This is a genomic window from Dictyobacter arantiisoli (genome assembly GCF_008326305.1).
GTDB classification, from domain to species: Bacteria; Chloroflexota; Ktedonobacteria; order Ktedonobacterales; family Ktedonobacteraceae; genus Dictyobacter; species Dictyobacter arantiisoli.
Window position 1 is genome coordinate 1 of the sequence record NZ_BIXY01000043.1, and the last position, 56,601, is coordinate 56,601.

49 protein-coding genes, 1 tRNA gene and 2 rRNA genes are annotated in these 56,601 nt (G+C 46.4%); 26 read left to right on the forward strand and 26 right to left on the reverse strand.

Annotated elements, in window-relative coordinates:
* Positions 1-125 precede the first annotated feature (125 nt).
* Entirely contained in the window at positions 126-1,106 is a 981-nt protein-coding gene (locus F1593_RS14905) for an ATP-grasp domain-containing protein (protein WP_149402359.1), read from the reverse strand.
* 454 nt (positions 1,107-1,560) lie between these two features.
* Here F1593_RS14905 and F1593_RS14910 point away from each other — a divergent pair, with 454 nt between their 5' ends.
* Complete coding sequence (locus F1593_RS14910) at positions 1,561-1,749, forward strand: hypothetical protein (RefSeq protein WP_149402360.1); 189 nt, start codon at positions 1,561-1,563, stop codon at positions 1,747-1,749.
* A 130-nt stretch (positions 1,750-1,879) separates the two neighbouring features.
* On the opposite strand, the gene F1593_RS14915 is transcribed toward F1593_RS14910, so the two are convergent.
* On the reverse strand, positions 1,880-2,878 hold the full coding sequence (locus tag F1593_RS14915; protein WP_149402361.1) for an RIO1 family regulatory kinase/ATPase domain-containing protein: 999 nt from the start codon (positions 2,876-2,878) through the stop codon (positions 1,880-1,882).
* Positions 2,879-3,623: 745 nt separating this feature from the next.
* On the opposite strand from F1593_RS14915, the gene F1593_RS14920 reads away from it, so the two are divergent.
* Both F1593_RS14920 and F1593_RS14925 read left to right on the forward strand, forming a co-directional pair.
* A complete protein-coding gene (locus F1593_RS14920) occupies positions 3,624-4,619 on the forward strand; it encodes a glycoside hydrolase family 76 protein (RefSeq protein ID WP_149402362.1) in 996 nt (331 codons plus the stop codon).
* Positions 4,620-5,628: 1,009 nt separating this feature from the next.
* On the forward strand, positions 5,629-5,814 hold the full coding sequence (locus F1593_RS14925; protein WP_149402363.1) for a hypothetical protein: 186 nt from the start codon (positions 5,629-5,631) through the stop codon (positions 5,812-5,814).
* A 102-nt stretch (positions 5,815-5,916) separates the two neighbouring features.
* Here F1593_RS14925 and F1593_RS14930 read toward each other — a convergent pair whose 3' ends face one another.
* Positions 5,917-6,432 carry a DoxX family protein gene (locus tag F1593_RS14930; RefSeq protein ID WP_149402364.1) on the reverse strand — a complete coding sequence of 172 codons (516 nt, stop codon included), beginning with the start codon at positions 6,430-6,432 and terminating at the stop codon, positions 5,917-5,919.
* Between the two features lie 158 nt (positions 6,433-6,590).
* On the opposite strand from F1593_RS14930, the gene F1593_RS14935 reads away from it, so the two are divergent.
* The gene (locus tag F1593_RS14935; RefSeq protein ID WP_149402365.1) at positions 6,591-6,914 is read left to right on the forward strand and encodes a winged helix-turn-helix transcriptional regulator; all 324 of its coding nucleotides are present in this window, start codon (positions 6,591-6,593) and stop codon (positions 6,912-6,914) included.
* 129 nt (positions 6,915-7,043) lie between these two features.
* Here the strand turns inward: F1593_RS14935 and F1593_RS14940 are convergent, their stop codons facing one another.
* Entirely contained in the window at positions 7,044-7,982 is a 939-nt protein-coding gene (locus F1593_RS14940) for a threonine/serine dehydratase (protein WP_149402366.1), read from the reverse strand.
* A gap of 633 nt (positions 7,983-8,615) precedes the next feature.
* Here F1593_RS14940 and F1593_RS14945 point away from each other — a divergent pair.
* Positions 8,616-8,804 carry a helix-turn-helix domain-containing protein gene (locus F1593_RS14945; RefSeq protein ID WP_149402367.1) on the forward strand — a complete coding sequence of 63 codons (189 nt, stop codon included), beginning with the start codon at positions 8,616-8,618 and terminating at the stop codon, positions 8,802-8,804.
* 234 nt (positions 8,805-9,038) lie between these two features.
* Here F1593_RS14945 and F1593_RS14950 read toward each other — a convergent pair whose 3' ends face one another.
* A complete protein-coding gene (locus F1593_RS14950) occupies positions 9,039-10,877 on the reverse strand; it encodes a sensor histidine kinase (protein ID WP_172632133.1) in 1,839 nt (612 codons plus the stop codon).
* Positions 10,878-11,132: 255 nt separating this feature from the next.
* Between F1593_RS14950 and F1593_RS14955 the strand changes: the two genes are divergently transcribed.
* The 8 genes from F1593_RS14955 (at position 11,133) to F1593_RS14990 (ending at position 21,112) form a co-directional block, all read left to right on the forward strand.
* On the forward strand, positions 11,133-11,942 hold the full coding sequence (locus F1593_RS14955) for a sensor histidine kinase (RefSeq protein ID WP_149402369.1): 810 nt from the start codon (positions 11,133-11,135) through the stop codon (positions 11,940-11,942).
* 42 nt (positions 11,943-11,984) lie between these two features.
* A complete protein-coding gene (locus F1593_RS14960; protein ID WP_149402370.1) occupies positions 11,985-12,722 on the forward strand; it encodes a response regulator transcription factor in 738 nt (245 codons plus the stop codon).
* 274 nt (positions 12,723-12,996) lie between these two features.
* Positions 12,997-14,214, forward strand: coding sequence for a 6-phosphofructokinase (locus tag F1593_RS14965; RefSeq protein WP_149402371.1), 1,218 nt, complete (start codon positions 12,997-12,999; stop codon positions 14,212-14,214).
* Between the two features lie 564 nt (positions 14,215-14,778).
* The gene (locus F1593_RS14970; RefSeq protein ID WP_149402372.1) at positions 14,779-15,528 is read left to right on the forward strand and encodes a YqjF family protein; all 750 of its coding nucleotides are present in this window, start codon (positions 14,779-14,781) and stop codon (positions 15,526-15,528) included.
* Positions 15,529-15,891: 363 nt separating this feature from the next.
* Positions 15,892-17,139, forward strand: coding sequence for a phospholipase D-like domain-containing protein (locus F1593_RS14975; RefSeq protein WP_149402373.1), 1,248 nt, complete (start codon positions 15,892-15,894; stop codon positions 17,137-17,139).
* An 88-nt stretch (positions 17,140-17,227) separates the two neighbouring features.
* Complete coding sequence (locus tag F1593_RS14980) at positions 17,228-18,232, forward strand: D-alanyl-D-alanine carboxypeptidase family protein (RefSeq protein ID WP_149402374.1); 1,005 nt, start codon at positions 17,228-17,230, stop codon at positions 18,230-18,232.
* Positions 18,233-18,306: 74 nt separating this feature from the next.
* The gene (locus F1593_RS14985) at positions 18,307-18,744 is read left to right on the forward strand and encodes a GNAT family N-acetyltransferase (RefSeq protein WP_149402375.1); all 438 of its coding nucleotides are present in this window, start codon (positions 18,307-18,309) and stop codon (positions 18,742-18,744) included.
* Between the two features lie 163 nt (positions 18,745-18,907).
* Positions 18,908-21,112 (forward strand): alpha-galactosidase, encoded by a 2,205-nt coding sequence (locus F1593_RS14990; protein WP_216368874.1) that lies wholly within the window; start codon positions 18,908-18,910, stop codon positions 21,110-21,112.
* Between the two features lie 162 nt (positions 21,113-21,274).
* On the opposite strand, the gene F1593_RS14995 is transcribed toward F1593_RS14990, so the two are convergent.
* The gene (locus F1593_RS14995) at positions 21,275-21,874 is read right to left on the reverse strand and encodes a GNAT family N-acetyltransferase (protein WP_149402376.1); all 600 of its coding nucleotides are present in this window, start codon (positions 21,872-21,874) and stop codon (positions 21,275-21,277) included.
* Positions 21,875-22,416: 542 nt separating this feature from the next.
* Between F1593_RS14995 and F1593_RS15000 the strand changes: the two genes are divergently transcribed.
* On the forward strand, positions 22,417-22,896 hold the full coding sequence (locus F1593_RS15000) for an OsmC family protein (protein ID WP_149402377.1): 480 nt from the start codon (positions 22,417-22,419) through the stop codon (positions 22,894-22,896).
* A gap of 52 nt (positions 22,897-22,948) precedes the next feature.
* Here the strand turns inward: F1593_RS15000 and F1593_RS15005 are convergent, their stop codons facing one another.
* From F1593_RS15005 to fdhA, 4 genes are all read right to left on the reverse strand, one after another.
* On the reverse strand, positions 22,949-24,103 hold the full coding sequence (locus tag F1593_RS15005) for a hypothetical protein (protein ID WP_149402378.1): 1,155 nt from the start codon (positions 24,101-24,103) through the stop codon (positions 22,949-22,951).
* Between the two features lie 289 nt (positions 24,104-24,392).
* Positions 24,393-25,307 (reverse strand): hypothetical protein, encoded by a 915-nt coding sequence (locus F1593_RS15010; RefSeq protein ID WP_149402379.1) that lies wholly within the window; start codon positions 25,305-25,307, stop codon positions 24,393-24,395.
* A 453-nt stretch (positions 25,308-25,760) separates the two neighbouring features.
* Complete coding sequence (locus F1593_RS15015) at positions 25,761-26,312, reverse strand: L,D-transpeptidase (protein ID WP_172632134.1); 552 nt, start codon at positions 26,310-26,312, stop codon at positions 25,761-25,763.
* A gap of 182 nt (positions 26,313-26,494) precedes the next feature.
* A complete protein-coding gene (gene fdhA, locus F1593_RS15020) occupies positions 26,495-27,685 on the reverse strand; it encodes a formaldehyde dehydrogenase, glutathione-independent (RefSeq protein WP_149402381.1) in 1,191 nt (396 codons plus the stop codon).
* 460 nt (positions 27,686-28,145) lie between these two features.
* On the opposite strand from fdhA, the gene F1593_RS15025 reads away from it, so the two are divergent.
* Together F1593_RS15025 and F1593_RS15030 are read left to right on the forward strand one after the other, a co-directional pair.
* Positions 28,146-28,499, forward strand: a complete 354-nt coding sequence (locus F1593_RS15025) for a nucleotide disphospho-sugar-binding domain-containing protein (protein WP_172632135.1) — start codon at positions 28,146-28,148, stop codon at positions 28,497-28,499.
* Positions 28,500-29,259: 760 nt separating this feature from the next.
* Positions 29,260-29,559: an SDR family oxidoreductase gene (locus F1593_RS15030; protein ID WP_149402383.1), complete on the forward strand. Its 300-nt coding sequence runs from the start codon at positions 29,260-29,262 to the stop codon at positions 29,557-29,559.
* Here F1593_RS15030 and F1593_RS15035 read toward each other — a convergent pair.
* The 3 genes from F1593_RS15035 to F1593_RS15045 all read right to left on the reverse strand — a co-directional run bounded on the left by F1593_RS15035 (position 29,501) and on the right by F1593_RS15045 (position 33,041).
* Positions 29,501-30,145, reverse strand: a complete 645-nt coding sequence (locus F1593_RS15035; RefSeq protein WP_172632136.1) for a copper resistance CopC family protein — start codon at positions 30,143-30,145, stop codon at positions 29,501-29,503. The two genes, F1593_RS15030 and F1593_RS15035, sit on opposite strands and share 59 nt — an antisense overlap.
* Before the next feature lie 311 nt (positions 30,146-30,456).
* Entirely contained in the window at positions 30,457-32,163 is a 1,707-nt protein-coding gene (locus F1593_RS15040; protein ID WP_149402385.1) for an ArnT family glycosyltransferase, read from the reverse strand.
* A gap of 593 nt (positions 32,164-32,756) precedes the next feature.
* The gene (locus F1593_RS15045; RefSeq protein WP_149402386.1) at positions 32,757-33,041 is read right to left on the reverse strand and encodes an NAD-dependent epimerase/dehydratase family protein; all 285 of its coding nucleotides are present in this window, start codon (positions 33,039-33,041) and stop codon (positions 32,757-32,759) included.
* A 341-nt stretch (positions 33,042-33,382) separates the two neighbouring features.
* Here F1593_RS15045 and F1593_RS15050 point away from each other — a divergent pair, with 341 nt between their 5' ends.
* The 3 genes from F1593_RS15050 (at position 33,383) to F1593_RS15065 (ending at position 37,042) form a co-directional block, all read left to right on the forward strand.
* Positions 33,383-35,065 carry a thiamine pyrophosphate-binding protein gene (locus F1593_RS15050; RefSeq protein ID WP_235932592.1) on the forward strand — a complete coding sequence of 561 codons (1,683 nt, stop codon included), beginning with the start codon at positions 33,383-33,385 and terminating at the stop codon, positions 35,063-35,065.
* A 397-nt stretch (positions 35,066-35,462) separates the two neighbouring features.
* Complete coding sequence (locus tag F1593_RS15060) at positions 35,463-36,185, forward strand: TetR/AcrR family transcriptional regulator (protein ID WP_149402387.1); 723 nt, start codon at positions 35,463-35,465, stop codon at positions 36,183-36,185.
* Positions 36,182-37,042 carry a class I SAM-dependent methyltransferase gene (locus F1593_RS15065; RefSeq protein WP_149402388.1) on the forward strand — a complete coding sequence of 287 codons (861 nt, stop codon included), beginning with the start codon at positions 36,182-36,184 and terminating at the stop codon, positions 37,040-37,042. The genes F1593_RS15060 and F1593_RS15065 overlap by 4 nt, the downstream gene beginning before the upstream one ends.
* Positions 37,043-37,216: 174 nt before the next feature.
* Here the strand turns inward: F1593_RS15065 and F1593_RS15070 are convergent, their stop codons facing one another.
* Entirely contained in the window at positions 37,217-38,926 is a 1,710-nt protein-coding gene (locus F1593_RS15070; protein ID WP_149402389.1) for an oligosaccharide flippase family protein, read from the reverse strand.
* A 291-nt stretch (positions 38,927-39,217) separates the two neighbouring features.
* Positions 39,218-41,146 carry a protein kinase family protein gene (locus tag F1593_RS15075; protein ID WP_149402390.1) on the reverse strand — a complete coding sequence of 643 codons (1,929 nt, stop codon included), beginning with the start codon at positions 41,144-41,146 and terminating at the stop codon, positions 39,218-39,220.
* 369 nt (positions 41,147-41,515) lie between these two features.
* Between F1593_RS15075 and F1593_RS15080 the strand changes: the two genes are divergently transcribed.
* Positions 41,516-42,424, forward strand: a complete 909-nt coding sequence (locus tag F1593_RS15080) for a hypothetical protein (protein WP_149402391.1) — start codon at positions 41,516-41,518, stop codon at positions 42,422-42,424.
* Between the two features lie 113 nt (positions 42,425-42,537).
* Here the strand turns inward: F1593_RS15080 and F1593_RS15085 are convergent, their stop codons facing one another.
* A complete protein-coding gene (locus F1593_RS15085) occupies positions 42,538-43,194 on the reverse strand; it encodes a TMEM175 family protein (protein WP_149402392.1) in 657 nt (218 codons plus the stop codon).
* Positions 43,195-43,751: 557 nt separating this feature from the next.
* Between F1593_RS15085 and F1593_RS15090 the strand changes: the two genes are divergently transcribed.
* Together F1593_RS15090 and F1593_RS15095 are read left to right on the forward strand one after the other, a co-directional pair.
* On the forward strand, positions 43,752-44,300 hold the full coding sequence (locus F1593_RS15090) for a hypothetical protein (RefSeq protein ID WP_149402393.1): 549 nt from the start codon (positions 43,752-43,754) through the stop codon (positions 44,298-44,300).
* Between the two features lie 21 nt (positions 44,301-44,321).
* Positions 44,322-45,467, forward strand: a complete 1,146-nt coding sequence (locus tag F1593_RS15095; RefSeq protein ID WP_149402394.1) for a methyl-accepting chemotaxis protein — start codon at positions 44,322-44,324, stop codon at positions 45,465-45,467.
* Between the two features lie 264 nt (positions 45,468-45,731).
* Here the strand turns inward: F1593_RS15095 and F1593_RS15100 are convergent, their stop codons facing one another.
* Both F1593_RS15100 and F1593_RS15105 read right to left on the reverse strand, forming a co-directional pair.
* A complete protein-coding gene (locus F1593_RS15100) occupies positions 45,732-46,451 on the reverse strand; it encodes a YjbE family putative metal transport protein (RefSeq protein ID WP_149402395.1) in 720 nt (239 codons plus the stop codon).
* 249 nt (positions 46,452-46,700) lie between these two features.
* Entirely contained in the window at positions 46,701-46,955 is a 255-nt protein-coding gene (locus F1593_RS15105) for a helix-turn-helix domain-containing protein (RefSeq protein WP_235932593.1), read from the reverse strand.
* Positions 46,956-47,760: 805 nt separating this feature from the next.
* Between F1593_RS15105 and F1593_RS15110 the strand changes: the two genes are divergently transcribed.
* Positions 47,761-48,939 carry a lipid II:glycine glycyltransferase FemX gene (locus F1593_RS15110; RefSeq protein WP_149402396.1) on the forward strand — a complete coding sequence of 393 codons (1,179 nt, stop codon included), beginning with the start codon at positions 47,761-47,763 and terminating at the stop codon, positions 48,937-48,939.
* A 291-nt stretch (positions 48,940-49,230) separates the two neighbouring features.
* Positions 49,231-50,892: a glycosyltransferase family 39 protein gene (locus F1593_RS15115; RefSeq protein ID WP_149402397.1), complete on the forward strand. Its 1,662-nt coding sequence runs from the start codon at positions 49,231-49,233 to the stop codon at positions 50,890-50,892.
* Positions 50,893-51,090: 198 nt separating this feature from the next.
* Here the strand turns inward: F1593_RS15115 and F1593_RS15120 are convergent, their stop codons facing one another.
* The 6 genes from F1593_RS15120 to F1593_RS15145 all read right to left on the reverse strand — a co-directional run bounded on the left by F1593_RS15120 (position 51,091) and on the right by F1593_RS15145 (position 54,936).
* Positions 51,091-51,564, reverse strand: a complete 474-nt coding sequence (locus F1593_RS15120; RefSeq protein WP_149402398.1) for a peroxiredoxin — start codon at positions 51,562-51,564, stop codon at positions 51,091-51,093.
* Positions 51,565-51,789: 225 nt separating this feature from the next.
* A complete protein-coding gene (locus F1593_RS15125; RefSeq protein WP_149402399.1) occupies positions 51,790-52,104 on the reverse strand; it encodes a 4a-hydroxytetrahydrobiopterin dehydratase in 315 nt (104 codons plus the stop codon).
* 57 nt (positions 52,105-52,161) lie between these two features.
* Positions 52,162-52,344: a hypothetical protein gene (locus F1593_RS15130; RefSeq protein ID WP_149402400.1), complete on the reverse strand. Its 183-nt coding sequence runs from the start codon at positions 52,342-52,344 to the stop codon at positions 52,162-52,164.
* A 166-nt stretch (positions 52,345-52,510) separates the two neighbouring features.
* Positions 52,511-53,140, reverse strand: a complete 630-nt coding sequence (locus F1593_RS15135; RefSeq protein ID WP_149402401.1) for a histidine phosphatase family protein — start codon at positions 53,138-53,140, stop codon at positions 52,511-52,513.
* A 33-nt stretch (positions 53,141-53,173) separates the two neighbouring features.
* Positions 53,174-54,217, reverse strand: a complete 1,044-nt coding sequence (locus F1593_RS15140) for a 2-hydroxyacid dehydrogenase (protein WP_172632137.1) — start codon at positions 54,215-54,217, stop codon at positions 53,174-53,176.
* A 251-nt stretch (positions 54,218-54,468) separates the two neighbouring features.
* The gene (locus F1593_RS15145) at positions 54,469-54,936 is read right to left on the reverse strand and encodes a hypothetical protein (RefSeq protein ID WP_149402403.1); all 468 of its coding nucleotides are present in this window, start codon (positions 54,934-54,936) and stop codon (positions 54,469-54,471) included.
* Between the two features lie 260 nt (positions 54,937-55,196).
* On the opposite strand from F1593_RS15145, the gene rrf reads away from it, so the two are divergent.
* Both rrf and F1593_RS15155 read left to right on the forward strand, forming a co-directional pair.
* Positions 55,197-55,313 (forward strand): 5S ribosomal RNA (rrf, locus tag F1593_RS15150).
* Positions 55,314-55,555: 242 nt separating this feature from the next.
* Positions 55,556-56,080, forward strand: a complete 525-nt coding sequence (locus tag F1593_RS15155) for a YceI family protein (RefSeq protein ID WP_149402404.1) — start codon at positions 55,556-55,558, stop codon at positions 56,078-56,080.
* Positions 56,081-56,206: 126 nt separating this feature from the next.
* Here the strand turns inward: F1593_RS15155 and F1593_RS15160 are convergent.
* Together F1593_RS15160 and F1593_RS15165 are read right to left on the reverse strand one after the other, a co-directional pair.
* Positions 56,207-56,279: transfer RNA gene (locus tag F1593_RS15160), tRNA-Ala, on the reverse strand.
* A gap of 114 nt (positions 56,280-56,393) precedes the next feature.
* A 23S ribosomal RNA gene (locus F1593_RS15165) occupies positions 56,394-56,601 on the reverse strand; the annotation flags it as partial.

A 56,601-nucleotide genomic window follows, 5' to 3' on the forward strand; every position in this document is an offset into this window, starting at 1 on the left:
AACTTCTTTTTATTGTGTGGTGTTGGAAAAGTTCTTCGAACTTTTCCAACACCACACAATAAAAAGGGCGCAGGCGTGTGCGCTCAAACCACTTTGTAAGCGATCATAAGTACAAACACCCATAACTATCTATTATTAAGCATAACCACTTGCTTTTCTTCCCTGCGTCTCAGCGCCTCTCTTTCCTGAGAATTATTACGTATTTCATTGAGATGAGATGATTGCCTTAGATGATTGAGCCGCTCTTCTATTGACTGGGCGAGCCGGTTGAGTGCCTGGTAGTGATGGATGTCCAGGCGCAAACGTGGTTCAATTAATTCGAGTTCCATGATACAAAAATCTTGACCAATCCGTATCAAATCAACACGTGCAAAGAGCAAATCTTCTATACGAAGTGCGAAACGCTGTGCCACATGTGCCAGAAGAGCACATGCAGTCTCCTTCTCTTCTTCTGAAGCTTCTATTGGGACTTCTCCAATAGGATCAAGCGCCAAAGATGCTTTTTTTCGGAAAGCATGCGCATAATTTCCTTCAATAAAGATTAAAGAATGTTCTCCTTCTTCTTGTACGATCTGCAGATAGGGTTGGATCATGGCATCGCGCTGATGAAGAATATCCTCAAGGTGTTGGCGGGCAATTGCTGGATCGTCTGTCAATACTGTCGCATGCGCATTGCTGGATGTTGTAGGCTTTATGACAATATGCTTCCAATGTGTAAAAATCTTCGCAAGGGTTTGGTCGATATCGACGGCTGTACCTTGTTTAAACCACACTGTTGGGATTGTTTTAAATCCAGCTTGAGCAAGTTCTTGGAGATATCCTTTATGACTATTCCATCGAATAACCTCGGCTGGATTCCACAAAGAACGCGTTTGTGCAACCTTTTGCACCCATACGAGGAACTCGGAAAGCGCGTGATGGTAACGCCAGGTCGAGCGTATGAGGATCGCATCGGCCTCCTCCCAGTGCACCAGGGGATCATTCCAGGCGAATACCTGTGCATGAATGTCCCGCTGCCAACAAGCCATTTGAAGTAATTTATCATCCTCTTCTAAAGGGATACCACGTTGTAAATGTTCTGGGTCTGTTGCAATAAATAATTTCATAAAATATGTCCATGATAAGGCAAAGCTAAATAAGAAAGAGGCACATGCTCATTGTTGTTTGTCTCATAAATTTAGCTCCTATGCAAATTGAATGTTAAACGTTGCAGGCATAGCACTCCGTCTGATATATTCCCCTGGCAAAAAATGATGGTAGAGGAATAAAGAAGCGTTTTATCCAGTGGGATCTCTTAAGAAGAGCACGCCCTTACGTCATGTTGATCTATCAACATACTCACCTATTGAGATTTATAAGTAGTATCTGTCAATTCACTATCAACATTACTTGCATTATACAACGCTCGCTTGATTTGAATCAAACGACGTCAACTTCGTTTTAGCTTGAGTTTATACATTTTTAGGCTTTCGAGCCTGCGAAAAAGGGCGAGTACGATGCATTTTTGAGCTCACGTTTTCAAAAATGTACAAAGTCGAGCTTACAAAGTGTTTGATTCTCATGATCTTCGCCATCCTGGCGCATGAGTTTTCGCACCAATGGTGCTCAAACCACTTTTTATTGTATGTTGCTGTAATGTGCTATGCACATTTACAGCAACATACAATAAAAAGGGCGCAGGCGCGCACACGCCAGCCAGCCAGGGAGCAGCAAGATCCCGCTGGTATTGGGGGGCTGACACTCTCTTAATGATTTTTAAATCAGCACGCAACAGAAATTGTCATTGCATCAAACTGATCCACAGACGCATACCAGGTAAGAGTCGGAAAAAGAGGTAAATGTTTTTACCATTTCACCCCATTTTCCCTGGCTCTTGATTTTACACCTCGTCCAATCCTGGATCTTCTAGACGGGCAATATGCTGTACCCATAGCGTATGTGCCAGTTGACGGGCATCGCGCCGCAGGCCATAGGAAGCAAAGTATTCACAGACGCGTGTCACGTCACGCAACAACAGAGGATATACCTCATCGTAGGCAGGATCGACGGCCTGCGCGAAGTCGATAAGGACCGTCTCCCCTTCCCAGTAGAGAATATTGTAGGCTGAGAGATCACCATGCACACGTCGCGCGCTCAGGCTCAAGGCGATATCAGCCAGGATACGCTCGAACAACGGCTCTACTTCTTCCGCCTCCAATCTAACATCGCGCAATAATGGAGCAGCATGGCCCACCGTACCGATATATTCCATCAATACTGCATTGCCAACATGCGCCAGAGGACGAGGCACATGTACTCCTGCCTGATGCAGGAGACGCTGGGTCTCAAACTCATACTCAATCCAGGACAGCACACGGACCGCCTGGCCGCGTATCGTCTTACGCGCCACACCACGCAAGCGACTACTGCCATAGACTACGCGTCCCTGCTCATCGCGTTGCATACGATTATAGCGATAATCCGCATCATTCTTTAAACTACGGAACATACGTGGGCGATAAATCTTCACAGCCAGATACTGCAAGCCAGTCGCTGGATGTGCAGAACAACAAAAGACAGTCGCCTCCTTACCGCTACGTACCACATGCAACACATCAATAATCAATTCTTGCTCATATAATGGAGTCAACGACGACAAAATCCAGGGTGCATCGCGTTGTGATGAGAGAAAACTCGATTGAAAGGTCGGGGATGGCTGCGGCTCGACACCTTGCTCTTTCAACCAGCGCTGTACTTCGACATTACTCTCATAACTCGTTTTTTTAGTCTGTTTACTCCGGACCACTGGCCGCTGTATCGGTTCCCAACGCGGAGTCATCTCATCTTCATACTGCTCATCTTCATAAGTAGAAAAATCATGTCGCAACTTCTTCACCATGTCAGCTCCTTCACCACACTGGCACAAACATACTCAAGTGTTTGAACCCAATAAAAATGCAATGTATCGGTAACACGCCAATAGCGTGTGTGCGTATAGCAAAAACACATAGAACCATCCTTTGCGATAGACAAAACTATGGCAGGGACAGGCAGAGCAGAGCTAGAACCCATGGCAGGACGAACCAGAACGGAGCCTGTTTCAGCGCTTCCGCCGGGTTGTCAATAAAAAAGCATAGAGAAAATGATGCTAAGACCATGAAAGCCACGGGTATCCTCTGTCACTGCGCACAAAAATGCCGGACATTCCCGTGGAAGAAAAAGGCAACATAAACCACGGGTTGGTAAATACACCCGTGACCCATCAACGAAGCAGAAAGGAGAGCGCAGTATAGAAGCATCGGAGAGATCGGTCCCGAAAGGATGCTCTTTTTATTGCGGCAACTCGCGAGGGAAAGTAACAATGATGGTAATGATGAGATGTACTTACCTCTGGAGTGTATCCTCAAAGGGAACAAGTCCAGAACGAGTGGAGGATACGGTTAGGGTGCTATTCATATTAAAAAACCTCCTTTTTGTACATTATTCTCTTTCGAGTGTACCATCCTGATAGGATAGAGTCAAGCCAAAATCCGTTAAAAAGCAGGAAATATCTTCCCATTCACAAAATTGAAACCAACCAACTGTCACAACGTGGAAAATAATAGATAGCGTATTGCTTGAAGCAGAGGAATAAAAACGAAGCCATGTTAAATAGCTACCAAACCTATGTCGATGCTGGTATCGAGTCGTTGCAGCAATGGTACAATCCAACGCAAGGACTCTGGGATACGACCGGCTGGTGGAATGCCGCCAACCTGCTCTGGGTGCTCCTGGAATATACAGAGAAAACTCAGACAACTGGCTATCTCCCAATCATAAATCATATTTTTGAGGTACATCATGGTGGCAATTGCATTAATGATTACTATGATGATGAAGGCTGGTGGGCGCTGAGCTGGATCAAAGCCTATGATATCACGGGCAATACAAATTATTTAACCCTGGCACGCACGATTTTTGCTGATATGCAAGGTGGCTGGGATACCACCTGTGGAGGTGGTATCTGGTGGTCAAAAGAGCGTAGCTATAAGAATGCAATCGCAAATGAGCTTTTCTTTACTGTTGCCGCGCGGCTCTACACACGCGCCTCCACGGCCCCCAATGCCATGGATTACTTTCATTGGGCCTATCAAGAATGGACATGGTTCTGGAATAGTGGTCTGATCAATTCATATTCACTGATTAATGATGGTCTTGACCACAACTGCCAGAATAATGGTGGAGTCATCTGGACCTATAATCAGGGCGTTGTGCTGGGAGGATTGGTCGAGATGTATCAAATAACGCATGATGAGTCCTACCGTACGGTCGCCGAAAATATCGCGGACGCAGCTATCATGCAGCTTACCGACCGGATGGGCATTCTGATTGAACCCTGTGAAAACGGCGATTGTGGCGCGGATGGTCCACAATTTAAAGGCATCTTTGTACGCAACCTCGCCACACTGTATCAAGTACTTCCCAAGGAGATTTACAGGCACTTCATACTCACCAACGCCTACTCAATTGTTACCAGCAACCGCCTCGCAGCACACCAATTTGGCCTCAAGTGGGCCGGACCCGTTGATAACGTCGACGCAGCGCGCCAGGGTTCCGCTTTAGATACGCTGGTAGCCGCCATGAGTCTCAACCTGACCTGACCCAAAAAGTGGGAATGACCCATATCCTGTAACAAATGGAGACATAAACATGAGCCATGCTTCCCATCTCCTAATCTCCTGCCACACTTCCCACAAAAACGCTACCGCCTGCCGGGGTCCGGGGTGTTACCCACCTTCCCTCTTCTCTCCCCCATCGAAGGTAGCAATAAAAAGATTTTGTTATTACAATGTAAACAACATTTATGACATATTTACAGACTTTTCCAAATATCCCCAAAAATTGCCTTAGATTGTCTTGACAATGGTCCCGCTTTATGGTATCGTTATTACCGTAACAAGTTGATAGAAAAGAAACCACTACTTTAAATGTATCTAGACAGAAAGAGACGGAGGTACCAGATGAAGGCATATAAACATCTCAACCGTCGCACCGTGTCTGTCTCGATATCCCATCACACATACCTCATGTTTGAAGGATGTCTGGCAGGCTCGCAGAGCGAAGACATCTATACATTTGGCGCAAGTAATCAAGGTCCACATTTTTTATAGAGCGCAAGTAGAGCTCAGGACCACCTAAACGACGCCAGACTCACAGATCCAACGCTTCGCGCGACAAACCAGATTGTGCCTGAAGCAATCCTTTCGCTTAAATCCAACACTTTTGACACACATTTTTCGTATTCGCCAACGTATCAGTTCCACGACGGAGAGCGCACGTGTAATCGAATTTGCTCGTCTGGACAACGATTCGTGAGCAGCCATAAAAGTAGAATGTACACACAAAATTTGCACTATATATATAGCGTACTGCCATTTTGTGCTCATTTCGCTGCCTGACCCTGGCAGCCGACAAGGTGAGAAAACGATGATAAACAGCAGAGCAATAGTGAATAAAATTGCCGCTTTTCAGCTTGAGAAAAAGAATTATTAGGTGTAAGGGCAATGAAGTAAAACCAATAAACGAGCCCTTATCGACGCTTCAATTGTAGGTTGTCCATGATGTGTGTCTAACCGGCAATACGCCACACGAGCCATTAGAGGTGAGAATATGATGCAGTTCAAAAAGGGTATGATGGTTCTCCGTCAGGTTGAGCAGACAACAGTTCAGGGTTGGACAGCTCAGGCTCAGCAGCGCGTCGTTCTGGTTACACGCGTCAATCAGCAGCAAGAGACGCGCAATCGCCGTTTCCAAAAAGGGATGATGGTGGGTTCCACTGTCAAAGGCATCTGCTAAAATCTGCTAAAAGAAAGTTGTAGTAGACAAGAAAGAGGTTCTGAGTCGCTGACTCAGAACCTCTTTCTTGTCTACTACAACTTTCGAGAAGCGGTCAGAATATTATGCAGCTTGCTGAGTTGCTTGTTTGGAGGCTTGTGTGCTGGTAATGGCTCCAATAGCCACGATGATGACTGATACTGCGAGGAGCACCCAGAAGATAAGAGCTGGGACAACCAATCCAAGTGCGCTATCAATCGCATAAGCGCCAGGGCCTGTTAAGGCCAGACCAAGGCTTACTGCGAGCAGTACCAGGGGATATTCGAAACCGCCGCTGGTGGACCAGAGACCAGCCGACCAGTGGAAACGGACGACTGCCATTAACATGGAAGCAATCACTGCAATAGCGCCCAGAGGAGTGAGGAAGCCGAGCAGCAATAGCAAGCCACCGACGAACTCACCGCCACCCCCCAACAACGTCCAGAACCAGGCAGGGCTGAATCCCATGGATTTTAGCCAGCCGGATGTGCCCACAAAACCATGTCCACCAAACCAACCAAAGACTTTCTGGGAACCATGGCCCATTAATAAGAGGCCTACAACGAGACGTAGGATGAATAAACCAATAGATAAAGACATGAGTACCGATACCTTCCTGAATATATATTTGCCTGTTACTAATATTTAATTAGTAACAGTAAGTATTATAGATCTGTAACTAATGTTTGTCAAGGCACTAATTTTATGTTAGCATAGAGAAGCAGCAATGCACATTCTGTTAGAGGAGAAAAAACAGCATGTCTGACAATGAAGCTATCTGTGTCAGCTATTCATACGCGGCAAGCCTGATCAGCAAACGCTGGACGCCGTTGATCTTGAAGGTCCTATTAAATGGTCCGCGCCATTATAGCGAGATTGTACGTAGTATTGGGGGTATCAGTGACCGCATCCTATCACTACGCCTGAAAGAGTTGGAGCAAGAACAGATCATTAGCCGTCATGTCTTTGCTGATATTCCAGTACGTATTGAATATTCCTTAACGCCTAAAGGGAAAGCACTGAATACAGTGGTCGAAGCGATTGAAAACTGGGGGCAAAAATGGTACATGCCATTTAAATAATGCATAGCGATGCTTTCGCCCGGCAAACAGATAGTGCGGATCAGCAACAAAGAACAGTGAATCCGATGCAGTTGCCTCAAACACATTCGCTGGCCCCAGGCAGCTGCATCAAGTAGAAAGATGTCAGAATCAGGCAATGAGGGACTCAAACCGGGCATTGCCGCCACAGAGGATAATGCCTACGCGTTCATCGGGTTGCGGTTGATAAACACCGGTTTGTAGGGCAGCTACACAGGCAGCAGCTGAAGGTTCTACGACGAGACGCAAATCGTTCCAGAGGGATTGCTGGCCGCGCAGGATGGCCTCATCGCTGACCAGCACTACGCGCTCCACGAATTGCTTCGCTATGGAAAATGCAATCTCTCCTACACGCCTGGCACCCAGGGCGTCGGCCACAACTCCGCTCACCCTGACATCTACTGGATGACCGACCTGTAAGGCACTAAACATACTCGCCGTGCCCTCCGACTCAACACCAATAATACGCGGCATACGCCTGGCATTCTGAAATGAACTGGCAATGCCTGCAATTAATCCCCCACCTCCAACAGCAACCAGGATTGTATCCAGATCAGGTAACTGGCGTTGCAATTCATAACCCACCGTCCCCTGACCAGCAATGACTTCCGCCTGATCATAGGCATGCACAATTAACGCCCCGGTTTGCTGCGCATGCACTTCACTCGCCAGAAATGCATCGGCATAGGTAGCCCCCTGGATGTGCACACTGGCACCATAAGCTCGTAAGCGTTCAACCTTTACCCGCGCAGAAATTTCTGGTACGAAGATTTCCGCACGATAACCCAGCTGGCGCGCGGCATACGCCACCGCAATGCCATGATTACCACCTGATGCGGCAACCACACCAGCCTCTGGTACGGCTTGAGATAACAAACGATTAAAAGCTCCGCGCGCCTTGAATGATCCAGCATGCTGCAAAAATTCTAATTTTAATGCCAGTTGAGCAGGGCATTGCCAGATCCCCTGCTCAAGCATAATCACAGGTGTTTTACGCACATATGGCTCAATGCGTTGCGCCGCATTCTCAATGTCGCGAGAAGAAATCATTATGTACTCCCTTATGCATTTTTATCAAAATAAATAGTACTATTTGCATTTATTATACATGGAAGCAAATATCACTAGAATGTGTCAGACTCTCGACAAAAACGTCAGTCAATATCAGACAAAATTATAACATTTGAAATACCATCTGCATTGAACTTACATAGTAGAAATATTCTTCAGTAATAAAGCAGGAGAGATGCAACAAATCTATCGCATCTCTCCTATCTTTTCAATTAGCCTTCTTTCGCAATACAGCCTTCCTGACACGATCACATCACAGGCAGGTTAAAACCTTGATAGGGCCATTCACTATTTCACGGCCCAATTCCCGTGAGCCAGCTAGGATAAATTGCTTTCGTAAGATGCGTGAAAGAGGCTCTGTTAGCTCATTTAATGTTAATTAACGGGCATTTCTGCTTCCATATAGTGCTCACTATTTGTTTCGTTTCTAAGCAACAGGAGTGAGGAGGTATACAGAACAGCACTCATGAAGTATCACAGCTTTACAATTTCGCAACATTGTTATACAATGTTTGCGTAATAACAAATTACGACAATGTTTCACACATATTTTTATCTATATAGGCAAAAATAGGTGAAAACATATATCGATTCTAAGGGGAGAAATAAACAATGAGTGATCTTTTAACCGTTTCAGAAGTAGCACAAATCTTGCGCGTAGACGATACAACTGTTCGTCGCTGGGTCAAACAGGGCGCACTTGAGGCAGTTGTACTACCTCACGTTAACGCACGCCAGGCCTATCGCATCAAACGCGAAACATTAAACAGAGTGCTGGGTAGCGAAGGCTTGCTTCAATAAGCAACTCTACATCGCTATAGTCGATATAATCGATACATTAAAGAGGTTGAATGCTGTCAGAGCGCAACCTCTTTTTTGGTCCTCTGAGGGTCAGGCAGCTCAAAAATAGGTTAAAGAATGATTGTTTCTCTTGAGTATTCTCACATATATGTACGTTATTCTATGCCAACTGGATACAAACTCATAGTGTGAAGGACCAAAGTACTAAAGTAGAAACCAGGTAGACAGAAACGACTATGTTGAATAGACAGGCAACGATACAAAAAAGGTTGAACCCTGATCTTCACGCGATTCAAACCAGATACGACCCTGTTGCTGCTCAACCAACGCCCGGCAAAGGTATAATCCTAATCCTGTTCCGGCTACCGAGCGCGCATTATCAGCACGTGCAAAGCGTCCAAAAATAATTGCTTGCTGTTGCGCTGGTATCCCGATACCATAATCCCGAACACTCAGGATAGCCATTTTTTGTTGTTCGGACCTCTCTTCTTCAGCTACACAAATCTCAATCGAGCCACCTGCGGGACTATATTTGATGGCATTGTTGATCAGATTGAGCAACACCTGCTCCATACGATGAACATCGGCGAGCACAACCAGATACGCGAGCGCGGTTTGAAAACGTAACTTGTGCCTGGCAGATATAACTTGCATACGGAGCGTGACGCGCCTGACAAGAGCAACCAGATCACACGGTACTATCTCTAACTTGATACGACCTGCCTGCACACGAGCTACGTCCAGTAAATCCTCAGCCAGAGCCGTCATACGATTGGTAACCTGATCAATGCCATGTATCGTTTCGTACTGCCAATCAGCCAGCGCGGGACCATGTCCGCGCTGCGTTTGTATGAGTAAGGTTTGCGTCAGCCCCCGCAAAATAGCCAGTGGACTCCGTAATTCATGGGCGGCAAGCGCCAGGAAGTCATCTTTCATGCGCTCCGCTTCTTTGAGAGGGGTCACATCATTAAATACCGCTACCACTATTGGCTCATCAGCGCTCAGAAATAATTTCTCACGCATCTCATGTGTAAGTATATTCTCTAAATGAAGAGAGGATACGCTCGTCATAACAGATAGATAATCACCGCCAGCCTGACCGATGTGCTCCGGACGTCGTCGTGTCAACGTGCCATGGCGCAAAGCATTAATTATGGACAACTGCTCATATGGGATTATGTGTCCTTGATCATCTACGACCACAAAATGACTTTCAGCAAAAAATTCTTGTAGGGACTGGCCTGTATGCCAGGGTTGCTTCCAGACATCCACTGCGGTTTGATTCATCATCACCAAACGTGCATCCGGGCCGCGCAGGAGAAATACACTATCGGGCAACGTATCAAATATGAGTTGCAAGAAGTTTTTTTGTGCCTCCGTTACCTCATGAATTTGCCTCGCCATTTCATCTGCTCGTATTCTCTGGTGCAAACGGTCATTTTCGAGCGCCACAGCGGTAGTAGAGGCCAGACTTACCATCAGGACTTCATCCTCAGCGGTGAAATGGTGGGTCGCAGAGTGAGCAAGCAATAAACCACCCAGCACGGCCCCCTGACGATAGAACAGGGGTACAGCTAACAAGCTACGAAGATCAGACTGATCGAGCAACACATCAGCAGGCTTGAGCGGTTCAGACACATGCTGCTGTTGTGGCCGTGTATACAGCCTGAATGAACCATCTTTGATTGGTTTTATATACGATAGATAGGGAGAAGATTGGGATGAGTGCATGTCGGGAATAGAGACAGGCAAACCACGCTGAAAAATGGTGGACAGAAAGTCTTCATCCTGCTCCACCAGCCTGTGGGCAAGTGCAGCAACTTGTTTGGTAGCTCCAATGCTGTCAGCCAGATAAAAAGAGTCAGCTAAGATCTGGCCATCCTCATCCACATGTCGTAAGAAACAGATGGCTAATTCGGCCTGGCTCGCATCATAAGCAGTCTTAACAGTAGTATGGATCAGGTCAACACTATCCTTTTCAGTCATTAAAAGCGTGGTAATACGGGCGAGGGCAGCAAAACGTTGCGGCATCATCGATGAGCGACTAATATCATATCCCCTGGAAAAAGCCATTGGATACCTCATGCATCTTTATAGACAAAGAGCCTGCAGTAATCTCAACCCATAAACTCATGGTAATATATATGTAACACTATAAGTCATTATTTAAGCAAGCTTAGCAATAAAAATGGCAGTACACTTTTTGTGATAAAATTGTGATGGTAGATCCTTCTCTGTGTTTTCTCTGTGAGTTGCCAGGCGTATACTGAGATCTATACGTCGCTACTGACGCAGAAAAAACGTTCATAGAAGAAAGGGAAGGAAAAGATGGGAGTGCAAGAGTATGGTGCAATCAACCTCCTGACAACTCTAAGCCATGAACTTCGCACACCGCTTGCGGTAATTAAAGGATATGCAACCACGCTCATGCATCATGAGCATAAGATGTCTAAGATCGAGCAGCAGGAATTTTTACAAGCCATCCTGCAAGCCAGTGAGCGGCTTGAGTCTGTGGTAAACCAGATTTTAGAAATACAACAATTAGAGGAAGATGCTCTGCCCCTACAATATACATCTTTTAAACTTTATCCGTTTATCTGTGAAGTGGTTACAGAAGTATGTTTACAACAACAGCAGACACAGGACAGGCAGACGACAGCAGATATTCAAATTACAACAGAAGGATATCTACACAATATACCATGGCAATTATCAACTATTTGTGGTGATCGCACACGTTTGAAAAAAGCGCTCAAAGTAGTATTAGAAAATGCCTTGAGCTATTCACCACAGGGCAGTCAGATTGTGATTGGCCTGCGCGCAAATTCGCTGGAGATGGCTGGGTGCCTTCCAGCGGACAGTCTGGACGTGAGGAATGAGCGTACCTCTGCCTCACCCGTTACAAAGCTTGAAATATGGGTGCGCGATACTGGCATCGGTATCGAGCCGCAACAACTACAAAAGATTTTTGAACATTTTCATCGTATTGATACACGCCTGACACGCGAAGTAAATGGCCTGGGGCTCGGATTGGCTCTGTGTAAACGCATTGTAGAACTGCATCATGGCACAATCTGGGCGGAAAGTGAAGTTGGAAAAGGGAGCATTTTTCATATCTTGCTCCCTGTGACGTACTGAACAACGCTAAGGACTGAACAGCGTTAAGGGAGGAATGCCAGCATGCCTGCCAAAAAAACAACAATCCTGATTGCAGATGATGATCCACAGCTACTACGCTTGATGGCACGCAATCTCGAGTTTGAGGGCTATGAGGCTTTGACGGCTGCTGATGGCCAGCAAACACTTGAGTTAATCGAAAACCGGAAACCGGATCTCATCTTGCTGGACGTAATGATGCCTAAGCTGGATGGTTTTTCGATTTGTCAACGTGTCAGACAGTTCTCAACCGTGCCAATTATCATTATTACCGCACGAGGTAATGACCAGGATAAGATTCGTGGACTCGATCTGGGTGCGGATGACTATCTCACCAAGCCCTTTAATATCGAAGAATTACTGGCACGTTCACGCGCCGTATTACGGCGTGCTTCTTTTATAGGCAATGATCAGGGCATGAGCTCGACTACCATTGGGGATCTCTCGATAGATTTCAATCAGCATAAGGTTATGCTCAACAGTAAAGAATTAGCACTGACCCCGATTGAGTACAGATTGCTCTCTTACATGGCAAAAAACATAGGTCGCGTCATGACCCAGGATCTACTCCTGAAATATGTGTGGGGCTCTGAATACATCGGTGAAAGTCATATGCTTCAGGTTAATATTAACCGCTTACGACGTAAGCTCGAACCCGATCCAACCAGGCCGCGCTATCTCCGCACGAAAGTTGGTGTCGGTTATATGCTAGTAAATCCTGAACAGACAGAAACGACGGAACAGCAGGTGAACCAGGACTGAAGGCAAAAACAGAGGCAGTAGAACTGAAACGTATTCATTCACAAATCACGGTGTGAATTCTACACATAGAGACAATATGAAGAGTGCTAAAGTTTTCCATGCACATTTGAGGCCACAAACCGATAGTAGTGGTATAATTTTCTCTATAGGTCTTTGTGGTCAGGAGGCAGTTCCGAACCAATAAAGAGAGTGAAATCTCCCTGCCCTCCTTCAATAAAGAGGACGCGGGTGGATAAAATAAGAGAGCATAAGTCTCGACTGAAAAGAGGTTCCCATGCCAGGACATGTATCAAGCCCCATTCGCTCGCTTGGCGTACTGACCGGTGGCGGTGACGTGCCAGGACTGAATGTAGCAATCAAAGCATTAGTGTACCGTGCCGAAACCATGGGTATTCGAGTCATGGGCCTGCGCGCAGGCTGGGAAGGTATCTCCTTCCTGGATCGTTCGCGCCCACCAGAATCGCTGATCTTCCATGAAGAAGATCCTTCCACATGGAAAGATGGCTATCTCATGCCCCTGACGCGTTTAAACACGCGCAGCATCGACCGTCAGGGCGGCACTATTTTACAATCCTCACGCACCAATCCAGCCAATGCACGTGTCAGTGACCTACCCCCACATCTCAAATCATATGGTGAAAATCATAAGCCAGAGGATCGCGTCGATCTGACCAAAGAGGTGATCGCTAATCTTGAATTTCTGGGACTCGATGGTCTGGTGGCGATAGGTGGCGATGATACCTTGAGTTATGCCTCAAAATTAGCAGCCGCTAGCGTTCCCGTCTGGGCAATTCCTAAAACCATGGACAATGATGTGCCCGGCACGGACTATTGTATTGGTTTCCAGACTGCTATCAGTCGCGCGGGCGAATTCATCAATCGTATCCGCTCCACAGCAGGCTCGCATCGTCAAACGGTTCTCTTCCGAATGTTTGGACGTGACGCAGGCTTTACCGCCCTCGAAACCTCCTCTGTCACCTGGGCAGATCGCCTGATTATTCCAGAGGTACCTATCAACATTGATCGACTCGCGGAACTGGTCATGCGGGATCGTCAAAATCCTGAAGGCTATTCGTTTGTGGTCATGTCCGAAGGTGCCAATATGGGCATTCCTGTACCCACGGTTGGCGAGGCCGATTCATATGGACATAAGAAGAAAGCCAATGTTGCTGAGTTCCTGGGGGATCAATTAACGGAGCGCATTCCTGGCGTCCGCTTCTTGCCCATTGATCTGACCTATTTCTTGCGCAGTGGCGAACCTGAAGTCTACGATAAGGATGTCGCAATTCATTTTGCTAATGTGATTATGGGAAAAGTTAGCGAAGGGGTACACAGTGTCATGGCGGCTCATCGCAACGGGGCATATATCTGCACTGATATTCCCGGCAAGAATATTCCCGCCCGCCGTGTTGATCCTGCGGATTATCACGAGACGCGCTATCGACCACGCTTCGAGCACATTACAGGTCCTTATCAACCACAAATTCGCTAGCATTCTGTAGACAAACGCTCACGCTCCTGCATGCATGGATCATCCCGAATTTTTCGAACAGGCATTCGATCCACTTCAATCCGCTCCGCAAGCGGGGTTGCAAGGGGCGGCGAGCCCATAGGTGCGAACGTAAGGCTTTACAAGCGGGATTGCAAAGGGCGGCCAGCCCTTTGCCGGGGTTTGGGGTGTCCCCAAATACCCCTTTTTCTTCTTTTCTTCGCCGCCGCGCGCGGCGGCGAGAGGGAGGTGAGAGATCGGGGCACAGCCCCGAACCCCAGGTTAAGGGTTGCACCCTTAACAATCCCGCTTACGTTCGCACCTATGGGGCGGCGAGCCCCTTGCCGGGGCGGCAGGAGTGTCCCCTGCCCTTTTTTCTTTTTCCTCGCGCCGCCGCAGGCGGCATGCAAAAAGAGGAAAAGAAGGAGGTGAGGACACTCCACACCCCGGCAGAAGGCTTCGCCCTCTGCACTCCCATGTTATCGAACTTTTGTTTCAAAATTTCGGGATGAATCATGTTGGCTGAGCACTTCAGATAAGAAAGCTCATACATAAGGATTAGATAAGATGAGAGCGGAAGAGATTTTAAAAGAGACACAATATCGAAATTATCCCTTGCCCGAAAGCCCCTGGATTATGCGTCAAAACTGGCATGATCTCCTCTTTGCACACTGGCCTATCGCGCCAGACAAACTCCGACCACTGATGCCTGCTAGCTTTGAACTCGATACATTTGAAGGTGAAGCCTGGGTTGGCGTCGTTCCTTTTCGCATGAGCGCGGTACGACCACGCGGCATCCCTCCTATTCCCGCTCTGTCATACTTCCCTGAATTAAATGTACGTACCTATGTGACGATTGATGGAAAGCCCGGGGTCTACTTTTTCAGTCTGGATGCGGGCAATCCTATCGCGGTGGCTATCGCACGTTCAGTCTTCCACCTGCCCTACTTCAACGCCCAGATGACCTGTCAGCGCGTTGACGATACGATCTATTATCGTAGCCAGCGTACCCATCGTAGGGCGGCCTCAGCCGTGTTTATCGCCCGCTACCGCCCTACCGGAGCGATTGACTATGCCCGGCGCCACTCTTTGGCCTCCTGGCTCACAGATCGCTACTGCCTCTATACGAATGTTAATACACAGATCTATCGCGCCAATATTCATCATCTCCCCTGGCCCCTACAACCAGCCGAACTGGATATGACGCTGGACACAATGGCGCTCTCGCACAAGATCCCATTATCCGATACGGCACCACTTCTCTATTACACACACCGTCTGGATGTTCTCGTATGGCCGGTGCAGCGAATTATTTAATGCTTATACTAAGACTGTGTCGGACTCCCATGCTCTCCATAATCTCTGCGCATGAGTTTTCGCGCCTGCGGTGCTCAAATAGTAAGATCCCGCTGGTACTGGGAGTCCGACACATTCTAAGCAAGAACAGAAGACAGACAAAAGATAACTTAGATATTTTGTGCTATAGCATACCAAAACTATCCTTTTTAAGCATGGGGTAAACAAATTACATGCTATAATGCAGTTGGTTAGCAACAATAATTGCTACAGCATTTGCAATACATCCTTTTGCCCATAAATGAATATATAAATGTCTCCTGGAGATAGAATGGATAAGGAAGGTGACCTATTCCACTTCTCAATATCTATGATAGAGGAAAAATGATTCCACGCCTTAAACATGCCTTTTCAATAAAGGCAGTGCTGCGTACACTGCTTGTGACAAGTGTTTCAGCCCAGGTGGGTACAGCCGCGATTCTTATGCTCATCTCTGCAATTCGGGATCGCAATAAGAAACAGCGTCACTTCCCTCACATAGACCTGAGGGAAGTGCAGGTCGGCGAGAATCGACTGCAACTATACTGCTATGGAGAGGATCTCTATAGAGATATGCTCGATGCCATTGATAATGCGAAAGAAAGCATTTATATAGAGTCGTATATCTGGAAGGATGATGAGGCGGGCTGGAATTTTAAAACCCATCTGGCTAAAAAGGCGACGGAAGGGGTTGAGGTCTATGTTATTTTTGACCGCTTCGGCAATCTTGTCGTGCCGCATACATTCAAATCCTCATTCGATCCAGCCATTCATTTGATCCAATATCAGTCCGTCGACTCGGTTGGTCATCTGATTGATCCACGGCGTTACGCACTGGATCATCGTAAACTCCTGATTGTCGATGGGCATACCAGCTTTATTGGTGGCTATAATATTGGTAGTCTGTATGCCTCTTACTGGCGTGATACACATTTGAGAATACAAGGGCCTGCATCCGCCGAAATCGCACAATCATTTATTGATTTTTGGAACCGCTGTAGCAAAAAAAATAATGCTATTACACATCATTACCAGCGTCGCTTTGATCCTTTTATCGATCTGCATGGCAACGATGCATTACGCCTAACCTTCCCTATTCGCGATATGTACATTGAAGCGATCAACAAAGCAGAGCATTCTATTCTGCTGTCCAATGCTTATTTTGTGCCGGACGGTAGCTTATTAGATGCATTAAAAGAGGCTGCCCATCGCAAGGTAGATGTGCGCATCCTGGTTCCCTGGACATCCAATCATGTCGTTACCGACTGGATCTCACGCAGCTATTTCAGCGAATGTCTGGAAGCAGGTATTAAGGTTATCGGCTATCGTCATGCCATGCTGCATGCTAAAACCTGCACGATTGATGGTCAATGGTCAACGGTTGGAACCGCTAATATGGATCGCCTGAGTTCGCTCGGCAACTATGAAATCAATGTTGAGATTTATAGCTCAGAGTTTGCACAACAAATGGAACGGCTCTTTGCCTGTGATACCGCTGACTCCATCGAGCTCACAGCGGAAACATGGCACCGGCGTCCCTGGTATACAAAACTCAGCGAGCATATTCTAAATCCACTGCGTTTTATGATGTAGAGGAGAAAACTATCTGCGTTAGAGCTGGGAGTTTCTCTCCTCACAGCTTTAGCATAATAACATGTGAAATTTGAGGTTGATACGCCGCATGAAGCGCATAATTTTAGCTACAATTTTATTACTACTCGCATTTGAAGCACTCTTGATAGTTCCGCTGATGGTTATGACACCACTGGGTGGCAAAATGGTTACCACCATTAATCCTCCCCCACCAACCCCAACCCCTACGCCGCTACCAGTTCTCAGCGCGCTGGGCAGTACGCCACCCACGCTTAAATCTCCCATTGCCTATCTGCTCGATGTAGACACCAATGATACATTGCTCAGCATACGCGGCACGGAGCAGGTTCCAATGGCAAGTACAACCAAAATCATGACGGCGGTCATTGCCCTGGAGAAAAGCGATCCCAATCAGATTGTAACAGTCAGAAATGATGCGGTTAAAGAGGTCACAGAAAATTTCGGCAGCAGCGCAGGCCTTAAAGCAGGCGATAAAGTGCGCATGATTGATCTGCTCTATGGCTTGCTGCTACCTTCTGGGGATGATGCCGCAATAGCTATTGCCGACGCAATTAGTGGCTCTCCAACGAATTTCACAAAAGTGATGAATGATTATACCCATAAACTTCATCTCACCCATACCCATTATATCAATCCAGATGGGCTGACTTATTATGATTATGGCAAAAACAAGCAGGCTGATCCCAATGAATACAGCACCGCTGCGGATCTGGCTCAGTTAGCGCGCTATGCCATGCGTAATCCTAGATTTGCTCAGATCGTGCAGATCCAACACTATGTCTTACCAGCCACGGCTGATCATCAAGCCTATAACTGGGATACAACCGACGAATTGCTGGCCTTGTATCCCGGTATCATTGGTATCAAGACAGGATACACGCTTGAAGCAGGTTCCTGCCTGGTATTTGCGGCACGCGATGGCAAACATACCCTGATCGGGGTCCTCTTACAGGGGAAGGCAAAAGAGGATCGTTTTACTGATGCTCCCTTGCTACTGGATTGGGGCTTCGCCTTACCGATGCGTGAACCAACACCGACGCCAACGCTGGCAGCAACACCAACCCGCCAGTAAGCCTTACTAACGAGGTCGTTTCGCGGATCATTCATAGAAAATCGCAAATAGAGAGATAAAGGGGCGTGTCCTGTATGAAAGTTGAGATTACGTTAGCACCCCTGGAAGAGAAATTTATTCTGCGCAATCTACTCGAACTTTGCCAGCATGACTATAGTGAATTCACCAATAAAAGTATTGGGGATCACGGGCTCTTCGATTATCCTTATTTAGATCATTATTGGACCGATCCCGACCGTTATCCATTTCTGATTCGGGTTGAACGCAAACTGGCCGGCTTTGTGTTTGTACAAAAAATTCCCGAGACTGATAGTTATACGATGGCGGAATTCTTTGTTTTGCGGAAGTATCGCCACCAAGGGCTGGGGCAGTTGGTCGCGCATCAGGTATTTGATATGTTTCCAGGACATTGGAAGGTACGACAGGATATCGAGAATACGGCTGCGCAGGCTTTCTGGCGCAAGGTAGTGACACGCTATACACAAAATCGCTTCCACGAGACCCAAAACTAGTCTAGAGCTTGATAGATTTGCTTACAAGGTTGACATCACTCAATGAAAAAAGGTACCGTATAGTAGAAGTGCTGCCTGCTTGCACGCACTGTACCTTATAGACCGCCCATCCAGATAGCAGACGATACTGACAATGAGGCCAGCCGGAAAGGATCATCTATTTATGTCAGCAAGCAATACGCAATCGCAGACAAACGATGCCGTTATGCCAGGTATTCATCAACATCCAACACAGCTCAGTTGGTTACTGGTCACAGAGGCCAGTAGTTATGCATTGGGAGTGACCGATGAAGGTTATTTATTACAGCTCTATTGGGGAGCACGCCTATCCTCTAGCACAGATCTTGCAAACGCTCAGTTACAATTTGAACGTAGCGCTCAGGACTCCTCACTGACCGCAGCCGCTGAGGTCTATCCCGCACAGGGTGGCTTACGATATGGGGCTATTGCGGCCCAGGCAAGCTTTGCCGATGGCACGCGCGATCTGGATCTCCGTTATGCCAGCGTAGAAATTACCGAGCAAGAAGGACTCCCAACCCTACACCTATCTTTGCGGGATGCTGCCTATCCATTTGAAGTTATCCTCAGCTATCGCCTGGATAGCGCCAATGATTTAATCATTCGTTCTGCTCAACTTATCAATCATGGCGAGGAGCCAGTCGTGCTGGGGCGCGCCTTCTCGGCCGTCTGGCATCTGCCACAACAATTCGAGCCCCGTCGCCTTACCACTCTCGCAGGACAATGGGCGAACGAGACCCGTATTCAGCAACAGCCAGTTGTAGCCGGAAATATACAGCTTGAGTCGCGCAGTGGCATTAGCGGCGCAAAAGCGTATCCCTGGTTCGCCATTGATACCCGGGCAACCGAGCACACAGGTGAGGTCTATTTTGGCACTCTGGCCTGGAGCGGCAACTGGTCCTTGCAGATCAGAACAAATATCACAGGTGGAACCTCGATTGAGGGAGGTATCCATGATCACGATTTCGCCTGGGTCCTTACCGCTAACCAGAGCTTTATCACGCCTGACTTTGTAGCTGGCTTTGCCGCCGATGGGATGAATGGAATTCGCCATCGCCTGCATCGCTATGTGCGCTCACATGTCTTACCACAACCACAGGCCAGTCAGCCACGTCCGGTCCTCTATAATTCCTGGGAAGCAACCTTTTTTGATGTCACAGAAGCGGGACAGATCGCACTGGCCGAGCGGGCCGCTCGCCTGGGAGTAGAACTCTTTGTGGTGGATGATGGCTGGTTCCCGGCACGGAATGATGATCATGCAGGCCTGGGCGACTGGCGCGTCGATCCTCAGAAATTTCCGCAGGGATTGCGTCCTCTGGTTGAGCGTATTCACAAACTTGGGATGCAGTTTGGCCTCTGGGTTGAGCCGGAAATGACTAATCCCGATAGCGACCTCTATCGAGCACATCCGGATTGGGTCTATCATTATCCGACCCGCCCACGCAATGAGGCACGCAACCAGCTTGTGCTCAATGTTGGACGTAGCGATGTCCAGGATTATCTGATTACCATTTTGGACCAGTTAATCAACGAGCAGGATATCAGCTTTATTAAATGGGATATGAATCGCCCTATCTCGGAGCCGGGCTGGCCGGAATATATCAATGCTGGACATGATGGACGAGAGATCTGGGTGCGCCACGTACAGGGAGTCTATAAGATTATGGATACCTTACGTGCGCGTCATCCCAATCTGAGCATCGAATCCTGTGCCAGTGGTGGTGGCCGGGCTGATCCAGGCATCCTGCGCCGGACTGATCAGGTATGGACCAGTGATAATACTCATCCTGATGCACGTCTCTTCATTCAGGAAGGGGCCTCATATATTTTGCCTGGGCGCGTCATGGGAGCCTGGATCACCGATACCCCCAGTGATCGTGTGCGCAATGAGATTCCGCTGGCATATCGTTTCCATGTGTCCATGCTGGGCATGCTGGGCATTGGAGGACACCTTATCCATTGGAGTGAGGAAGAACTGGTTGAGGGCGCACAGTGGATCGCTGTCTATAAACGCATTCGCCATCTGATCCAGGATGGAGATCAAAGCTGGCTCGTTTCGCCAACAGAGACCGCAGGCAATTGGGCTGCCGTTGAGTGTGTCGCACCCGATGCCAGTGAAGCCGTAGTGCTGGCATTCCATCGCAGCAATCCTTTCTGGGAAAACGCCCCCCGCCTGCGCTTACAAAATCTCAAGCCCGCGGCACGCTATCGCATCGTAGAGGCTGGTAAAACAGGCGAGACAGCTGCGTTTGAACTTTCTGGAACCGCTTTGATGAACTATGGCGTACAACTTCCGCTCCCCAAAACATCTTACAGCAGTTGCATCCTGCACCTGCAAGAGCAGGCATAATCCTGTATTATCGTCTGCATCCTTTTTATTATGTGGGATAGAAAATGTGTCGAGTACATTTTCTATCCCACATAATATTTTTTGAGCACCTCTGGTGCAAAAACGCATACATAGAGATCACAGAAGATATAAAAGTTTGGCACATTTTAAACAAGCAGTGAGCTAAGCTTCATACACATGCATTTTCACAATTAAATTGGCTTTCACCTGCTCCCATTCGCTATCCAGAATGCTAAAATAGACACTATGGCGGCGATAGCCATCTGGCATAATCATATGGTTGCGCAATACACCCTCTTTAACTCCCCCAATGCGCGCAATCGCTGCCTGTGAACGCAGATTACGGCTATCCGTCTTCAATTGGACACGAATAGCATGCCAGTCTTCAAAAGCATGCTGCAACAATAAATACTTGCACTCTGTATTGATACCCGAACGTCTGACCGAGGGATCAAGCCACGTCCAACCAATCTCCAGATTATAAAAGCTGGGCATAATCGCCAGATAGCGTGTCGAGCCGACAACACGACCACTGGCAAGATCAATAATTGCAAAGGGTAAAATTTCGCCCTTTTGTTGCAATTGCAGAGTATCAGCGATCCATTGCTGCATCGTCTCAAGCGAGAGACAGGGATTGGTAGGTATATATTTCCAGGTTTCAAGTTCGCGCCCGGTGGCGTATAACTCCTCCGCATGACCCGGTTGCAGGGGCTCCAGCCGAACAAGTTGACCCGTCAATGTACATGGTTCGGTTATCATCATAGCTATAATCTCTTTTCCTTTTAGAAATTTTGATGTATCTACATTATAAACAACAAACTCCAAAGCTGCGAAGCACCAATCAGTTCCGTACAGAGCAGACCAATCGCCATATTTACAGTCATCCTCTGCTGACAACATAATATGATGTACAGCTATAGATATAATTACTCCTTTTTCTCAGAGAGTGTCAGCCCCCAATACCAGCGGGATCTTGCTGCTCCCTGGCTGGCAGGCGCGTGTGCGCCTGCGCCCTTTTTAGTGTGTGGTGTCAGAAAAGTTCTTCGAACTTTTCCGACACCACACACTAAAAAGATGTTTGAGCACCGCAGCTGCGAAAACTCATGCACAGAGATTATGGAGAGCATGGGAATCAAACACATGTCAATGAAAGCAATCCATACATGTCAATAAGTTGCTTTTGTTCTTACATAGCTGTTAGAGTATAAAAGCAAACACAGCATCAAAAACAACGGCTTGAAAAGTCATAACAGTGCGCTAGCAACCGGACAGATTTTGCTTCGTATGTATAAGTAGGAGGAAATATGGAAAAAGAGCTGAACATACAGGCAAAGTTATTAACTGGACTGAGCTTTGCGGTAGAGACAGGTTCCGGCCACACATTGCAATTGGATAATGAGATGGCACCTGAAGATACGGGTAGCGGTCCCTGTCCCATGGAATTGCTACTCTCGGCTCTGGCGGGCTGTGCAGGCATAGAAATTATCACGATCTTGCGCAAGATGAAATCATCCATCACCGATTACGAAATACGCGCTTATGGCACAAAAACAGCAAAACCTCCCCACATCTTTCAATCTATCAATGTTGAACATTTTTTTAAAGGTCAGGATATTAAGCCAGCAGCGGTACAGAGGGCCATAAAGCTGGTAGAGGAGAGCTATTGTTCAGTGAGTGCCATGCTCGACAAAAGCATCCAGATACAGCATACATTCCATATCATAGATAATAATGGTCAGAGGCTGGTTGCGGCGGGTGCTACCATAGGAGATCCAATCCACTGAGGATCTCCCTGATCGCGTTTCTTCTACCCACTTGCTTGATGCTATCAAAGTATCAATTGGTCACGGTAAAATGGACAACCTGGGCCAATTTACCATCGCTACAATCCGCCTGATGGCACCAATAAATTTCAGCAGCCCCGGCCTGCGTGGGTTGATAATATTGCGCGTCATAGTAGCCAATATTTTGATTCTGCACCACTGCCAGTGGGCTATCTTTCAAGATACTTTGTGAGCCTATGTAAAAGCGTACATTTATATACGCCTTCTGCTGTGTGACATCGTATTTAGTCGTATCAAGATGAAACAGCACATAGATAGGAGATTTGATCTTAAATGTAGTGGTGGCAGCGCCGGCTTTAGCCTCATAGGTCTTATCATCAACCGCACTGGCGGTCTGCGCATTCACGATAATAGTTGAGGCTTGTGGATCAATCGTTTTACCAGAAGGTGTTGCCCCGGTATTGGCAGCAGGTGCACTGCCTGCGGTGGGAGAGGTCGATGCAGCTTTGGTCGAGTTGGCACCTGTCGCATTCGATGTACTGCCTGTCGAGTTCGTGGGCGTACTGGATGTGTTTGTATTCGTGCCCGCAGTTTGCGTTGCGCCTGGCGCTGATAGCACATTTCCAACGACTAACGCGACAACCACTCCCAGTACCAACACCACAGCCAGAATAGCCAAAATTAATCCCCAGCGTGGCCTGGAAGATTGAAGATTGTCGGGACGGCGCGCACCAGCGGAACCAGGTCGACCAGCATATTGAAAAGGAGCACCTGCTCTGGATCGTCCATTATCAAATACTTGTTGACCAGCCGAGGGAAAAGACATTCCTCCCCCCTGATTATACCCATTATTCTGGTATTGCTGATTTCCTGCCTGATTATACCCATTATTCTGATACGGTTGATTTCCTGCCTGATTATAGGGTGGATACGGTTGATTTCCTGCCTGATTATAGGGTGGATACGGTTGATTTGCTGGCTGATTATAATTTGCTCCAGGAATAAATTGCTCGGTTGGCTGATTATATTCTTCTGGCTGGTAAGGGACACCATAGGTTGGAGGTGGTAGCGGAGAACCTCCATAATTGCCGGGGGAGGCCGGTGATCCGTACCCTTGTGGATTGGAATGAGGTACCACGCTACTACCGCAAATGTGGCACGCATTCGCTCCAGGCGCAAGGGGAGCACCACAGACACGACACTGCATATATCTTCTCCTGATCTGATAATGGTTTACAATACCCAAAATATATGTGCAGAAACAGGTATTTTCAAGTGAGAAACAAGCTTACTGTATTTATGTGCTCTACAATACCATATATTCAGCCATTGTGCCAGAAAACGTTCTTTTCTATTTTTCATTTCAGCGCCAGCAGCTAACTGATGTATTTCTTAACCTCAAAGAGTAAACGAACAGAGAGATTTAAATTTAACGAAGCAAACACATGCGACCGAAAAAGTACTAGCCTGGATAGGCAATGTCTGACTCAAGCAAGCTACTCTTGTAATGTAGCATCGTCTAAGCGAACTTCATTCACAGCCCCTTGAGCGGCATGGACAATGGTTTTTAATGTATTTGTATTGACACCTATAAAACGTTTGTGCCCAAGTGGTCCAATCAACTCTTCAAAACGCTGGCGAGTAAAGAAGGACTCAAAATTAATAAAATCGTAACAGAGCATTACGATAAGTTCGTCAAGCGATTTTGCGGGGAATCTGGCGCTACTGAATTGAATCAGGCCGCGTGGTTGCTCGATCTGACAGGTATAAACAGCATGTACAGGTGGTTGTGGTTCCTGCATCGCATCCTCGACAACGGTGAGATTGTGCTGGCGAATCTTCACAACCATGCCACTGGCATCTTCCGCTTCGATCTCGCGTATATCCTGGTAACTCTTAGCATAGTAGGCATTGAGAGTATTTTGAATGAGCTCAATACGCGCCTCAATATATGTGGGGAGGATCAATTGTATCCGTCCCTGCTCATGTTTGAGCAACTTGATAGAACCCGGGCCATACCAGATCTCAACCCAATACTGTTTGGGAAAAGTGCCAGCATCATACACATCAGCGATACTGATACCAACATTGCGAAATGCGCGCCAGATAGGTCCTTCTTCACATTGCAGCGATTGCTCTTCACCGCGCATCCAGCTCCAACCCGCAATAATATTATCATCATTACAGCCAAAAGCCCAGCACAACGTTTCACCCGCAACAAATAACTCCTCGGCCTCCAACTGATCATAAGTGCGCACCAGAAAATGCCCAATCTCATCATAGAGCGCATTCCAGAACAGCTCAATTGCACGAGCAGAATAAAGGCCACTTAACTTCATTGGATCAACAAAATAACCCACTGCCGTTTCAATATAAGGATGGACATAATCCACAAACTCAACACTATCCACGCATTTGCTCCTTCTCAAACAGTCTTTTTCAGAGTGTGTCGGACTCCCATGCTCTCCATAATCTCTGTGCATGAGTTTTCGCACCTGCGGTGCTCAAACATCTTTTTAGTGTGTGGTGTTGGAAAAGTTCTTCGAACTTTTCCAACACCACACACTAAAAAGGGCGCAGGCGCGCATGCGCCTGCCAGCCGGTCAAACAGTAAGATCCCGATGGGACTGGAAGTCCGACACCTTCTCAGGCCATGATAACAAAGATACCACAAATAGAAACGGCCTATATAATTATCTCTATACAGTATACATGGCGCACCAAATAAAGAGTGACCAACAAAAGCAGCCAGATGGGTCTATCCCACATCAATTGGTAGAGCGAGATGTACCCATCCGAAGAGAAGGATAACGCTGATTGCCCCTTAAACAGAGAGCAGTCTCTTACTACATAAAAGCAAAATGCTAGTAATGAATCTCGACGGTAGTACCGATAGGGGCCCATTGATAGAGCCAGCGTGCATCTGCCAGGGCCATAGCGATACAGCCATGTGATCCCTCCTGCCAACCAAACATGGGATCATAATGCCAACCAGTAGTGCCAGGACCGTATTGGGAATGCCACCAGGAGTCATGCAGATAATAACCACCGACTTTCCATTCCAGAGCATAGTTAATATGCGTTGGAGGATACCAATTAGCGGTACCTGGCGCCCATGGAGAATAAAAAGTAGTCGGACTCTCCCTGGCAAAAACATGATAGGTACCAGTAGGTGTGCCTAAACCTGGACGTCCAGTCATCACGTACGCTGTATAGGCGACCTGATCATCCGTAAATGCTGTCAGTTTCTGCTGCGTAAGATTAACATCTATTAATTTTTTCTGAGCAGACCCCTCCAGGGAGTTATCAGCAATGTGGGCGGCCAGAGTACACTCCGGACTCCAGATCCAGGAAATCAACAGAATAATGAAAAGGACACTCCACCAACCTATCCGAACGACGTAACCTTTTGTCATAGAATCCCCTTTACGCATCACCAAAAGGATTAGCCTAAGCTGTTTTCGCTAACAAAAGCTAAACGCCATCTTCACAGACAAAGATACATCTCGCCTGCCAATGTACAGCTAAAAAGCACAAAAAATTCCAGGAAATCAATTGCGATGATTTCCTGGACATCACGGGCAAAGCGTTATTCTGGCTACTTGATCAATCCATTAGGATTAATCACAAATTTTTTGGCAGCCCCCTTATCAAAATCTACATAACCCTTCGGGGCGTCATCTAATGAAATGATCGTCGCATTCACAGCTTTCGCGATCTGGATTTTATCATGCAGAATAGCCATCATCAGTTGACGATGGTAACGCATGACAGGCGTTTGACCGGTTGTAAAGGTTAGCGATTTGGCCCACCCTAAACCCATCTTCACGCTCAATTGACCTGTCTTGGCATTCTCATCGATGCCACCAGGATCACCCGTCACATATAAGCCGGGGATGCCGACGCGTCCCGCAACACGGGTAATCGACATAACATCATTTAAAACCGTAGCCGGAGCTTCACTGGCCCCTTGACCATGTCCACGAGCCTCAAAACCCACACAGTCAATAGCGGCATCCACCACAGGCTCGCCAACAATCTGTGTAAGCATATCTGGTAAATCGGCCTTGTTACGGAGATCAATCGTCTCGCAACCAAAGCTCCGGGCCTGTGCCAGACGTTCAGGATTCATATCACCCACAATCACCACCGCAGCACCCAGGAGTTGGCTGGATGCAGCACACGCCAACCCGACCGGGCCAGCACCCGCCACATACACGGTAGAGCCTGTCCTTACTCCAGCTGTAAACGCGCCATGATAACCAGTAGGGAAGATATCTGAGAGCATTGTCAGATCACGTATCTTCTCCATGGCCTGATCTTTATCGGGAAACTTTAAGAGATTCCAGTCGGCGTAGGGAACCATCACATAGTTAGCCTGACCACCGACCCAGCCTCCCATATCGACATAGCCGTAAGCGGCTCCAGGGCGGGCAGGATTGACATTCAAACACACGCCGGTGTTTCCTGACTTACACATCTGGCAACGTCCACAGGCGATATTAAAGGGTACCGAGACAATATCTCCAACCTTGATAAACTCAACATCCCGTCCGGCTTCAATCACTTCACCTGTAATCTCATGACCCAGCGTCTGCCCTTTCGGCGCAGTAGTACGGCCACGTACCATATGTTGATCGCTGCCACAGATATTCGTCGCAATAGTACGTACGATTACACCATGATCGCACTTGCGATGCTGCACAGCTAATTCCAGCCTGGGATACTCGATAGTTTCAACTTCTACTTTCCCCGGTTCAAGGTATACAACACATCTGTTGCTTGCCATGTCACTGTTCTCCTTCTTTGGAAAAAATCCATCACAGGTCAACTGCATAGCCGGGATGTAATTTGAAAGCATTGCTCACCTGTGGTGAGCGAAACACACTACACTTTCTACTTATCGGTACTACATACACGCTCTACCATCATAAATAACCTAGCAAAACAATAATTACTTATAATGGTAAATAGTGTAATATCCAATTTAAACCAGGATAACTGGATATTACACTTTTATTAATACTAGCTCATCTACTGCTTATTACTTCTATCCAAGCAAGAATCTAGCATATAAAATGGAATATGTCAATGAAAGGTGATAAAAAGAATAGGGATTAGTTGGATCTGAACCACTCAACATTAGCTTTATTCCCCGTGAATTTCAACCCGATCGCGAAAGCTTTGGCGAGAATTCTGTCTTTGTTGGTTCAGCGCTGCAGATGTGTCCCTATCAAGGAATTTTTCCATTGGAACAGTTAGATGGTAAGCCAGTTCTCTATAGAGCGTTGGGAACTATGAACAGTACCATGGAAAGCCTCTACTATGGAGTCCCGATGCTCACATTTCCTCAAATGCCTGAACAAGCTCTGACAGCCCGCAACATCCAGGAACTGGGATTGGGATTGGGCTTGAAACTCGATGGAGATATCTTGAGCGCGGAAACACTACGCGACTCAGTGGAACATATCGCGCATGATCCTGCCTATAAGGCCCATGTTCAGGAGATGCAAAAACATGTGCGCAATGCCAGTGGTTATAAGAAAGCAGTGGATGTCATACAGCAATTTTCCAGCGATCACCGCATGAAAATTGAACAATAGCATAAAGAATAGCTAGCAAACAAGCAAGGGAGCACCAGATATCCTCTCGTCAGGTAAAAATAAATAGTCTGGGGCTACACAACGTGTTTGTTTCCCATGGTCTTCGCCATCCTGGAACATGAGTTTTCGCGCCAATGGTGCTCAAACCCCTTTGTAGAGTGTATGGCGCAGGCGCGCAAGCGCCTGCCAGCAGGTGAGCAGTAAGATCTCGATGGGAGTGGGAAGCAAACACTCTCTCATATAAAATGCCATATATAGCACTACACCATTTATTTCTATCTGACTGGAGGATTTGTATTTAGCATCGAATGGAAATGAGCTTAGCTGACGATAAGCTCACGAGAGAATGTGCTCACGAAGCAATATTCTCAAGAAAAGGGGTCACATTGTTTTTGTGACAGGTTGGACATTCCCAGGTAACCATATTCAAAAAGTGAATATCTTTGCCGCCATCGGCAAGTCCTACAATGGAGGTCTTTTGACAATTCGTACATTGAATCGCTCTTGTTCTTTTAGGATCTCGTTTGGAAGATAGTACAGGTAAAGTGGCCAATTGGTACTCCTTTTCTCCCTTCCCAAAGAAGAGCGCTAAAGATTAAGCTGAGATTAAATCTCTCTTAAGAGAGACGAATAAGCAAGGAGTTTCATTAAATTTACTCTGCGCTTGTTTTGCTCTAGAGCAAAGCAAGCGCTATACTGGTACGCAGTCAAACGTTGTTTAGCCTCGACTTTGTACATTTTTGAAAACGTGAGCTCGAAAATGCGTCGCACTCGCCCTTTTTCTCAGGCTCAAAAGCCTAAAAATGTACAAAGTCGAGCGAAGAGGAGAAAGGCTCATCTCAACCTTGGTGGTTATGGGATCACCAAAGCGGGCATTCACATGATCGCGAAGAATATTGCGCTGGAGGTGGGAAAATATGGCATTACCGCCAATGCGATCAGTCCAGGGGCCACAATTACCGAACGCACACTGGAAGATGATCCACATTCAGAGCATAAAATCAATCATAATGGGAAATATACTCATCTTCATCGGAAGCATCCGGCAAAATGCCCATAGCCCGCCGGTAGAACGCTTGCCTGGAAAAGATCCATATAATGGCAATTCCGGTGATCAGGCCAGCTAAACCAATACAGCCAGCCAGCCAGAGAGGAATGGTCGCCAGCTCATGCGGGCTAGAAGTTGAGGATATTGTGGGGTGATAGGGAAGAAGTGAGGGCGCATATGCTTTGAGAGAACGTTGCAAAGGAGCACTGGCATGCACAAAAAAACGAAAACTACCACCATCATGACTGCCATCTTTTGCCGAAACGGTATACCAGTTTACAATATACACTTCTGAACCCGTATCTCGCAGAGCAGTTTGTAACGTTTGAACCTTCACAGGAAGAGGCTGGACAAGAGTGGAACTTACCCGTTTGCCAGCGGCATTGGTGATGATGAGAATGCTCTTCCTGGCGGCAAGATATTCAGAGAAATGGACAGTAACTGTCTGTGGGGCACGCCTCAATTGCATGTTCGCTGCAGGATCAGAACTTACATATTCGCTATACAATGGATGAGCCAGAGCCAGACCAGAGGTGCAAAAAACCAAAAAAGAGCTACTCGCCATCCCCAATCCCATCAACCAGACCAGACATGTCATCCAATGTCTTCTACACACCATAAGTTTATAAAAACGAACAGTCTTTGTCTGGCTGCAAACATCATATGCCATGCAAACATCCCCTCACTACTATCCATACACCATGCAGAGGCACGAAATCAGCATACTACTCTGCTATTAGTATGCACAATCGACACACATGAAAATAAATACAACAACATCTATGCAACCAGCAGGTGTTGTGACTCAATTTCATCGAATGAAACTGCTTTCAGCTCTCCTTGTCAATAAGGAGAGCTGAAAAAAGCGGCTGAAACAAAATATATCTTCTTTAGATGCGTCAATGACGGCTACTTGATTTGAGGAATATAATACACATAGCCCTCAAAAACACTACGCTGATAGGGAACATCAAATCCATGCTGCGCAATCTTTTTATCCAGAGCCGCAACTTGCGCTACATGCTCAGGAAAAACATAGGCTGGATGGGAAGAGTGCCGCACTGCAGCGGGATAAGCTAGATAGCGGTCGTACCCGGGTCCTAATGCCTCATTCAAAGCGCTACAGATCACTGTTTCATCGCTCATAAAAGTAATATTATTACAATTCCAGTAATCAGAATAGACATATTTTACGTCAAAAGACTTCAGATGATACACAATATTTTGTTGGTGGCGATATGTATCCTGGGCTTGAGGAACGCTATAAATAAATGTGTACACAGTACCATACGCAAACATAAACAATACCAATAAAAGTAATGTTCCATTGACCAGACAATGAACAATACTCCCTGGACTACCTGCCCTCAACAATGAAGGAAAGCTCCTCCATAGAGGCCATAATACAGTCGGAATAGAGATAAGCATACAAAGAAGATAACGAGTGGTAGGGCCCGGGGTAATACCAGAAACCTGGCTTGAAGCATCCAAATAGAGCGTGCCAATCGCACAAATAAGCACCATGATGCGCCCACACTCTCGAATAACCTGCTGGCGCTGCTCGAACGTCCAATCGGGAGTAAAGAGCGAGGTGCCATTCCTTCGCTGCCAGAATTTCCAAAGTGTAATCACGGCTGTTAGCATAGCAACCAGCCACAAAAGCAAATAGCCAAATCCCCAGCTGAACTGTAACACAACACATGGTACATCAGCAATGCCAAAGAAAGGGAATGATGATTGAGGACATTGAGGGGTGAAACTCATAATTTCTGGCAAGCTAATACCTAATGAGCCTACCAGATGCTGTAATAGCCTCGTCTTTGTGCCAGCACTATGAAGGTGTAACAGCACCAGGATGGAATTCTGAGAGAAAGGGACCTGCAAATTATAAATAATAAGTGGAATAAGGCCCACAACAAAGCCAATTACCAATAATACGCTCAAGAAGGAAAATAATTCACGGCGACAAAAACAGAAAAGAAAAACAACAGCCATACAGACAAAAGGCAAAATAAGCATGTCGACCCAGATCGCCAAGCCAAAGATTATTCCCAGCAGCATATACATGCCAATACGCCAAAAATTTGCACGTTTCGATTTATCATTTGTCGATGCAGTAAGTGCCAGCCAGAGAACGATTAAGCAAATTGCCGCTGCAAAAAATTCCGTTTCAGGATACTCTCCAACAGCCTTAATTTGCAGAGAAAGCACAACATTAGAGCCCAAAGCAAACAGGAGCGTGGTAAAGAGAGCAAATTTTTTGGAATGCAACAAACTGATCAACGCATACATACATGTTATGAAGAGTACAAAAAATGGCAACGTCCCGAAGCGTAAAGCAAAGATAGATGATCTACCGGATACACGAAAGATGAGAGCGGAGACATAGCCTTCGATAGGCCCCATGTAAGGTTGGCCATAAAAAAACAAAGGTCGATCACCATTGAAGGCAACGTGATTGGCAAGCAATCCCATATTTGTTTCATCACTATTTGTTCCAGGCCAATGCAGTGCAAGCAAGATAATGCGTAAGACAAGAGCACCCAGCACGAGAGCAAACATACCGATTTCGTATTTGCCAACATGAAAACGCTTTAAACTATCTAAAACATTCATAAAAGTAAATTGATACCCTTTCTTGTAAAGCTTACGGCTCTTTATCCTTCTGGGTGATTAGGGAAAGGGAATAATGGCGAGGACTGTCATGCCCCCGGCATGCCTGCCATCGCGCTCCGTCTGGAGCTGCCGCCCCTGCACCCCGCTTTCACTCGAAAAGACAGAGACCCAGGCTTACTTGTATGATGAAATCATAAAATACCCTGGCATATTTCATAGTAACAATAAGTTCTAAAAGAATGTTTCTATATGTTTCCTTGATCAGGATACACAGCAGAGTATCCTCATTTATTATTACAATTAAAGAGCAAAAAGAGTACAAATCATCCCTATCAACCCTATTATCATGCAAAGGCGGATTGTATATGGTTGATTATGATTAAAGTGACTTTCCCTGTGTATCAATTTATTCAAACTATACTCTTCTTTAAGAGAAGATATCATGTTTGACCTGTTGAGGCAATAGCAGGTAAACCATATGGTATATTTTTGCCAGAGTTGTTCAAAGTTCATATCCCCTCTGAGACGATGCGTACTTTGAATAGCATAAGTTGAGCTTTCCATCTATAATCACACGGGTAAACCTGGCAAAATTAATTTAATAAGCCACGCAATGGATGCTCCTCAATCAGCGGCACAGGATTATCGCGCAGAGAGCCGTAAGCGGCCACAGAACTACTGATAACAAGCGTATGTACACCTGCCTCAGCAGCAACCCGGCAAGTGTTCCAGGTGCCAGATAGATTGATACTGGCAGCCTCCTGCAAACTCATCCCATAGGGACGGCCCACCACAAAAGCAAGATGAATTACCGACTCGCAATCCATAAACAGAGTCTTGAGGCCAGGATCACGAATATCGCTGGCGTGGAAATCCATCTACAGAGTATCTACTGTCATTTTAGAGCATTCATAGCAATTTCTACCTTGCTGGGCTTGATTGGCAGTACTATAAAAGTGCGAGCAACGTTCTTAATAGTGTATCTTGCCAGCGGTACGCATGTATGAGAAAGAGAAAGCTTTCTCAAATAGTAGACAAAAGTCACAAAACCATACGTGATGTGCTTCGCTAACAATAAGCTCAGGTACTGCTCTTGCATGATAAAAGACCAGTCCCAGCAGAGATGCTTGATTGCTCAGGATGTGGTAAGCTAAGTACAAAAAGAAGAGCACCAATAAAAATATCTAGTAAAAACTATGTTTATAGAGGAGTCTCTGACGTGACCAACGCCTCCAATCGGAAGCATCTCACTGGCGCACAAGCCATCATTGCCACTTTACGCGCATATAATGTTGACACCATCTTTGGTATTCCAGGAGTACATACACTTCCCATTTACGATGCGATCTACCATGAGCCTGGACTGCGCCATATCCTGGCACGCCATGAACAAGGGGCGGGCTTTATGGCCGAGGGCTATGCTCGCATCTCAGGGCGTCCGGGCGTCGTGTGCACCATTACGGGTCCTGGCGTAACCAATGTCACGACCCCGGCAGCCAGCGCATATGCTGACTCAGTTCCCTTGCTGGTAATTAGTAGCGCACTTTCACGAGCCACTCAAGGCTTGAATCGGGGCGAACTCCATGAGGTAAAAGACCAACTCGGCATCATGCAAGCTCTGGTAGGATGGACGCGAGCAATCAATTATGTTGAGGAAATTCCAGAAGCGATACACGATGCATTTCGTGTTATGTATCAGGGACGTCCCCGTGGTGCGTATCTCCAAATTCCCTATGATTTGTTGTTGCAGACAGCTGATGTAACTATTCCAGCTCTGGACCTCTGGGAAAGACCATTGCCAGCGATAGAACCACTGGCTGCCGCGGTCGACGTCTTGCGCGAAGCACAGCGCCCCTTGATTATCGCGGGCAATGGCGTCACAGCGTCCGGGGCCAACCAGCAATTACTGCAATTGGCTGAATTGCTTCAGGCTCCCGTGCTGCTTGGCAGTAAAAGTCATGATGTATTGCCCACCCGGCATCCATTAGTCATTGCGACCAATGATAATCTTCCCCTCGAACTAGATGCCTTTATAGCAACGCGTGATGTGGTCCTGGTAGTAGGAAGCAAACTGGGAGCCGAGCGCACCGCCGGTGGGCGCCTCCCTTTGCCGGATAATTTGATACATATCGATATTGATCCCATGGAAATTGGGCATGCATATCGTGCTCAGGTTGGGATTGTTTCGGATGCTAAAGTTGCGCTGGAAACACTCTTTAAGCTCCTGAAATCCTATCCAATGGAACGCACCGCTCCCGAATCCGCCCTTGCTGACTTGCGAGAGACAATCTATGAGTACACCTTAGAATTTCAAGGGGAAAATCTCCAACTCCTTGAAGGGGTACGCATAGCGCTGGAACAAATGCCAGCAGAAACGGTGGTTGTAGCCGATATGACCATGCTGGGTTATGCAGCAGCATGCTATCTCCCCATGCGCCAACCACGCACCTTTATTCATCCTTCCGAATTGTGCACGATTGGTAGTGGACTTCCGATGGCACTGGGAGCCCAACTAGCCATTCCAGGTCGTCCAGTGATTGCCCTGTGTGGAGATGGCGGTTTTCTGCTCAATAGTAGCGAGCTAGCAACCGCAGTTCAAGAAAAAATACCCGTGATTGTGGTTATCTTTAATGATGCAACATTCACACGGGTCAAAACTGATCAGCGCACCAACTACGACAAACACTATATTGCAACGGATCTCCAGGCCCCCGATTATCTGCTACTGGCTCAAGCATTTCACGCCCAGAGTATGCGTGCAGAGACAGCTGAAGCGCTCAGTAGTGCCATCAAAAAAGCCAGCCAGCATAACGGACCAACCATCATCGAGGTGCCCCTATTGCCTCGCCAGTGGGATCAGAGACACACAGCCGAAAAACAACTGACGACCCTGGCACAATAGTGCTGGTTCTTCAATTTGAGCCATCACTCTCTGTATTAAAGAGATGTGATGGCTTTTTCTATTCAACCTGCTAAAAAAGTATTCTTCACCTGTAAATTAAGGTGTTCCCAGGCCACAGGTATGCCAGCGCTTCGCCCAGTCCCTTTCGCTCGGCTTTTGAGCTGGTGATCTTATCCACAAATCATTTCTCACAACCCGCTTCTTTAAGGACATCCATCTGGAGTACCTCGTTCTGCTCATGTTTCGAGATGCGCACATAACAGATTTTCATAAGCTCTTCCTTTGTAGGATGAGGAAATGAAGGATGTATCGGAGAAACTGCCAGAAGTCTTGACACCCAACGAAAGCGCATCTACAATGAGTAACGAATGAACAAATTTTGTGAAAGTGAGAAATCATGGGGATTGATGAGAAAGAACGCGAACAGGCCATCTTAGATGTGACGGCTGAACTGCTGCTTCGGCATGGGTACAACAAAGTGACGATGAGCGATGTGGCGGATGCTGTCGGCTTAAACCGCAGACTGGTTTATCTCTTGTTTCCTTCAAAGGATGCATTGATAAAAGCCCTTCTGCTTCGGGAAGTGAACATCTATGCGGAAGTCTGGAATCGCTATCTCGATAGTGATCCATTGGGAGGCACGGTTGCCAGCGTCTATCGGGGTCTGCTCACTGCCCTCAAGCAGTTACCATTGATGACTGCGATGTATACGCGAGATGAGCAGACGTTTGGCAAATATCTCTCCAGACCAGGCAATTTCTTCACCTCCTGGCCGCCTGATCCTGGTCCGACACGGGAGTATCTCCAGACCATGCAAGAGATCGGAGTCGTTCGTCAGGACATCAACACGAGAGCCATAGCTTTCATCCTGGATGCGCTGACTCCTTCCATCCTTGCTGCTCTCTCTTCTCACACGAAGGCACCTCTCGATGACTCCAACAGATCAAGCCAGCCATCTTTTGATGAGTTAGTGGAAACGGTGACCGAGCTTTGCGAGTGTTTGCTCACGCCGAAAGCGGGGGCGAACCTCGAAGCAGGGAAAGCGATAATGCGCCGGAAAATCGAAGAGGCGCAGGCACAGTTTACTGAAACAGATGATACGGAAGGGAAAAACCAATGACAACTGAGAAGATCCACTTCACAAAAGAAAAAGAAACGATGCTCATGACCTTGAGCGGTCGAGCGATCCAGAGCCAATGGAAGAATCCCATCTTGCACGACCCGTGGGCAGAAGAAGCACTGCGGCATATTGATTACGACATCGGCAAGCACTACAAGGGAGTGGGCTCGTGGAGGATGTGGAGCAAGATTGGATGTACCATCATCGCCACGCGAGCCGCAACCTTTGATCTGCTCACGAACCGCTATCTGGCAGATCACCCGGATGCGACCGTGCTCCACGTGGGCTGCGGCATGGACAGCCGTGTTTTCCGAGTCGATCCGCAGGCTTCTGTCCAGTGGTTCGACGTGGATTACCCCGATGTGATCGACCTGCGCCGCCAACTGTTCCCCAAACGGGGTGGCTATCACCTGATCGGTGCACCGCTGGAGGATTTGCGCTGGTTGGACGAGGTCCCACGGGACCGGCCCGGGCTACTTATCGCCGAGGGGGTGCTGCACTACCTGAGCGAAACGGAAGTGAAAGCGCTCCTCAATGCGGTGGTCGCTCACTTCCCCGGCGGCCAGATGATCTTCGATATCTGCAATCCGTGGATTGTGAAAAGAGCGGGCTCGAACGTCGGGGGCACGGGTGCAACCTACAAATGGGGCCTTGATGATCCCCAGGACATCAAGCAGCTTGAGCCAAAACTTGAACTGATCAAGGAATTCAGACCAAGCGAACTGGTCGCGTTTTCCCGATTCCCGTTATGGTGGCGGGCCCTTTACCGCGCGCAGGAGGTCAACCCCACGCTGCGTAGGATGGAACGTACAATAGTTTACCGATATGAGAACGCAAGCTCGGAATCACGATCCTAAGCCCGGGGAAATGATAAAACGTATGGCAGTGGAAAAATGCAATTTAGCATGCTTTGAGAAGAATGGGGAAATGATAAAAGGGAGTGAAGCGCTACAAGTAAGTATATCTAATCACCAGAATAATTGTCAAAATTCCAGCAGACTAATCCCCAAAGTTACAGGCGAATGTTTACTTCAAATGATAGGATGAGTGACGCGTTTTTTAGTGATAATTCTAGTAAAGAAATGGGAAAGGACAAAGTGGTCCTGCGGGCTGAGACGCAATAAAAAGAGAGCAAGGCCATAAACAATCACGAAGAGAAGCATAGCAAGTATAGTTGTCGGCAGCTGCAAGCTTCGGCTTTCGGTTTGTATAAGATTTGACGCCAGAACGCCGGAGAGAGCAGCAAACACTCCAGATAAAAGCGGCTTATAGAGATTGTGATGGAAGGGTTGCATTTTAAGCCGATAGTAAACCCAGAAAAAACTTAAACCATAGGTGATGAGCGACGAGAAAACAAGGGCCAATGCCGCCCCTGACGCACCATAGTGCTGAATGAGTACAAAAGAGAGTACGACGTTCGATAGAATCGAGACACAACTGCTCGCAACAATGAAACGCGGAGATCCTAACATAGCAAAGATATAGGAGGCAGGACCAAGGATAGCGTAGACTAAAAAGCCACTCCCCATAATGATGAGTACCCTTTCATAGTGCTGGTAGGCAGGGCCAAAGACGACGAGAATTGCTTGTCGAAAGACGAACAGCCAGAGAAAGATAGGAAAACTTAAGGTGAAAGACCAGTGTGTAATAGCGCGATACATATGCACAAGTTTTTGAGAGGAACCGGCACAATAATATTCTACAATCAAAGGTGTATAGCGTACGGCAAGGGCTGCCATCGGCATCGTCACAAATATGGCAGCCCGTTCCGCTACTAAGTAACCAGCAACCTCAGCAGGCAGTGCTACTATGCCAAGAAGTAACGTGTTAATCGTGTCCGCCAGCGCATAGACCAGCCCACTAAAAAACATGGGCAACGTTAAACCCATCCATAAGCGAGGATTATAGCGCGCTTGTATACGCACAGTGCGCTGCCGCATAATGCGTAGCAATATCACCTGACCCAACACAATAGAACAGATATATCCAATAATAGTGGCGATACTTAATCCTTCGACCTGCCAACCAATCATAAAACAATAGATCAGGATGATCAGCGTTAGTAATGGCTGTGCCAGACGTTCAACATACATCTTCCAAAGCGCTTGCTTAAACGCCTGCAAACCAGCAATCAGAACCATTTGTAAGGCAATTAAAGGGATTAACAGGGTTGTTTCACGGAGGAGTGCGGTGTAAGCAGCATCATGATATAACCAGAGTGAAATTTGAGATGAGAAGAAGTAGAATAAACCTGCCATGCTAATACCCGAAATAATGGTAAAGCAAAGGATGAAACGCGTCAAGCCAGATATCAGATCAAGCCGTCCTTGCATACGATAGTGAGGTAGCAAACGAATGAAGACAATATCGAAGCCAAGCTTTGCGATAAAACCGAGAATATACATCAAACTATAGACTTCTCCAAACATACCATAGACTGCGGGTGTAACCATATGGGCCATCAAGACATTTGTTACGTAACGGATAAAGGTAGAACCAAGATAACCCATACTGGCAATCGCGCCTCCACCTGCTATCACGACCATATCCATGTAGAGAATACTCTGTGTGCCTGACAGGATAGGATCAACAGGAGCAAGCAGAGAAGTGGCAGGGATAGTCTCGTCAGGAGCATTTTCACTTTCTGAAATATCAATACTCACGCTATAAGTGGTTCGCTGAACAGGAGCCGGTAAGCGATGGCGCCACAAAAATCGCATTCGATCACGAGAAAGCGACATAGATATATTCCTCCCAACAACTCGACCACATCCACCAGTCGCTCTACTGGAGTGAACTCCATAGTAACCAAAACAATAGAAACTGCAAAATACAGTATAGTTTCATTTTACCAACTCGGCAAAAAATCGATCAGCAACTACTCATAGCGTTTCTTCTAGCTCAACATGCAATCGAGCTTCCAATTTTAATAGAGAAAACACTTCTGATAAAGAAGATCAATCATCTATTGCGTAACCTTTCAATCTACTATAAGAGAACGACATTTCTCTATTTAGAGCATGCGCATAGCCTTAAGATAAACGCAAGATATAGACCAGCCGATCAGAAAGTGCGACAGCTAGCTTCTTCTGCTCAGTAAGATAGGCTGCCGCCACAGGTATACCTGGCAGTGCGATGGTTTGGCTCTGTATCTGCCCTTGCGGAGAACGCGTTGCCCAGCAGTGGAGCAATCCATCGAGTGAGATAGCCGCGCACCAGCTCCCATCAGCGGCCCAAAATAATCCCTTCACTTCACCTTGAGGACCAGTACATTCCGCCAATAGTTCGCCAGTTCGACTATTCCATAGGCAGATACGAAGATCTTGCGGGCCTGCATAGGAAGCAAGCAGAGATCCATCAGGACTCCAGGCAAGCGCGCGAATCTCGTCAGTATGGGCACGACATGTTGCCTGGCGCGCCCCATTTGATGCACGCCAGATGTGAATAAGATGATCTTCTCCACCAGAAGCCACAAGTCGATTATCAGGCAACCATTCAACGGCGGTAATCCCGCCTGGGGCATGAGCACGCCAGCCACCGATATTCTTTCCTGTCGATGCATCCCAGAAACGCAGGTAGCCATCGTCCCCACCGGTCAATAAACGCGCGGCATCAGCTGACCAACTCAAGGCTGAACAACGGCCCTCATGGGCATGCCAGCCACTACGTGGAGTCGTTAATGACGACATATCATAAGGATTATTCCAGAGCCGAACCATACCTGTCGTCGTCGTCGTTGCCACTGTCATATTATCTGATGACCAATGTACAGACAACATGTGCCCTTCCTTTTCGAGTACGGTCTTGATTGGCACCCCCCCACGCTGGTTGATGCGCCAGAAGTGCAAACTCTGCTTTACTAGAGAGACCATATTATTTCCACTGGCCGCCCAACACAATCCTTCAACAGGCGCGCTGTGACCAGCCAGTCGGCATAAGGACTCCACTTGCTGCGGCATAGCAAATTCTACGCGTGGCAGGGGCAGTGATGGCATTTTTGGCATGAGCCGCTGATCCAGATTGAGATTCTGGCTATTCACGCCTAAAGAAGTCTCCTCTAAGCTTGCGGAGGAAATAGATAGATTTAGAGCACTTTGCAGGGCAACAAAAAAGGACTCAAGTGTATAAAAACGATGCTCGGGCAACGGGGCCAGCGCCAATTCTAATACTTGATCGAGTTGGTGCGGCAGGTCAGGACGGGTAAAGCTAAGTGGCACATATGGCTCCTGACCAGCCATACTCCCAGGAAAAGGATGCTTTCCACTCAACAAACGATATATTAAGAGGGCCAGCTCATATTGATCAGTGGCCGGTTCTTTGCGGGCCAATAATTGCTCGGGAGCTAGCACCGCCGTAACGGCACGCTGCTTATCCATAAAAATAGGTGAAGCATAGAAGAAATCAGCCACCTGGATGGTTTTAGGTGTAGTAATCAAACAATTTTCGGGTTTAAGACGTCCATGCACGATATTATGAGCATGTGCATAATTAAGCGCATCCACAATCTGTCGTACAAAGGAAAGAAGTATCGGAAGCGCCAGATGGCTTTCCGATCCTACAAAACGAGCAAGTGAACCACGCTCCTCAAAAGGTGAGAGCAGAAACAATTGCTTTCCATATCCTGTCCAGCCCACCTTTATCAACGGGTGAATGGCTGGATGCTGCATCGAAAAAATGTTTTTCAGCTGCACAAGCGCCTGTGGATTTGCTTGCTTGATAACTCTGACCAACATTCCCGAGCGACCAGAAAACAAATCATTACGGTTGGTCGCCAGATATAAATCAAAGAGCTCTCCTTGCCGCAACAGGACAGACACTTGCCAGCTATCAATCAAAGCACCGGCAACTAAAAATCCACATGCAGGTACAGCACAAACAAGGTTTCCACGGGCTGTATCAGCGACTGGATGATGGGTCTGGGGATTTAGACAGACATTGGTTACAAGTTGAAGTTCAGCCAATGATACACTCCTTGATAAATAGATATGTAAAAAACGATAAACACTTTTCTGAAGACCCTGTGAATGGTATAGGTTTTCAGATCAAGTCTAATAGAACACGATAGCAAACTGCACTTGTACCTGTTATACAGACGCAGCTCAGTTATTGCTTTTAAAGCGGTTGACATTGCAGTTTATTTCTCACACATACATAATAGAGCATGGATAGATAGATAAAAATATCGCGACCCAAAAAGCGAAAACAAAGAGTTACCTCCCCAAAAGAGACATCCACATGTTATGGGAGCGTTTTGGTAGGCATCCACCGATGCTCAGAACCTGGAGGAAATAATGTCTGCACAATCAATGCACATCCAAAGAGCGATACATATGTTTACAGTTATATCCTTATGTCTGCTCATCCTTACAGCAGGATGCCACCTATTCGATAGTACGGCTGAGGCAGCCATCCCAACAGCTACTCCAACTGCGAGAAACGCACAACAGGCTTCACCAACAGCAAAAGCAAAAAACACGCCAACAGCAAAGCATACCAGTACAGCGCCAACGCAAGCCAGCGCTAATCTGAATCATCAACCCACCGGGACAATTCATCTGGCATATGATGCCAGTGCCAAAACATTAAATGTACAGGGGACCGTCAACGGACTGGCGCCCAACAGTACCCATACATTACAGATCGCGTCAGACACATGTGCTAATCCTAAACCAACCACGGGCCAATATACCTTACCTGCCATCAAAGCTGATACAAATGGGCACGCCACTTTCAATACCACTTTCAAAAATGTCACTGGAGGCATTCAAGCGTCTGGCCTGGCGATCAATGTACTGAGTAATCATAAAACAGGCAACCGAACCGAACAAGTGAGTATCGCCTGTAAAAATATTAATAATACGCATAGGAGCACCAATCTACAATTTTCGTTAGGACCGACTGCGGCCCCCAATGAGAAAGCCACAGGCAAGGTTCAACTAGGCGTCAAAAATAACTCGACAACCGTTCAAATAAGTGCCAGAGAACTGCTTCCTAATAGTAGCCATGCCGCAACGATACGCATGGGAACCTGCCAACAACCCGGTAAGGTGATCTATGATTTAAAGAATATCAAAGCCGATAGCAATGGAAATATCCATCAATCCACCACCTTTAAGAATGCTTCCAACCTCCCCTCAAGCAATATGGCGGTCTTCATTCTAGCAAATCCAACAAACACAACCACCAAACAGGATAGTAACGATCTCATCATGTGTGGCAATCTTCGTATGACACAATAAAGCAACAACAGAGCGCTATAGCGTAAAGGATACTTGCCTGTGTACTGTGTACAGCGGTGTCAGAATTGCTACACTAATGACATGTCACATGCATATACAAGAATATTTATATACTATTGCACTTCAGAAAGATTGGATAAGGTAGGATTACGTTTCTTAAAATTCCATGTTGGAAGCACAAACATAATTGCATATAGAATATTAAGAATAATTGTAAGAGGAACACTCACAAAAGCCACCCCCAAGGCTACAAGATAAAAAACAGGCCCAAGCTGATACTGTGCTGTAATTCGTTGAATACCCACATGATCCATATGTCCTCCCAGCAACTTATTCTCATGTGAAGCATACAGCCATAACATGGTAAAAAAACAAGCCATACATAAAAATGTACCAGTATACAGAGCGGCCGCAACATTATTACTCTGTGGATTAGTAAGAAATTCAGCTAATAAAGCAGTAGGGACAGGAATAAAAACAATTACAAGTAAAAGGGCAAGATTCAAAACTAATAAACCAGTATCAACTTTTTTGATATGGGTAAACAAACGGTGATGATTAATCCACATTACACCAATGGTAGCAAAGCTGATGACAAATGCTAACAGAGTCGGCCATTGAATAGCTACAGCATCCCATAAGGTTTGCCCTTTTGATGGGGTGAAATGGATATCAAGTACCAGGAGGGTACTTGCAATTGCAAACACACCATCACTAAATGCCTCCACTCTTCCCGTCTCTTTTGTAATCTCGTCTATACTGTTTTCCATATACATTACTCCTACCTGGAATATTCCTATTACTCTGACTGCCTTGATATGAAAAGCAGGGGTGCAGGAGATGCAATCCCCTGACTAGTTTTTGAGCTGTGCCCTGGCCTCTCCCGCCACCCGCCCGCTTAGCGCGCCAACCTTTCAAATGAAGCCAGTCAGAACACTATGCTATTCATTCCTGATAAATTTGTATCACGAGTAATAAAGTTTTATTGGCAAGAAGAGAAACTATACCAGAGGTTGCCCACCTCATTTTCCATATTATAACATCTAAAACATCTTTGTCCCATAACGGACGTATGCTATTTTTCATTCGTCATTTCTTACTCAAGATGGGAGCAGTGAAAGACATATACACACTTATTAATACAGAATTAATAGACGTAATAGGAAAGAATATGATACATTTTGCTATGCAGACACAATTATCTTTCTGGCACTGAGTGGGTGATGCAATATGTATGGTAGTGTTTTATAACACAAGAAATGGATCCTCCTCAAGAAGATGGAAAGGAGATAATTGCTATGCCTGACTAACGTGTAAAAGGTGCTGTGTGGATAAAGAAAATATTGATGCTAGTCTTGGGCTGGAGTTTAGCCTTACATTATTCGAACAATATCGAAAAAACGGCCTGCTATATGCTGAAGTACATCACATGCCAGGCATTCGTGGACGGTGCAGAGCGTTCTTATATCTGGTTGAGGGGAAGGTGATACAGTGCTATATAGAAGACAAACAGGGGATACGACATAGAACAAACAAAGGTATTCTCACACGGGTGGATAATGAGCGAGGTCCTTTTGAATGGACGCTGGTGCAAAATCCTTCACCACCTTCACTACCTTCACCACATCCAGAGACAGCTATACCTCTGTACTCGGCGCAAAACACACCTATACCAAAGGTTGTTTCACCTTTAAATCTCGAATGGTTGGAAGGATGGTCTTATCAGCAAAAGTTATTATTATCCGTTGTGTACGATTTAATCGATGGTGTAACAAACATTGAGGGAATTAAGTCTAAAGCGCCTCTTCCGGCTGAAGTTACTGAAGAGGCACTGCGCGTCCTGCTCACAATGAAGTTCATTATCATACTTGTGTAAAAGTAGAAGGGAAGCTCAGTTATGACACAACAATTATCTTCAGAAACACCTCTTCCAAAGCATAATTGGTCGCCTGAACAGGTGGAAAAAAATGATGCTATGCCCCAAAACTCCATAGTGCAATGGTGGTATACCACCACATCCATACCCGAAGTATCGCCTGATGCCAGCTTTTTCAAGCGCGAGACAGTTCGTAAATCGCACCTTCTGAGTACAGTGCTGTTTTACTATATCATTGTTTTCATAGTATTTCTCCCCTGCTGCCTGTTGTTACGCAATCCAAATATTGCCTGGGCAGTTAGTGGATTGATTATAGCGGCTGTGGTAGGGCTGATTCTCAATCGACGCGGACTGACCTCTCTAGCCTCGATCATTATTGTGATCATGTGCGAATTGGTGTTAAGCCTGGCAATTGTCATGTTGACCCCCCTGGATGAACCGAGCATCCAACTTTATGATCTCTATATCATGATTGAACTGCTAGTCGTCTCTTTATTACCTGCACGAAGTGTATTCCTGCTCGCGCTGGTAAATTCCCTCATCATTGTAGCAAGCTTAATCTATCAACCACATCTTGCCTCTATGAATCTAGACATTCAAACACAGTTGATACCTCTGCTGGTCAGGCCAATTGCACTCCAGTTCATTGTAGCGGGCGTCTCATATATATGGGTCTCCAGTACCACGAAAGCTATTGCGCGGGCAGATCGAGCTGAGATGGTTGCCACTCTTGAGCATGTTCTGGGTGATCAAAAACGCGAATTGGAAGAGGGCATCGAACATATTCTACAAACGCATGTTGCAATCGCCAATGGCAATCTCAACGCTCGCGCACCACTAACTCAGGATAACGCACTCTGGCAGATCGCACGGGCATTGAATACCTTACTGGTTCGCTTCCAGCGAGCGGTACAGGCCGAAAGAGAATTGCAACGCGTGGAGCAGGCAGTAGCATCATGTGTCTACACGACTCAGAAAGCGGAACAGGAACATCAATTACCACGCCTCCCATTTACTCAGACAGCCATTGATCCTCTCATTGCAGCTCTGCAAGGGAAAACGTTATCTTACACTCAGATACCAACCTCCCAACAGAATAATATCCACACGCCTTTACCCTCCAAAAGCAAAATGTATTCACAAACACCACGGCCAAAACACCTGTGAGTACTCTGTAAATCTGTGCCTCACAATCAAACAATACTGTTTACATCGCTACTAGATACGAACCACAGGTAATCCTTACTTTTACAGCAAGAATTACCTGTGATATGCCATACGTATTTGGATGCGAGAAATAACAATCGAGCGCAAGGAGGAATACATTTCTAAAGGCAAATTTCAAGAGAGAGAGAAAAGAGGCAGAGAACCAAACAAGCTTCGATATTCTATTCACGACGCCAGCCACCCTCCCATTCTGACCTCATTGCTTTAAGCAGATAAACGCTGCTGTACTATTTTATCGCGACGACGTAGATAAACATCAGCGATAGCAACAATCATAATAGCCAGAGCTGGCGCTGCAAACTTTATCCAGGGCAAGGCTTCAAAAAATGTTTGTAAGCTATCATCACCAAGCAGGATATGGGATGCGGTCAAGGCTAATACCAGACAAGCAACATCCAATAACCAGGGAAGATGATCCATCAATTTAGCCAGTAGCGAGCTTCCAAGCAATAATATACCAATACTGAGAATTAAACCGATCACCAGAAATAATATATTCCCTTCAGCTAATGCGCCCACAGCCAATACATTATCTAAACTCATGGTCGCATCGGCAACAAGGATGGTAGTCAGCGCAGTCCAAAAACTGCCCGCACCTCTTCGGGTTAATTCCTCCTGTTCTTGCAGTCGCTCCTGGTTGGATTTTCGCGCTTCTTTACTCCGATCCAGCAGCAGCCTGATAGCAATATATAGTAGAATAATGCCACCAAAAACACCGAGATAGGGGATTTGTAACAGGATGGTTGCAACAATTGCAAAAAGAATACGCAACACAATTGCTCCCCCCCCGCCACACATAATTGCCCAATAACGCTGCTGGCGTGGCAAACCGGCGGCCGCCGCACCAATAACTAAAGCGTTATCTCCACTTAAAACAAGATCTGATAATACAATGCCACCAATAGCAGTCACCCACTGAAGCATCCAATTCACTCCTTACACAATGACAATTACGTTACCCCTGCATCTTGCACGCTACGAACAACACATCCGCTTCATTCTTCTAAAGCAAACGGCCATTATTATTTTAAATGAGAATGATAAAAAAGAGCATAGGGGTGCCGCACCCCAACAGCATGGGATAAATGGTTAAACGTAACCAGGAAAGAAATATCAAATCAAAAAAAGGAGCGATACACGTATATATGTATCGCTCCCTTTATAAAAACATGATCAAACCGTGGTAGGTACATTCGTCGTACTAAACAAAGCATCAAGAGTATGCTTTCGTACACGATAGCCACAGCGCTTACCGCTATGTGGAAGCGCTACCGCTTCTAGAGCGCCAGATTTGATCCAACGACGCACAGTAGTATCATCTACACGCAAATGACGCGCTACTTCACGAACCGTCAACAAATCTCCCCCTGCCTCATTCTCATTCATTCCCCGCTCCTCTTCCATTCCTTCTTGTTTGTGTCGGGCCATTTTTGAACTCCTTTAGCACATCACAAATAGCATGTTACACTACATGCGTGTGCACGACTATGCATACACATGCTACCGAAATTGAACTGTATTTTTTAAACTAATAAGTGTTGAAATCCTTCAGGATAGCTCTACACCATTAGTGTCCACCATAAGCACTTCCAGTGCTACTACAGATCAATTTATAGAATAAAGACGTTGAATAGAATGCTTTAGGGTAAAGAATCACTACTCATTATACATCGACATAAGAGATGATGAAAAATCGACAAGCTTAAAGCAGTACATCTGTGTTGGCAAGACAGTGCAACATCGAGGAAGTCATAATAGACCATACGCCCCTTGCTAGCGGTAACTTCCACAGTGAACGCGTCTCAATAGCCAAAACGCAACATCCTTTAAGATGAAGCAGAGCGACGTGTAAGGAGGTAAGAGATTATACAGTGCGATCCGAAACACAACACTTACTATCTTTATCCAGAGTAAGATATCGCACGCTGTGAGGAAAGTTGGATAGTTCACGCAGCCCTTTAAAAAAAGGGAACAGCCCCATTAGATTGCCGTTGCGGAATGATCCAAAAGTTCTGTCTGCTATCCCTCTAGCTATAAAATATGGTATACCAATAAGGTGCTAAGAGAAGAACTGTTCTATAGCACAGGAAGATTCGTGGAGTGAAGTATATAAAGAGCGCCATCAAGGCAATAAACGTAAACAAAGAAGCATTATCGTTTCGATACAAACCGTTACGTACTCGTCCATCGTATCTCTGGTATAATTCAAAATACACTGGAAAGTACCATCATCATGAATACATCAGCACATATAACTATTCAAGAAATTACTAACCGCGAGCAATGGAATACATTCGTCAGTCAGCAGCAGTATGTGCATCTTATGCAATCGTACGAATGGGGAGAGCTCAATCAATATTTAGGCGCACATGTTTATCGTCTTGGTGCGCTCATTGATGATCAGTTAATTGGCGTGATGCAATTGCATGTCGTGGGCATTCCATTGCCAGTCGTACATCTCAATTATCTCTATTGCATCCGTGGCCCTGTCCTTGAAGATCCTAATTCGCCAGCCCTGGCCGCGCTGGTTCAACATGCGCAAGGAATCGCAAAAAAAGAGCATGCTGTTGTGTTGCGTATCGACCCCAACATTCCTGATGACGATCAACGGGCAGAAGAGTGGCTTCAGGCCTTTCAGAAACTTGGTTTCAGGACCAATACGCATACGGGTGTTTCACGTCGTAGCTGGGTTCTGGATGTACGCCCCAGCACGGAGACGCTACTGGCTAATTTTAAAATGACCTGGCGTCAAAACGTACGTGTATCACAACGCAAAGGGGTTACGATCCGTGAAGCCAATACAGACGCGGATTTTGATGCCTACTATAATATCCTTACGACCACTGGTGAGCGTGACGATTTCTTTATCCACAGCAAAGAATATCATAAAGAAATGTATACCCGTTACAAGAAGCAAGGACAAGCTGTGCTGCTGCTGGCAGAACACGAGGGCGAGGCACTTGCCACAAAGATGTTAATCAAAGTAGGCGATTGGTGCTGGGATATGTTTGGTGGTTCGTCCAATCATAAGCGCAATTTAAAAGCCACCTACCTGATCCAATATCATTGTTTCCTCTGGGCAAAAGAGAATGGATGTAGCTTTTTCGATTTTCGTGCTATTCCAAATATCCTCAAGCCAGGAGAAGAGATGTGGGGGGTTTACGAGTTTAAAAAGGGCTTTGATGGATATTCACGTTTAGTAATCAATACGCAGGATTACATCTATAATCCAGTGCTCTATAAAGCCTGGAATAAAATGATTGATATCCGCCGTGCACGTCGCAACAAAGAACGCTCACAGCTTGAGCTTGAACGCGTAGCGAGAGGACAACAGCAATCCAAGGCTGCACCTGCCACACAGACCGCTGCGCCAGCGCTTGAAGAGCAAAGCACAGTGGAAAGCAAAAAATAAGATCTTTGCCACACAGACAGGGCTACCTCCCAGATGATATCGTTTTCATCTTTCTGGGAGGTAGCCCTGTCCTGTTATTTGCTACCATGAAGCTGATGATACAATGCTTGTAAGATTTTCTGTATATGAGATAAAATTTCATGCACCGCGCCTGAATGTAATGTATAATGTCACTTGAATTACTTTATATAATTTCATTTTATTGTGACCTGTAGCTCTCAGGGAACACGCTAGCCAGATTGGTTATCGGTGCACAGGCAAAATAGGGAAAAATATAAGTAGGATAGAATTATGTCTTATCATTCGGCGCAGCAACCAGAAAAGGATTTCGTGGAAAACGCTTCAGGCAAAATCCAGGCAGCACAAAATCCACCTCCAGACACTCGAGCACTGACAACGCTTCCCAAACAGTCACTTCAATCACAAACGGGCTCATCCCCAGGAACACGAAAATTTGAAAAATTTGAAAAATTTGCATTTCTGGGCGTACTGATACTGGCAGCGATAGTGCGTATCTGGCAGTTAAATAGCCAGCCCCTACAAGCCTATGAGCGTATTCATAGTACCTATGCGCAACTCTTTCTGCATGACAATCTGCAACATTGGCAACAATGCGCAGGGACCGCTGCTCCTACCTGTTACCATTATAATCCAGCTTTTCATGGTCCCATATCATATATGATCGAGGCTGGTATCTATCAAATAACACAATGGCTGTCCACACCAGTCAATAACACTTCGCTACGCCTGGCAAGCGCTCTCATGGGCATTATGCTGGTGGGTCTGCCGTATTTCTTACGCTCTAGCCTGGGAAGATTGCCGGCATGGATAGCCAGTCTTTTACTAGCGCTCTCACCAAGCGTGGTGTACTTCTCTCGTGTAGCGCGTGAGGATATATTTGTAAGTGCTTTTAGCTTATTACTGATTGTTGCGACAGTACGTTATCGTCAGACCCATAAACTCTATTGGATGTTGCTATCAGTCAGTGCGCTAGTATTAGCCTACGCATCGAAAGAGACAACACTGCTTGTGATGTTTCTGGGTATCAGCTTTGGAGGTGCGCTTGTTATCTGGGAAAGCAGTAATCGCTGGTATATACGATCCCAACCGCTATCCACAAGGACAAATCTCGCGCGCTGGCTACCCGGGACCGGGGCTCCCTATCTACTTGGCATGTATATCATCGGGTTGGGAATAGCTATCAGGATACTGCTTGGTTGGTTAATTAGCATCGGACAGGCGATAAACAAACATCCAACAGCTACAAGCGATACGCTTAAACAGCTTAACGCGCGTACAGATTTCTTGCTACCATGGTTAGGTGCTTGCCTGGCGCTGGTCGCTCTGCTCTTACTTTTTCACGAATACCTCGGGCACATCAAAGAAGGACCTGCAACATTTGTACGCAGGATCGATCCAGAGCGGCAGCCAATTCTGAATATGCTGGCACATACAACCTGGATATACTGGTTTCTTAGCCTGGTCTGGGGTAGTATCCTTTTCATAATCCTCTTCACTGCACTATTCAGCAATCTCCATGCTGGAATTGGAGATGGAATCTGGCGCGCCACCGCCTACTGGCTAGGACAACTACAAGCGACCCATACGACCCAACCCTGGTACTACTATCTGCAGTCAATGCAACTAGTTGAGCAGATCAGCTTGCTACTGGCCCTTATGGGCATTCTATATAGCCTGCGCTATCCAACCTATCTACGTCTCTGGCTCAGTTACTGGTTTCTAGGCACAGCAATTTTCTACTCATGGATTGGAGAAAAGGGCCCCTGGCTCCAACTTCAGATCCTTCTCCCCATGCTCCTATTGTCAGCACTAGGAATTGAATTAATAGTGAGAAGCTATATCCAGCTACGCAAAAACAAGCGACACATAGAACAAGTTGGCAGCATTATTTCTATTGAAGAAGCAATAGATAATGCAACAAATAATGAATAAGAAAGTTGCTTGCTTGTGTGCAAACATTCGCGTACCTATGCCCTTGTTATTATATGGTACAGAAAATGGATCAGCTATTTTCTGTACCATATAATAACTCCTTCTGAGTGTCCCTGGCGCGAAAAATCATAAGTAAGAGAGTGACATGGGAGACCGATTCATCTCGACAAATTTTGCGCTTAAGGTGCAGCCAGAATATTATTTAGCAGCTTTGAGAGTATTGAGCGCCTCTTCAATGTGCTTTTCAACAGCGAATTGCGATGAGAAGATATGCCGTACAATACCCTCTTTATCAATCACATAGGTAACACGACCAGGCAAGAGACCAAAGGTAGGGGGCACTCCAAATAATTTACGCGCCACCCCTCTGGGATCGCTTAAAAGAATAAAAGGTAAATGATATTTAGTAGAAAATTTTTGATGGGCGGCGACGCTATCCGAGCTAATACCGAGAACTTCCGCGCCTGCATGCTTGAAAACTTCATAGCTATCACGAAAAGCACAAGCCTCGGTGGTACAACCCGGGGTATCATCCTTGGGATAAAAATAGAGAACGATTGCTTTTTCGCCCAGATAATCCTTTAAGCTGACAGACGTACCGGTTTGGGTGGACAATGTAAAATCAGGGGCTTTATCTCCTACATTGATTTTGGCGGCTGTTGGTGAGGCCATCTTGATAGAACTCCTTTTCGGCAGAGCATATTTACTTAAGAGATGCTTGTATTCTCTACTTCAGGTAATGCAATCACAAACATCTAAACAATAACTATGGTAGCACATCTTCATAGAATAAATCATAGATGCGTATATATAGAGACACAGTATTGCTTGCTTTTCGCACTGTAAAGCAAACAATACTGTAGTGAAAAAAGCGACAGAGCTATCCACAGGTACTCACTATTTGATGATCTGAAATACCCGCTCAAGCTGACTTATACGCTGTGCCAGCATAAAATCTTTTTCACTAATACCACCCGCTGAATGAGTAGCAACGCGCAAGATAACAGTATCATAAGTAATTGTTATATCGGGATGGTGCTGCTCGGATTCAGCCAGCAAGGCAACGGCATCAACAAAAAGAACGGCCTGCGGAAAAGATGTCAGCGAGAAGGTACACTCTAATTCACCACGATTGAGTTTCCAGGTAGGAATCTGCAAAAGCCGCGCGCGTACCTCTTCATCACTCAATTTTGTAACCAAAGATGTCATCATGCAACTCCTTTCTACAAGAATTATAGACACGAGACAAAATATACATCACGCTGGCAATCAACTATGCGTAGTAGCCGGGAAGGTGCTGTAATCGCGCAGCGAGACAATCTTACCTGGCTGTGCCCAGGCGACACCAAGCTCGCTGAATAGTTTTTCCTGTATAAATGCTGTATCGATAAGATTATCAATACCCTGGATCATGGTTTTAATCGAATCTTGATCAGGAACGCGGCGTATCAAGCTGGCATCAATCTGATGAATGGTAGATGATTCATGTGCATGAACTCCTCTACTAAAAAAGAAAACGTCTTCTATAGAAAGGATACGTCACATATCTACACTTCGTCTAGCGTAAATGTGATGTTTAAGCCTGAACGACAAAAGGTGAGGCAACAGTAGGATACTTTTATGAAGATAGATGACTGGTGTCATTGCAATAGATCAATTGCGCAACATCCAATGTAAGGTGCAACTCAGTCAGACTGGCAGGGTCCAGACGCAGGCTACGGCTTGCGGTCAATGACATATTGAGGACCTGTCCCAGGAAGAGCCGCAGGGTCGATTTATGGCTCACAACCACCAGAGTTTTACCTGCATATTGGTGTAAGAGATCAACCATACAGGGCATCACACGCGCGATAACGGCTTGTTGAGACTCACCATCGGGCATCTGTACCATCCATGAACCTCGTTCCCACAAAGCTAATTCTTTAGGACAATGTTCAGCTAAATCCTGACGTGAGCGTGTTTCCCAGAGGCCAAAACTCATCTCGCGTAAAGACGTACATTCCTGAGCTTTTAATTCCAAGGCCTGCGCGATAGGGGCTGCAGTTTCACGAGCTCGCCCTTGAGTACTACAATACAAGGCATCAACTGTTTGAGAATGCAAGCGCGTAGCCAGCTTTTGAGCCTGAATACGTCCTTCAGCTGTCAAAGGGACCTCAGTCACGCCACAAAAGGCATCCTCTCGGCTCTGTTCTGTCTGTCCATGGCGCACCAGTAAAAGGCGTGTTGTCAATTCTGATTGTGAAGTCATTTTTCTCCTCCACTTACCAATCAAGCAAGCATATTAACAAGGTTTAATCACCGCAGGATTCGCACAGGCACGCAAAGATTCCCCACGCACAAAACGTCCAACTTCCTCAGCGGTCCAGCGGGCAGTTCGGTGAGCGACCTCTCTGGAGGAACCAGCCAGATGGGACGTTACAATCACCTGCGGAAAACGCAATAGTGGGTTATCGGCTGTCAATGGCTCATGCTCAAACACATCCAGAGCTGCGCCTGACAGTTGGCCCGTCGCCAATGCCTCAACCAGATCATCTGTTTTGATTAACTTGCCACGAGCAGTGTTTACAAGATAAGCACCGCGCTTCATCATTGACAGTGTTTCTCGATTAACGATGCCACGCGTTTCAGGGGTCAGACGCATATGCAAGCTCAAAATATCCGCTTCAGCCAGGAAACGTTTGAAATCATGCATTTTTTCAACACCAACCTCACGCGCCTCTACACTATCAATATAAGGATCATAGGTAATGATACACATACTAAAATTACGCAACAGACGCGCCACACGAACACCAATTTGCCCCATCCCAAACAAACCAAGGGTGTGGCCGATCAGCTCGGTGCCAGCTTGATCATAAGCATAGAGATGACCAGACCAGGTAGCGTTTTGCCTGAGTGCCGCATCACTTTCTACAATATGTCTCTGACCGGCGATAATTAAACCAATCGTATATTCTGCCACAGCTTGAGCATTACGTCCGGGTACAAAGGCCACAGAAATACCACATTCCGTAGCAGCCTGTAGATTGATATTCACCGGTCCACCGCGACTACAACTGATCATTCTCAGATCTGGCGCTGCCTGCAACAAAGCGGCAGTCACAGGAGCCACATGCGTCACCAGAATCTGTACCCCTGGCATCAAATGTATCAACTGCTTTTCATCACCCACCCATTCCTGTATCTCATCCGACTCACAATACGGCACATCAGGCCAGCCGCTACTGTTCGTGATATATTCATGGCCCTCACCCAATTCTTCACGTAAAGCAGCCACAAAAAACTCAGGCTTCATAAAAGCATCACCTGCACAGAGGATACGCATAGCCAGACTTCCCTTCTGCCTGTTACTCATACAAAACAGACTGATCAACGCGCTAAAAAACACTACTTACTTAACTATAAGAAACGAGGAAAGAAAAGAAACACCTCCCACAATCTACTCTAATCAGTACACGATATTCGGACATACAAAGGTGATAGTGCCGTAGCTCACTGTCCAAAAAAAGAGGAAGCGACACATAATGAATGATTATTACGGTGTGTCGCTAAAGCAAAGAGGAGAATAAACAGATACTATGCCAACCAGGCAGGCAGGGAAGCGCGGATTTCAGGATGATTGATCAATCCACCCAGATAACCAATATAAATAAATACACCAACACTGATGATCAGAAGCGCCATCACCAGGATCTGGAAATATAATGGAAGAGCTGGTTTGCGCGTATAAAAAAGTACCCCAAAGACTGAAATCGCGCCAGTAATAAACATCAGGATCAGGCCAATACGAGCCATAGCTTCATGGTCGTGCACCATTGAGATAGAAATGTGGGTAAAGCTCTCCAGCACCCTGGTAGCTCCGTCTCCTGATAAGTAAGCAAGCGCAGTAAATAATGCCACCACAATCAAGAACCAGAGCGAAAGCTTCTGTAAGAAACTATTTTTAAAAATTAAAGCAATAGCAAACATAACGGCAACGCCTATTGAACCAATAATTGGGAAATGATTCACTAATAGATGTATGTGTGCCATGTTCATATTCATAAGATGATACTCTCTCCGTTTATGGTTATAAAAAACTTCGTCAGAAAAAAAACTCTGTCAGCAAGCGACCTTACTGATTGCATGGTACATAGTATGGGAGAGCTTGATTAAAGGAAAATGAAAAGGGAGAAAGATGGGCGTGTAATCTAGTACCATCAAGTACTCAGACCTATTTTAGGAAGGGCGCTCGAAAAGGGGTTGACAGAAGCGCAAGGATGTAGTAGTATGTCCACATCGAGAACACCTGTCTGTGCAGGTGAGCCGGTGACACTAGCGAAGAGGGTACACCCGTTCCCATCCCGAACACGGTAGTTAAGCTCTTCCTCCCCGATGATACTCCGTGGGCAACTGCGTGGGAAAATAGGAAGTCGCCGTCTCACCCGCCCACACGGGTGTTTTTTGTTGCGCACGAAAGATCCTCATCATTAGAATATTATATTTCTAATATATTGTATTTCCACAAAATGTTTACAAGAATGATGGCTTGCTTTTTAATTATTCATCCTCTCTTGCAAGACCGGAGAATACTCTTATCTGGTATAATATATTGTGAACAAACAATGATACTATTATTACCTCTTATCTCATCCATTAAAATTGATAATTAGGAGTGCTTTACATGATATTTGAAATCGATCCTTTGCATAGTGTGGTCGAATTCGCTGTCAGGCACCTGATGATTAGCGTTGTCAAAGGACGCTTTTCGGACGTGCACGGCTCTATCGAGCTGGACACGCAACATCCAGAACGTTCCTGGGTAAAAGCTCAGGTTAAAACCGACAGTATTTATACAGGTTCCACTCGGCGCGATGCCCACCTGCGCTCCTCCGATTTCTTCGATGTTTACAGATATCCCATGCTTACATTTGAGAGCACACAAATGAAGCAGGTAGACCAGAATCATTGTATCCTGAATGGGGATCTCTTACTCCATGGAGTAAAGAAAACCGTGGCGTTCCAGGTAGCCTACACAGGCCAGAATCGAGATCCTCTGACCAACACCTGGAGGATTGGCTTATCAGCGACAACGATCATTGATCGGCGCGACTTTAACATGCAATTCAATCAAATCACGGATGGTATATCCCTGGTAGGAAACGAAACACGCCTCGAAATATTTACAGAAGCAATACAAATGCTATAGAGATGCACATATAATCACACCAGATGCAGCTAGATTGTGAGAAAGTAAAATTATGGAAGCAGGAAATGGGCATAAAGAAAGGCTAGAAGCGGGTTTATCCCATTGCTTCTAGCCTTCTCTGATGAATGGAGACGAGGAGATTCGAACTCCTGACCTCCGCCGTGCAAAGGCGGCGCTCTACCAGCTAAGCTACGTCCCCAGGTGAACCACTGAAACGTGCATTTCCTCAATTTTGCCGAGCGCTTTCCTGTCAGCTTTGTTGAAGCAGACGACGCGCCATCCATTGTAGAGCCACGATGAAGATACAAACGTGTGAAACAAGCCGTACGATCATTAGGGCGGCTTCGCTGCACCTGTTACCAGGCTTGCACGTGCCGTCTATCAACCAGGTGTTCTGCCTGGGATCTTGATCTCACGAAGAGATGGGAAAACTTATCTTGGGTGCGGCTTCGCGCTTAGATGCCTTCAGCGCTTATCCCTTCTCGACATAGCTATCCAGCTCTGGCCCGGGCGGGCCAACT

What these genes read in the sequence shown, in the direction of transcription:
- F1593_RS14905 (WP_149402359.1), bottom strand. Translation starts at nt 1,106, where the DNA reads ATGAAATTATTTATTGCAACAGACCCAGAACATTTACAACGTGGTATC.
- F1593_RS14910 (WP_149402360.1), top strand. Translation starts at nt 1,561, where the DNA reads ATGATCTTCGCCATCCTGGCGCATGAGTTTTCGCACCAATGGTGCTCA.
- F1593_RS14915 (WP_149402361.1), bottom strand. Translation starts at nt 2,878, where the DNA reads ATGGTGAAGAAGTTGCGACATGATTTTTCTACTTATGAAGATGAGCAG.
- F1593_RS14920 (WP_149402362.1), top strand. Translation starts at nt 3,624, where the DNA reads ATGTTAAATAGCTACCAAACCTATGTCGATGCTGGTATCGAGTCGTTG.
- F1593_RS14925 (WP_149402363.1), top strand. Translation starts at nt 5,629, where the DNA reads ATGATGCAGTTCAAAAAGGGTATGATGGTTCTCCGTCAGGTTGAGCAG.
- F1593_RS14930 (WP_149402364.1), bottom strand. Translation starts at nt 6,432, where the DNA reads ATGTCTTTATCTATTGGTTTATTCATCCTACGTCTCGTTGTAGGCCTC.
- F1593_RS14935 (WP_149402365.1), top strand. Translation starts at nt 6,591, where the DNA reads ATGTCTGACAATGAAGCTATCTGTGTCAGCTATTCATACGCGGCAAGC.
- F1593_RS14940 (WP_149402366.1), bottom strand. Translation starts at nt 7,982, where the DNA reads ATGATTTCTTCTCGCGACATTGAGAATGCGGCGCAACGCATTGAGCCA.
- F1593_RS14945 (WP_149402367.1), top strand. Translation starts at nt 8,616, where the DNA reads ATGAGTGATCTTTTAACCGTTTCAGAAGTAGCACAAATCTTGCGCGTA.
- F1593_RS14950 (WP_172632133.1), bottom strand. Translation starts at nt 10,877, where the DNA reads ATGGCTTTTTCCAGGGGATATGATATTAGTCGCTCATCGATGATGCCG.
- F1593_RS14955 (WP_149402369.1), top strand. Translation starts at nt 11,133, where the DNA reads ATGGGAGTGCAAGAGTATGGTGCAATCAACCTCCTGACAACTCTAAGC.
- F1593_RS14960 (WP_149402370.1), top strand. Translation starts at nt 11,985, where the DNA reads ATGCCTGCCAAAAAAACAACAATCCTGATTGCAGATGATGATCCACAG.
- F1593_RS14965 (WP_149402371.1), top strand. Translation starts at nt 12,997, where the DNA reads ATGCCAGGACATGTATCAAGCCCCATTCGCTCGCTTGGCGTACTGACC.
- F1593_RS14970 (WP_149402372.1), top strand. Translation starts at nt 14,779, where the DNA reads ATGAGAGCGGAAGAGATTTTAAAAGAGACACAATATCGAAATTATCCC.
- F1593_RS14975 (WP_149402373.1), top strand. Translation starts at nt 15,892, where the DNA reads ATGATTCCACGCCTTAAACATGCCTTTTCAATAAAGGCAGTGCTGCGT.
- F1593_RS14980 (WP_149402374.1), top strand. Translation starts at nt 17,228, where the DNA reads ATGAAGCGCATAATTTTAGCTACAATTTTATTACTACTCGCATTTGAA.
- F1593_RS14985 (WP_149402375.1), top strand. Translation starts at nt 18,307, where the DNA reads ATGAAAGTTGAGATTACGTTAGCACCCCTGGAAGAGAAATTTATTCTG.
- F1593_RS14990 (WP_216368874.1), top strand. Translation starts at nt 18,908, where the DNA reads ATGTCAGCAAGCAATACGCAATCGCAGACAAACGATGCCGTTATGCCA.
- F1593_RS14995 (WP_149402376.1), bottom strand. Translation starts at nt 21,874, where the DNA reads ATGATGATAACCGAACCATGTACATTGACGGGTCAACTTGTTCGGCTG.
- F1593_RS15000 (WP_149402377.1), top strand. Translation starts at nt 22,417, where the DNA reads ATGGAAAAAGAGCTGAACATACAGGCAAAGTTATTAACTGGACTGAGC.
- F1593_RS15005 (WP_149402378.1), bottom strand. Translation starts at nt 24,103, where the DNA reads ATGCAGTGTCGTGTCTGTGGTGCTCCCCTTGCGCCTGGAGCGAATGCG.
- F1593_RS15015 (WP_172632134.1), bottom strand. Translation starts at nt 26,312, where the DNA reads ATGACAAAAGGTTACGTCGTTCGGATAGGTTGGTGGAGTGTCCTTTTC.
- fdhA (WP_149402381.1), bottom strand. Translation starts at nt 27,685, where the DNA reads ATGGCAAGCAACAGATGTGTTGTATACCTTGAACCGGGGAAAGTAGAA.
- F1593_RS15030 (WP_149402383.1), top strand. Translation starts at nt 29,260, where the DNA reads ATGCGTCGCACTCGCCCTTTTTCTCAGGCTCAAAAGCCTAAAAATGTA.
- F1593_RS15035 (WP_172632136.1), bottom strand. Translation starts at nt 30,145, where the DNA reads ATGACATGTCTGGTCTGGTTGATGGGATTGGGGATGGCGAGTAGCTCT.
- F1593_RS15040 (WP_149402385.1), bottom strand. Translation starts at nt 32,163, where the DNA reads ATGAATGTTTTAGATAGTTTAAAGCGTTTTCATGTTGGCAAATACGAA.
- F1593_RS15045 (WP_149402386.1), bottom strand. Translation starts at nt 33,041, where the DNA reads ATGGATTTCCACGCCAGCGATATTCGTGATCCTGGCCTCAAGACTCTG.
- F1593_RS15060 (WP_149402387.1), top strand. Translation starts at nt 35,463, where the DNA reads ATGGGGATTGATGAGAAAGAACGCGAACAGGCCATCTTAGATGTGACG.
- F1593_RS15065 (WP_149402388.1), top strand. Translation starts at nt 36,182, where the DNA reads ATGACAACTGAGAAGATCCACTTCACAAAAGAAAAAGAAACGATGCTC.
- F1593_RS15070 (WP_149402389.1), bottom strand. Translation starts at nt 38,926, where the DNA reads ATGTCGCTTTCTCGTGATCGAATGCGATTTTTGTGGCGCCATCGCTTA.
- F1593_RS15080 (WP_149402391.1), top strand. Translation starts at nt 41,516, where the DNA reads ATGTTTACAGTTATATCCTTATGTCTGCTCATCCTTACAGCAGGATGC.
- F1593_RS15085 (WP_149402392.1), bottom strand. Translation starts at nt 43,194, where the DNA reads ATGGAAAACAGTATAGACGAGATTACAAAAGAGACGGGAAGAGTGGAG.
- F1593_RS15095 (WP_149402394.1), top strand. Translation starts at nt 44,322, where the DNA reads ATGACACAACAATTATCTTCAGAAACACCTCTTCCAAAGCATAATTGG.
- F1593_RS15100 (WP_149402395.1), bottom strand. Translation starts at nt 46,451, where the DNA reads ATGCTTCAGTGGGTGACTGCTATTGGTGGCATTGTATTATCAGATCTT.
- F1593_RS15105 (WP_235932593.1), bottom strand. Translation starts at nt 46,955, where the DNA reads ATGGCCCGACACAAACAAGAAGGAATGGAAGAGGAGCGGGGAATGAAT.
- F1593_RS15110 (WP_149402396.1), top strand. Translation starts at nt 47,761, where the DNA reads ATGAATACATCAGCACATATAACTATTCAAGAAATTACTAACCGCGAG.
- F1593_RS15115 (WP_149402397.1), top strand. Translation starts at nt 49,231, where the DNA reads ATGTCTTATCATTCGGCGCAGCAACCAGAAAAGGATTTCGTGGAAAAC.
- F1593_RS15120 (WP_149402398.1), bottom strand. Translation starts at nt 51,564, where the DNA reads ATGGCCTCACCAACAGCCGCCAAAATCAATGTAGGAGATAAAGCCCCT.
- F1593_RS15125 (WP_149402399.1), bottom strand. Translation starts at nt 52,104, where the DNA reads ATGATGACATCTTTGGTTACAAAATTGAGTGATGAAGAGGTACGCGCG.
- F1593_RS15135 (WP_149402401.1), bottom strand. Translation starts at nt 53,140, where the DNA reads ATGACTTCACAATCAGAATTGACAACACGCCTTTTACTGGTGCGCCAT.
- F1593_RS15140 (WP_172632137.1), bottom strand. Translation starts at nt 54,217, where the DNA reads ATGCGTATCCTCTGTGCAGGTGATGCTTTTATGAAGCCTGAGTTTTTT.
- F1593_RS15145 (WP_149402403.1), bottom strand. Translation starts at nt 54,936, where the DNA reads ATGAATATGAACATGGCACACATACATCTATTAGTGAATCATTTCCCA.
- F1593_RS15155 (WP_149402404.1), top strand. Translation starts at nt 55,556, where the DNA reads ATGATATTTGAAATCGATCCTTTGCATAGTGTGGTCGAATTCGCTGTC.